The organism is Microbispora sp. H13382 (assembly GCF_014161445.1).
Classification (GTDB): Bacteria; Actinomycetota; Actinomycetes; order Streptosporangiales; family Streptosporangiaceae; genus Microbispora.
On the sequence record NZ_JABBXA010000016.1, the window covers coordinates 55,044 to 112,714 of the forward strand.

Annotated in this window: 47 protein-coding genes and 1 pseudogene (2 of these 48 cut by a window edge); 31 read left to right on the forward strand and 17 right to left on the reverse strand. The window is 73.0% G+C overall.

What is annotated here, in order from left to right:
• The 5 genes from HHX41_RS27440 to tsaD form a co-directional block, all read left to right on the forward strand.
• Positions 1–500: the 3' portion of a hypothetical protein gene (locus HHX41_RS27440; RefSeq protein ID WP_169985214.1), read on the forward strand. 142 nt of this gene lie to the left of the window's left edge; 500 of the gene's 642 nt are visible here — the last part of the coding sequence; its start codon lies beyond the left edge, outside the window; the stop codon is at positions 498–500.
• A 2-nt stretch (positions 501–502) separates the two neighbouring features.
• The gene (locus tag HHX41_RS27445) at positions 503–1,057 is read left to right on the forward strand and encodes a class F sortase (RefSeq protein WP_182908281.1); all 555 of its coding nucleotides are present in this window, start codon (positions 503–505) and stop codon (positions 1,055–1,057) included.
• Between the two features lie 76 nt (positions 1,058–1,133).
• Positions 1,134–1,856, forward strand: coding sequence for a tRNA (adenosine(37)-N6)-threonylcarbamoyltransferase complex dimerization subunit type 1 TsaB (tsaB, locus tag HHX41_RS27450; RefSeq protein ID WP_169985218.1), 723 nt, complete (start codon positions 1,134–1,136; stop codon positions 1,854–1,856).
• A 19-nt stretch (positions 1,857–1,875) separates the two neighbouring features.
• Entirely contained in the window at positions 1,876–2,352 is a 477-nt protein-coding gene (gene rimI / locus HHX41_RS27455; protein ID WP_396705553.1) for a ribosomal protein S18-alanine N-acetyltransferase, read from the forward strand.
• Between the two features lie 134 nt (positions 2,353–2,486).
• The gene (gene tsaD / locus HHX41_RS27460; RefSeq protein ID WP_169985220.1) at positions 2,487–3,524 is read left to right on the forward strand and encodes a tRNA (adenosine(37)-N6)-threonylcarbamoyltransferase complex transferase subunit TsaD; all 1,038 of its coding nucleotides are present in this window, start codon (positions 2,487–2,489) and stop codon (positions 3,522–3,524) included.
• A 36-nt stretch (positions 3,525–3,560) separates the two neighbouring features.
• Here the strand turns inward: tsaD and HHX41_RS27465 are convergent, their stop codons facing one another.
• The 3 genes from HHX41_RS27465 to HHX41_RS27475 all read right to left on the reverse strand — a co-directional run bounded on the left by HHX41_RS27465 (position 3,561) and on the right by HHX41_RS27475 (position 6,654).
• A complete protein-coding gene (locus HHX41_RS27465) occupies positions 3,561–4,583 on the reverse strand; it encodes a hypothetical protein (RefSeq protein ID WP_182908282.1) in 1,023 nt (340 codons plus the stop codon).
• A gap of 157 nt (positions 4,584–4,740) precedes the next feature.
• The gene (locus tag HHX41_RS27470; protein WP_310742201.1) at positions 4,741–5,934 is read right to left on the reverse strand and encodes a class I SAM-dependent methyltransferase; all 1,194 of its coding nucleotides are present in this window, start codon (positions 5,932–5,934) and stop codon (positions 4,741–4,743) included.
• 141 nt (positions 5,935–6,075) lie between these two features.
• Complete coding sequence (locus HHX41_RS27475) at positions 6,076–6,654, reverse strand: MarR family winged helix-turn-helix transcriptional regulator (RefSeq protein WP_182908283.1); 579 nt, start codon at positions 6,652–6,654, stop codon at positions 6,076–6,078.
• Positions 6,655–6,793: 139 nt separating this feature from the next.
• Here HHX41_RS27475 and HHX41_RS27480 point away from each other — a divergent pair, with 139 nt between their 5' ends.
• The 5 genes from HHX41_RS27480 to HHX41_RS27500 all read left to right on the forward strand — a co-directional run bounded on the left by HHX41_RS27480 (position 6,794) and on the right by HHX41_RS27500 (position 10,990).
• A complete protein-coding gene (locus HHX41_RS27480) occupies positions 6,794–7,636 on the forward strand; it encodes an NAD-dependent epimerase/dehydratase family protein (protein WP_182908284.1) in 843 nt (280 codons plus the stop codon).
• Positions 7,637–7,803: 167 nt separating this feature from the next.
• Entirely contained in the window at positions 7,804–8,118 is a 315-nt protein-coding gene (gene groES / locus HHX41_RS27485; RefSeq protein ID WP_111699864.1) for a co-chaperone GroES, read from the forward strand.
• A 66-nt stretch (positions 8,119–8,184) separates the two neighbouring features.
• Positions 8,185–9,810 (forward strand): chaperonin GroEL, encoded by a 1,626-nt coding sequence (groL, locus tag HHX41_RS27490; protein ID WP_169985228.1) that lies wholly within the window; start codon positions 8,185–8,187, stop codon positions 9,808–9,810.
• Between the two features lie 341 nt (positions 9,811–10,151).
• Positions 10,152–10,778, forward strand: a complete 627-nt coding sequence (locus HHX41_RS27495) for a sigma-70 family RNA polymerase sigma factor (protein WP_169985453.1) — start codon at positions 10,152–10,154, stop codon at positions 10,776–10,778.
• Positions 10,775–10,990, forward strand: a complete 216-nt coding sequence (locus HHX41_RS27500) for a hypothetical protein (protein ID WP_169985230.1) — start codon at positions 10,775–10,777, stop codon at positions 10,988–10,990. Before HHX41_RS27495 ends, HHX41_RS27500 begins: the two co-directional genes overlap by 4 nt.
• Here HHX41_RS27500 and HHX41_RS27505 read toward each other — a convergent pair.
• Both HHX41_RS27505 and HHX41_RS27510 read right to left on the reverse strand, forming a co-directional pair.
• Complete coding sequence (locus HHX41_RS27505) at positions 10,951–11,328, reverse strand: DUF5319 domain-containing protein (RefSeq protein WP_169951881.1); 378 nt, start codon at positions 11,326–11,328, stop codon at positions 10,951–10,953. The two genes, HHX41_RS27500 and HHX41_RS27505, sit on opposite strands and share 40 nt — an antisense overlap.
• Before the next feature lie 144 nt (positions 11,329–11,472).
• Positions 11,473–12,477: a helix-turn-helix transcriptional regulator gene (locus tag HHX41_RS27510; protein ID WP_182908285.1), complete on the reverse strand. Its 1,005-nt coding sequence runs from the start codon at positions 12,475–12,477 to the stop codon at positions 11,473–11,475.
• Between the two features lie 580 nt (positions 12,478–13,057).
• On the opposite strand from HHX41_RS27510, the gene guaB reads away from it, so the two are divergent.
• Entirely contained in the window at positions 13,058–14,539 is a 1,482-nt protein-coding gene (gene guaB / locus HHX41_RS27515) for an IMP dehydrogenase (RefSeq protein ID WP_169985234.1), read from the forward strand.
• Between the two features lie 33 nt (positions 14,540–14,572).
• Entirely contained in the window at positions 14,573–15,691 is a 1,119-nt protein-coding gene (locus HHX41_RS27520; RefSeq protein WP_182908286.1) for a GuaB3 family IMP dehydrogenase-related protein, read from the forward strand.
• A gap of 70 nt (positions 15,692–15,761) precedes the next feature.
• Here HHX41_RS27520 and HHX41_RS27525 read toward each other — a convergent pair whose 3' ends face one another.
• Both HHX41_RS27525 and HHX41_RS27530 read right to left on the reverse strand, forming a co-directional pair.
• Positions 15,762–16,424 carry a response regulator transcription factor gene (locus HHX41_RS27525; RefSeq protein WP_182908287.1) on the reverse strand — a complete coding sequence of 221 codons (663 nt, stop codon included), beginning with the start codon at positions 16,422–16,424 and terminating at the stop codon, positions 15,762–15,764.
• A complete protein-coding gene (locus HHX41_RS27530; protein ID WP_182908288.1) occupies positions 16,421–17,536 on the reverse strand; it encodes a sensor histidine kinase in 1,116 nt (371 codons plus the stop codon). Before HHX41_RS27530 ends, HHX41_RS27525 begins: the two co-directional genes overlap by 4 nt.
• Before the next feature lie 218 nt (positions 17,537–17,754).
• Between HHX41_RS27530 and HHX41_RS27535 the strand changes: the two genes are divergently transcribed.
• Positions 17,755–18,177: a DUF6223 family protein gene (locus HHX41_RS27535; RefSeq protein ID WP_182908289.1), complete on the forward strand. Its 423-nt coding sequence runs from the start codon at positions 17,755–17,757 to the stop codon at positions 18,175–18,177.
• Between the two features lie 27 nt (positions 18,178–18,204).
• On the opposite strand, the gene HHX41_RS27540 is transcribed toward HHX41_RS27535, so the two are convergent.
• A complete protein-coding gene (locus HHX41_RS27540) occupies positions 18,205–19,251 on the reverse strand; it encodes a LysR family transcriptional regulator (protein WP_182908290.1) in 1,047 nt (348 codons plus the stop codon).
• A 71-nt stretch (positions 19,252–19,322) separates the two neighbouring features.
• On the opposite strand from HHX41_RS27540, the gene HHX41_RS27545 reads away from it, so the two are divergent.
• A complete protein-coding gene (locus HHX41_RS27545) occupies positions 19,323–20,381 on the forward strand; it encodes an SDR family oxidoreductase (RefSeq protein WP_182908291.1) in 1,059 nt (352 codons plus the stop codon).
• A 79-nt stretch (positions 20,382–20,460) separates the two neighbouring features.
• Here the strand turns inward: HHX41_RS27545 and nagA are convergent, their stop codons facing one another.
• On the reverse strand, positions 20,461–21,609 hold the full coding sequence (gene nagA / locus HHX41_RS27550) for an N-acetylglucosamine-6-phosphate deacetylase (RefSeq protein ID WP_182908292.1): 1,149 nt from the start codon (positions 21,607–21,609) through the stop codon (positions 20,461–20,463).
• A gap of 169 nt (positions 21,610–21,778) precedes the next feature.
• On the opposite strand from nagA, the gene HHX41_RS27555 reads away from it, so the two are divergent.
• The gene (locus HHX41_RS27555; protein ID WP_182908293.1) at positions 21,779–22,525 is read left to right on the forward strand and encodes a class I SAM-dependent methyltransferase; all 747 of its coding nucleotides are present in this window, start codon (positions 21,779–21,781) and stop codon (positions 22,523–22,525) included.
• A gap of 110 nt (positions 22,526–22,635) precedes the next feature.
• Entirely contained in the window at positions 22,636–24,396 is a 1,761-nt protein-coding gene (locus HHX41_RS27560) for a glycerol-3-phosphate dehydrogenase/oxidase (RefSeq protein WP_182908294.1), read from the forward strand.
• Between the two features lie 3 nt (positions 24,397–24,399).
• Here HHX41_RS27560 and HHX41_RS27565 read toward each other — a convergent pair whose 3' ends face one another.
• Both HHX41_RS27565 and HHX41_RS27570 read right to left on the reverse strand, forming a co-directional pair.
• Positions 24,400–25,893: an ATP-binding protein gene (locus HHX41_RS27565; RefSeq protein ID WP_220504468.1), complete on the reverse strand. Its 1,494-nt coding sequence runs from the start codon at positions 25,891–25,893 to the stop codon at positions 24,400–24,402.
• A gap of 62 nt (positions 25,894–25,955) precedes the next feature.
• The gene (locus HHX41_RS27570; protein WP_182908295.1) at positions 25,956–27,896 is read right to left on the reverse strand and encodes a beta-propeller domain-containing protein; all 1,941 of its coding nucleotides are present in this window, start codon (positions 27,894–27,896) and stop codon (positions 25,956–25,958) included.
• A 116-nt stretch (positions 27,897–28,012) separates the two neighbouring features.
• On the opposite strand from HHX41_RS27570, the gene HHX41_RS27575 reads away from it, so the two are divergent.
• From HHX41_RS27575 to HHX41_RS27605, 7 genes are all read left to right on the forward strand, one after another.
• Complete coding sequence (locus HHX41_RS27575) at positions 28,013–28,606, forward strand: TetR/AcrR family transcriptional regulator (protein ID WP_182908296.1); 594 nt, start codon at positions 28,013–28,015, stop codon at positions 28,604–28,606.
• A complete protein-coding gene (locus HHX41_RS27580; RefSeq protein ID WP_182908297.1) occupies positions 28,603–29,490 on the forward strand; it encodes an alpha/beta fold hydrolase in 888 nt (295 codons plus the stop codon). The genes HHX41_RS27575 and HHX41_RS27580 overlap by 4 nt, the downstream gene beginning before the upstream one ends.
• 63 nt (positions 29,491–29,553) lie before the next feature.
• Positions 29,554–31,110 carry a succinic semialdehyde dehydrogenase gene (locus HHX41_RS27585; protein WP_182908298.1) on the forward strand — a complete coding sequence of 519 codons (1,557 nt, stop codon included), beginning with the start codon at positions 29,554–29,556 and terminating at the stop codon, positions 31,108–31,110.
• Positions 31,111–31,123: 13 nt separating this feature from the next.
• Positions 31,124–32,842: a GMC oxidoreductase gene (locus HHX41_RS27590; protein ID WP_182908299.1), complete on the forward strand. Its 1,719-nt coding sequence runs from the start codon at positions 31,124–31,126 to the stop codon at positions 32,840–32,842.
• Between the two features lie 56 nt (positions 32,843–32,898).
• Positions 32,899–33,795, forward strand: a complete 897-nt coding sequence (locus HHX41_RS27595; RefSeq protein ID WP_182908300.1) for a class I SAM-dependent methyltransferase — start codon at positions 32,899–32,901, stop codon at positions 33,793–33,795.
• 42 nt (positions 33,796–33,837) lie between these two features.
• The gene (gene guaA / locus HHX41_RS27600) at positions 33,838–35,385 is read left to right on the forward strand and encodes a glutamine-hydrolyzing GMP synthase (protein ID WP_182908301.1); all 1,548 of its coding nucleotides are present in this window, start codon (positions 33,838–33,840) and stop codon (positions 35,383–35,385) included.
• A 61-nt stretch (positions 35,386–35,446) separates the two neighbouring features.
• Positions 35,447–36,667, forward strand: a complete 1,221-nt coding sequence (locus HHX41_RS27605) for an acyltransferase (protein WP_310742202.1) — start codon at positions 35,447–35,449, stop codon at positions 36,665–36,667.
• Here the strand turns inward: HHX41_RS27605 and HHX41_RS27610 are convergent.
• On the reverse strand, positions 36,606–37,343 hold the full coding sequence (locus HHX41_RS27610) for a polysaccharide deacetylase family protein (protein ID WP_182908302.1): 738 nt from the start codon (positions 37,341–37,343) through the stop codon (positions 36,606–36,608). The genes HHX41_RS27605 and HHX41_RS27610 overlap by 62 nt on opposite strands.
• Before the next feature lie 219 nt (positions 37,344–37,562).
• On the opposite strand from HHX41_RS27610, the gene HHX41_RS27615 reads away from it, so the two are divergent.
• From HHX41_RS27615 to HHX41_RS27625, 3 genes are all read left to right on the forward strand, one after another.
• On the forward strand, positions 37,563–39,524 hold the full coding sequence (locus HHX41_RS27615; protein WP_182908303.1) for a glycosyltransferase family 2 protein: 1,962 nt from the start codon (positions 37,563–37,565) through the stop codon (positions 39,522–39,524).
• The gene (locus tag HHX41_RS27620; protein WP_182908304.1) at positions 39,521–41,308 is read left to right on the forward strand and encodes a glycosyltransferase family 2 protein; all 1,788 of its coding nucleotides are present in this window, start codon (positions 39,521–39,523) and stop codon (positions 41,306–41,308) included. Before HHX41_RS27615 ends, HHX41_RS27620 begins: the two co-directional genes overlap by 4 nt.
• 82 nt (positions 41,309–41,390) lie before the next feature.
• Positions 41,391–44,753 (forward strand): glycosyltransferase, encoded by a 3,363-nt coding sequence (locus tag HHX41_RS27625; protein WP_182908305.1) that lies wholly within the window; start codon positions 41,391–41,393, stop codon positions 44,751–44,753.
• Between the two features lie 50 nt (positions 44,754–44,803).
• Here the strand turns inward: HHX41_RS27625 and HHX41_RS42400 are convergent.
• Positions 44,804–45,013 (reverse strand): annotated as a pseudogene (locus HHX41_RS42400) (DUF3592 domain-containing protein); the annotation flags it as partial.
• Positions 45,014–45,023: 10 nt separating this feature from the next.
• The gene (locus HHX41_RS41990; protein WP_182908306.1) at positions 45,024–45,866 is read right to left on the reverse strand and encodes a hypothetical protein; all 843 of its coding nucleotides are present in this window, start codon (positions 45,864–45,866) and stop codon (positions 45,024–45,026) included.
• A 126-nt stretch (positions 45,867–45,992) separates the two neighbouring features.
• Between HHX41_RS41990 and HHX41_RS27640 the strand changes: the two genes are divergently transcribed.
• Positions 45,993–48,923, forward strand: coding sequence for a CDP-glycerol:glycerophosphate glycerophosphotransferase (locus tag HHX41_RS27640; RefSeq protein WP_182908307.1), 2,931 nt, complete (start codon positions 45,993–45,995; stop codon positions 48,921–48,923).
• Between the two features lie 110 nt (positions 48,924–49,033).
• On the forward strand, positions 49,034–50,584 hold the full coding sequence (locus HHX41_RS27645) for a glycosyltransferase family 39 protein (RefSeq protein ID WP_182908308.1): 1,551 nt from the start codon (positions 49,034–49,036) through the stop codon (positions 50,582–50,584).
• Here HHX41_RS27645 and HHX41_RS27650 read toward each other — a convergent pair.
• Entirely contained in the window at positions 50,551–52,131 is a 1,581-nt protein-coding gene (locus tag HHX41_RS27650) for a stealth family protein (RefSeq protein ID WP_182908309.1), read from the reverse strand. The two genes, HHX41_RS27645 and HHX41_RS27650, sit on opposite strands and share 34 nt — an antisense overlap.
• 155 nt (positions 52,132–52,286) lie before the next feature.
• Between HHX41_RS27650 and HHX41_RS27655 the strand changes: the two genes are divergently transcribed.
• Positions 52,287–53,177 carry a CDP-alcohol phosphatidyltransferase family protein gene (locus HHX41_RS27655; protein ID WP_182908310.1) on the forward strand — a complete coding sequence of 297 codons (891 nt, stop codon included), beginning with the start codon at positions 52,287–52,289 and terminating at the stop codon, positions 53,175–53,177.
• A gap of 125 nt (positions 53,178–53,302) precedes the next feature.
• Complete coding sequence (locus HHX41_RS27660) at positions 53,303–54,343, forward strand: sulfotransferase (protein WP_182908311.1); 1,041 nt, start codon at positions 53,303–53,305, stop codon at positions 54,341–54,343.
• 12 nt (positions 54,344–54,355) lie between these two features.
• On the opposite strand, the gene HHX41_RS27665 is transcribed toward HHX41_RS27660, so the two are convergent.
• Positions 54,356–54,985, reverse strand: a complete 630-nt coding sequence (locus tag HHX41_RS27665; protein WP_310742203.1) for a substrate-binding domain-containing protein — start codon at positions 54,983–54,985, stop codon at positions 54,356–54,358.
• On the opposite strand from HHX41_RS27665, the gene HHX41_RS27670 reads away from it, so the two are divergent.
• Positions 54,932–55,780, forward strand: a complete 849-nt coding sequence (locus tag HHX41_RS27670; protein WP_182908312.1) for a TIM barrel protein — start codon at positions 54,932–54,934, stop codon at positions 55,778–55,780. The two genes, HHX41_RS27665 and HHX41_RS27670, sit on opposite strands and share 54 nt — an antisense overlap.
• Before the next feature lie 36 nt (positions 55,781–55,816).
• Here HHX41_RS27670 and HHX41_RS27675 read toward each other — a convergent pair whose 3' ends face one another.
• Positions 55,817–57,671 carry the 3' portion of an FtsX-like permease family protein gene (locus tag HHX41_RS27675; RefSeq protein ID WP_182908313.1) on the reverse strand. It continues 776 nt past the right edge of the window, so only the last 1,855 of its 2,631 coding nucleotides appear in the window; its start codon lies beyond the right edge, outside the window; it ends in the stop codon at positions 55,817–55,819.

The following is a 57,671-nucleotide window of genomic DNA, read 5'->3' on the forward strand; positions in this document are numbered from 1 at the left end:
GACAGGACGTGCGGGTGGAGGTCGATCCCAAGCGCGTCGTCGGCGGGTCGACCAAGAGCATCCACATCACCGCCAGGTGCCCGCTGCCCCAGGGTGGCACCGACTACCGGGCGACCGCCCGCTCCGACGCCTTCACCGGGCTCGTGACGCTGGTGGCCCCGGCGCCGCCGTCGGCCACCCCCGGTGCCGCGGCCGTGCCGATGGTGCGCGGCAGCGCGACCATCAGGGCCGGAGCCAAGGCGGGCGGCTACCGCGTGCAGGTGCGTTGCGAGGCCACCAACGACGTCGGCAGCGCGTCGTTCAGGGTCGTCGCGCCGGAGCCGGACCGCACCGAGGACCACACGAGGATTCCCACCCGGGCGCCGCACGCGGGCGGCGGCGGCACGGCGGCCGGGGGCCCCACGGACGACTCAGGCCTGCCGACCGGCGTCACCGTCGTCGTGCTCCTGGCCGTGCTCGGCGTCGGCATCGGCGTGGCCCGCAGGCGCTCCGGAGCCTGACCTTGGCGCTGTCCACCCGGGGGGTGATCATCGCCGGGGTGGTCACCGGGCTCGTGTTCGCCGCGGTCGCCGGCGGCAAGGGGGGGACGGACCGGCCCGCCGCCAGGTCCTCCGTCGTCCCCAAGCGCATCGACATCCCGGCGCTGCGTCTCAAGGCACCCCTGATGAAGCTCGGCCTGTCCGGCGAGGGCGACGTCGAACTGCCGCCGTTCGACAAGCCGTCCACCGCGGGCTGGTACACGGGCAGCGCCGTGCCGGGCGACCCCGGCGCCTCCGTGATCATCGGCCACGTGGACACCAAGACCGCCCCCGCCGTGTTCTACCGGCTGCGCGACCTGCGCGAGGGCGCGGTCGTGAAGGTGGTGCGCAGCGACGGCAAGACCGCCTCCTACCGGGTCGACTCCGTGGAGCGCGTGCCGAAGGACGACTTCCCGGCCGAGCGCGTCTACACCGAGGACGGCCTGCGCCTGATCACCTGCGGCGGCGACTTCGACTGGTCCCGGCACGAGTACCGCGACAACGTCATCGTCTACGCCTCCCTGATCCGCGACGCCTGACATCGGGGCCGGAAGGAGCAGCGGAATGGCCCGGGTGTGGTCGTCCGCCTCCGCACAGCGACTACGCTTGACCTTCGTGCTTGTCTTGGCCTTCGACACCGCCACTCCCGCCGTCACCGCCGCGCTGCACGACGGCGAGCGTGTGGTGGCAGAGACGACGACGATCGACGCGCGGCGGCACGGGGAGCTTCTGGCGCCCGCCGTCGAGCATGTCCTGCGCGAGTCCGGTGTGACGCTCAAGGACGTCACCGCCATCGTCGCGGGGACCGGCCCCGGGCCGTACACCGGTTTGCGGGTCGGCCTGATGACCGCGACCGCGCTGGCCCTGACCGCCGGTGTGCCGGCGTTCGGGGTGTGCACGCTCGACGCCCTCGCCTACGCCGCGCGGGAGAGCGGGCCGTTCCTCGTCGCGACCGACGCGCGCCGCAAGGAAGTCTTCTGGGCGCGGTACGGCGACCCGCGCACGCGGCTCGACGGGCCGCGCGTGGACCGGCCGCACGACCTGCCCGCGGAGCTGCCCGTGATCGGCGCCGGCGGCGCCATGTACGCCGACGTCATCGGCCCCGGCCGGGTGCGCGGTCCCGAGCATCCCTCGGCCGGAGCGCTCGCCGCCCTGGCGGCCGAGCACCTCGCGACGCTGAGCGAGGAGGAGGCGGCGGAGATCGCCCGGGTGCCCGAGGGACGCGTGGACTCGGTCGAGAAGGCGCGGGAGCTGGCCGTGCTCGGCCCGCCGCGGCCCATCTACCTGCGGCGTCCCGACGCGCAGGTGCCCGGGGCGCCGAAGCGGGTGACGGCGTGACCCGCCGCGGGGACACCCCGTGAGACAGGCCGAGGCCGTCCTGCGCCAGATGACCCATGAGGACGTGCCCGCCGTGATGGAGATCGAGCGGACCACGTTCCCCGCGGACGCCTGGAGCGAGGCCATGATGCGCGGCGAGCTGGCCGACCAGCCGCGCACCCGCCACTACGTCGTCGCCGAGGTGGGCGACCGCGTCGTGGGGTACGCGGGGCTGGCGGCGGCGGGCGACCAGGCCGACGTCCAGACGATCGCCGTCCTCGCCGGCCACCGGCGCGCCGGCATCGGGACCGCGCTGATGGACGCGCTGCTCGCCGAGGCCGTACGGCGCGGCATGGCCTCGGTGTTCCTGGAGGTGCGCGCCGACAACCCGCCCGCGCAGGCGATGTACGAGCGGTTCGGCTTCCGGCGCCTGGGCCTGCGACGGCGCTACTACGACGACGGGACCGACGCCATCACGATGGTGAAGGACCTCGGGCCACAACCCGAGAGCAACTGAGCGAGCCGGAGGAGTGCGCCGGTGTCCGGACTGAGGAGCCGTGCGGGAGCGAAGCGACCAAAGCGGTGACGAGGGAAGACAGCGGTTGACGCTCCGATGGGCGAAGCGGGAAACACGAGAGATGAGGGGCGAGCATGAGCGGGCATGACGAGCCGATCGTGCTGGGGATCGAGACGTCCTGCGACGAGACGGGCGTGGGCATCGTCCGGGGGCACACGCTGCTGGCCAACACCATCGCCTCCAGCATGGACGAGCACGCCCGCTTCGGCGGCGTGGTGCCGGAGGTGGCCTCGCGGGCCCATCTCGAGGCGATGACGCCCACGGTCGAGAGCGCGCTGGCCGCCGCGGGGCTGCGGTTCTCCGACATCGACGCGGTCGCGGTCACCGCGGGCCCGGGCCTCGCGGGGGCGCTGCTCGTCGGCGTGGCCGCCGCCAAGGCGTACGCGCTGGGGCTCGGCGTCCCGCTCTACGGGGTCAACCACCTCGCCGCGCACGTCGCCGTGGACCAGCTGGAGCACGGCCCGCTGCCCAAGCCCTCGATCGCGCTGCTGGTCTCGGGCGGGCACTCCTCGCTGCTCCTGGTGCCCGACGTGGCGCAGGACGTGATCTCGCTCGGGTCCACCGTGGACGACGCGGCCGGGGAGGCGTTCGACAAGGTGGCCCGGGTGCTCGGCCTGCCGTTCCCGGGCGGGCCGTACATCGACAGGGCCGCCCGCGAGGGATCGGGCACGGCGGTGGCGTTCCCCCGCGGCAAGTACGACGACGGAACCCTGGACTTCTCCTTCTCCGGCCTGAAGACGGCCGTGGCGCGGTGGGTGGAGGCCCGCGAGGCGGCGGGCGAGCCGGTGCCCGTGGCCGACGTCGCCGCGTCGTTCCAGGAGGCGGTCGTGGACGTGCTCACCCGCAAGGCCCTGCAGGCGTGCGCCCGCTACGACGTGAAGGACCTGCTGATCGGGGGCGGCGTGGCCGCCAACTCCCGGCTGCGGGCGCTGGCCCAGGAGCGTTGCGACGCCGCCGGGGTGCGCCTGCGGGTGCCGCGGCCCGGTCTGTGCACCGACAACGGCGCGATGGTGGCGGCGCTCGGCGCCGACCTGGTGTCGGCGGGCGTCACACCCTCCACCCTGCAGATACCGGCCGACTCGTCGCTCCCGATCACCGTCGTCAACGTCTGATCGCGCAAGCCCGCGGCGCCCCGGGGGAGCCGGTGCTCAGTCGGTGTGGCCGCGGGCGGGACGCAGGAGGACCTCGGCGAGCGCCAGCATGGTCTCCTCCAGCGCGGCGAGACGCCGGGCCACGTCGCCCCTGGCCGGTTCCATGGCGCGGGTGACCGCGTCCGAGACGGTCTCGGCGATCTGCTCACGATCCGGCCTGCCGCGCACCGCCTCGGCGAGGGGCGCCACGGCCCCCGCCGTCAGCGTGAGATCGGCGTTCATGCCCGCGATGGTGGTGCTCATCTCGTCCACGCCGGCGGCGACGTCCCCGACGCCGGCGCTCAGCCCGGCGACCGTCGCGTTCATGCCGTCCACGGCGGCGCCCAGCCCCGCCACGGTGGAGTTCGTGCCGTCCACGGCGGCGCCGAGCGCGGTCACCGTGGCGTCCATGCCCTCGACGGTGTGACCGAGACCGGCCACCGTGCCGCGGAGCTCTCCGATGCCGAGATCGGCGGGCAGGCTCCCGACACGCTCGCCGACCGTCTCGACGCCGCTCCGCACCGCCTCGACCCGGCCGCCGACCGAGTCGAGCCGTTCGACGACCACGGCCTCCAGGCGCTCGGTGCGCTCGGTGAGCGCGGCGATGGCCTTGTCGAGCCGGGTGAAACGCCCGGCGGCGGCCTCCATGCTCCCCTGGAACTTGCCGAGCCGGTGTGCGAAGTCGGTCATGCGGTCGGCGAGGCCCTGGGTCCGCCCGCCGGCCTCGTCCACGTGGTCGCGCAGCAGTTCCACGTGCTGGGCCAGTCCCTCGGCCCAGGCGGGCGGTCTGGCGTTCATGTCGTCGAGCCGCTGGGTGATCGCCTCGAGGGCCGCGCCGAGGCCGCCCAGCTCGCGCTCGCGCACCTCGCGGAGGAGCCACTCCATGCCCTCCAGCCGCTGGCGGATCTCGTCGAGCACGGCGCCCTGCGTCCGCTGCTCGTAGACGTGGTCCTGCGCCGCACGGGCGAGCAGTTCGCGCATCCGGTCGGAGATGGCGGTCTGGCTGCCCGCCTGGAGGAGGTTGTGGCTGGAATGCTCCACCGAGAATGCTCCTTCACTCGCCGAAACGTCGGTTCGGCCCGGTCTCGCGCAGGATGAACGAACAGGCGGCACGCCCGACGGCCAACTTTAGGCCCTGACCCGCGGTCATCAGGGGTGGAATGAGAAAGGCGCCAGTTGCCGGTGAATTACTCCGGTTTCACGCGTCGTCGCTGGTCACGGGCTGGCAAAGCAGGGCGAACGGCCGCTCTCCGATGCGAGTCAGGACAATCACCAGGGAATTGTCGCCGGAAAGCCGCAAATCCTTGCGCAGCCGTTCCACGTCGACGGCGGACCCGCGTTTCTTGATCGTGACCACGCCGACGCGCCGTTCGCGCAACGCCGCTCGCAGCCGTTTGAGCGAGAACGGCATGACGTCCGTCACCTCGTAGCAGGACGTCCACTCCGTGCGTACGAGACGATCGCTCGTGATGTAGGCGATCTGCGGATCGACGAGGCGGCCGGACACGAGGGCGGCGACCTCGGCGACCAGGTGGGCCCGCACCGCGGCGCCGTCGGGCTCGTAGAGGTAGCGGCTCACCGGCCCGGTCTCCGCCTCGGCGCCGGAGGCCGTGAGCGTGGCTCCGGACGGCAGCAGGGTGGCGCGCCGGCCGCCCGTCCCCATCCCGGTCCAGATCGCCGCCTCTTTCACCTCGCCGCGATACGACACCCACTCGGCCTCGGCGCCCTCCGGGATGAACTCGTACGGGATGCCGGGGGCCACCTTCAGACAGGCCGCCGGGGCACGGGCCACCAGGTCGAGCACGACCGGCCAGGTGGGGGAGTACGCCATCGGGTCGAAGGTCCGTCCCCGCGCCCCACGCCTGGCGGGATCGGCGAACAGCAGGCCGTAGCCGCCGGGGTCGGCCAGCGCGGCGTCGCCCGTACGGACATCGGCCAGGGAGGACAGGCCGAGCGCCGCCGCGTTGGCGCGGGCGACCTCCACGGTCAGCGGGTCGAGGTCCACGGCGTCCACGGCGCAGCCCGCCCGCGCCAGTGCGAGGAGATCGCCGCCGATCCCGCAGCAGACGTCGAGCACGGCGGGGCCGCCCGCCGGACCGCCGGTGGCCCGGATCCGGGCGGCGCGGTGTGCGGCGACCTCGGGGCGTGTGGCCTGCTCCAGCCCGTGCGGGGTGAAGTACATGACGGCGGCGTCGGGGCCGAACTTGGCCTCGGCCCGCCGCCGCAGCGACGCCTGGGTGAGCGCCGCCGCCGCCAGGTCGGCCGGATGACCGCGGCGCAGCGCGCTCGCGGCGGCCACCGGATCGGCGCCGCCGGCGAGTATCGTCACGGCCTCGTCCAGGGCCCCGCGCCCGGCGGGCGTGAGCAGCATGCGGAAGGCGTCCAGGTCCACGCCCGCGACGCTACCGCCTGCCCGGCGCGTACGTCGGCCGCGGACGTCGCCCTGTGGACGACCGCCGGAGCGGACGACGGCGGGGGCGGCGCCGGGACGGCCGGAGCCGGCGGAACGGCAAGGCGCGCGGGTCGTGCCCGGTCAGCAGGGGCGGACGTCGCCGAGCGAGGCGAGCAGCTTGCAGAGCAGCCCGGACAGCTGGGACCGGTCCTCGTCGGTGAGGCCGGCCAGCAGCCGCTCCTCGTTGGCCACGTGACCCGCCAGCAGGGCGTCGACCACCGTCCGGCCCTCCTCGGTGAGGGTGATCAGGACCATGCGGCGGTTGGACGGTGAGACCTCCCGGCGCACCAGTTCCTTGGCGACCAGGCGGTCCACCCGGTTGGTGAGCGCCGCCGAACTGACCATCGCGGCGGTGGCGAGGTCGCTCATGCAGAGCCGGTGATCGGGATTGGACCGGAAGAGAGTCGCGAGCACGTCGAACTCCCACGGTTCCAGGTCATGTTCGGAGAAGTACTCCTTGATGCCCTTCTCCAGCAGCCGGGACGCGCGGGAGATCCGCCCGGCCACCCCCATCGCCGTACAGTCCACGTCCGGGCGCACCCGGGCCCACTGGCTGAGGATCTGGTCGACGGCGTCGTTGCCGGTGGCGCCGGTGCACGTGTCTTCGCCGGTGGTGTCTTCGCCGGTGCAGGTGGTGTCGTCCACGAGGGTGTCGTTCATAGCGCGCGCGGCCTGGGTCCTCCGCCGCTCCTCCTCCACCGGCCATCGTAACCGAAGCTTCGACGTTGAAATATGGACGGGGCATGCGCTACCGTCTACGTCGAACAGTAAAGCATCGAAATGTTCGAGGTGGAAGAGAATGAAGGTCCTGCTGCTCGGCGCGACGGGGTACATCGGATCGGTGCTGGCGGAGCGCCTCGCCGAACACGGCCATGAGGTCGTCGCGCTCGTCCGTCCGAAGGCGCGCGACGCCGCCGTACCCGGCGAGGTGCGCCACGGCGACATCCACGAGCCCGAGACGCTCCGCGCGGCGGTGACGCCGGACATCGACGTCGTCGTGCACGCCGCCAACCCCGTCGGAGACGAGGCGGTGGACGTCGCGGCGATCGAGGCGCTGGCCGGCGGCGGCGCGCGGCTCGTCTACACCAGCGGCGTCTGGGTGCTCGGCACCACCACGGAGGCGGCGGGCGAGGACGCGCCGCCGAACCCCATCGCCCTGTCCGGCTACCGGCCGCGGGTGGAGGGGCTGGTGCGGGACGCGGGCGGCGTCGTCGTCAGGCCCGGCATCGTGTACGGCCGGGGCGGCGGCATCCCCGGGCTGCTCGCCTCCCCCGAGGGGGAGGACGGGCGGTACGTCCACGCGGGCGGCCCGGCCCCGACCTGGCCGACCGTCCACGTCGACGACCTGGCGGACCTGCTCGTGCTCGCGATCGAGAAGGCCGGGCCGGGGAGCCTCTTCCACGGTGTCGCCGAGGAGGCGGTGAGCGTCGCCGACGTCGCGGCGGCGGCCGGCCGTACGGGGAAGGCGGTGCCGTGGCCGATCGGCGAGGCGAGCGAGGTGCTCGGCCGTCCGTTCGCCGAGGGCCTGGCCCTGAGCCAGGTGGTGAGCGGCGATCTCGCCAGGAAGGTCCTCGGATGGCAGCCGAGCCGCCCGGGCATCGTCGACGACGTGCGCTCCGGCTCGTACGCCTCCCGCGTCTGACCTGCGATGCCGGTTCGTGTTGACTGTCACGCGCCACTTGCATACTGTTTCGTGTTGGCACTCTGCCATTGAGAGTGCCAACAGCGACGAGACAGGTCTGACACCCGCGACGGCAGGCCGCTGGTCGCCTCTTCAGCTCATTCATCGCAATCTGAAGGGGAGGTCCGATCGTGACGACCGCCACCAAGGTTCCCGTTAAGCCGCTCGGCGACCGCATCGTGGTCCAGCCGCTTGAGGCCGAGCAGACCACCGCCTCCGGCCTGGTCATCCCGGACACCGCCAAGGAGAAGCCGCAGGAGGGCCGCGTCCTCGCTGTGGGTCCGGGCAACTGGGACGAGGACGGCGAGAAGCGCATTCCGCTCGACGTCAAGGAGGGCGACGTCGTCCTCTACAGCAAGTACGGCGGCACCGAGGTCAAGTACGGCGGCGAGGAGTACCTGGTGCTCTCGGCCCGCGACGTGCTCGCCATCATCGAGAAGTAGGCCGCGTCGGCCAGTGGAGCCCCGGGACACGCGCCCGGGGCTCCGCGCGCTCACAAGGAGACCTGAATGCCGAAGATCCTGGAGTTCGAAGAGGACGCGCGGCGCGCTCTCGAGCGTGGTGTCAACGCTCTCGCCGACGCCGTCAAGGTGACGCTCGGCCCCCGTGGCCGCAATGTCGTCATCGACAAGAAGTTCGGTGCCCCGACGATCACGAACGACGGTGTGACCATCGCTCGCGAGGTCGAGCTGGACAAGCCGTACGAGAACCTGGGCGCCCAGCTCGCCAAGGAAGTGGCGACCAAGACCAACGACATCGCGGGTGACGGCACCACCACCGCGACCGTCCTGGCCCAGGCCATGGTCCGCGAGGGCCTGCGCAACGTCGCGGCCGGCGCGCAGCCGCTGGGCCTCAAGCGCGGCATCGACAAGGCCGCCCAGGCCGTCAGCGAGCGGCTGCTCGGCAGCGCCCGCCACGTCGAGGACAAGAAGGAGATCGCCAACGTCGCCACGATCTCCGCGCAGGACGCGAAGATCGGCGGCCTGATCGCCGAGGCGTTCGACAAGGTGGGCAAGGACGGTGTCATCACCGTCGAGGAGTCCAACGCGATGGGCCTGGAGCTGGAGTTCACCGAGGGCCTCCAGTTCGACAAGGGCTACCTGTCGCACTACATGGTGACCGACTCCGAGCGCATGGAGGCGGTCCTCGAGGACCCCTACATCCTCATCACCCAGGGCAAGATCTCCTCCATCGCGGACTTCCTGCCGCTGCTGGAGAAGGTCGCCCAGAGCAAGCGCCAGCTCCTGGTCATCGCCGAGGACGTCGAGGGCGAGGCCCTGGCCGTCCTGGTGACCAACAAGATCCGGGGCACCTTCACCTCGGTGGCCGTCAAGGCCCCCGGCTTCGGCGACCGCCGCAAGGCCATGCTGCAGGACATCGCCATCCTCACCGGTGGCCAGGTCGTCAGCGAGGAGATCGGCCTCAAGCTGGAGCACGTCGGCCTCGAGGTGCTCGGCACGGCCCGCCGCGTCGTGGTCAACAAGGACACCACCACGATCGTGGACGGCGCCGGCGACGCGCAGGCGATCGAGGACCGCGTCCGCGAGATCAAGGTCGCGATCGAGCAGTCCGACTCCGACTGGGACCGCGAGAAGCTCCAGGAGCGTCTCGCGAAGCTGGCGGGTGGCGTGTGCGTGCTGCGCGTCGGCGCCGCGACCGAGGTGGAGCTGAAGGAGAAGAAGCACCGCCTCGAGGACGCGATCTCCGCGACCCGCGCCGCGATCGAGGAGGGCATCGTCTCCGGCGGTGGCTCCGCGCTCGTGCACGTGTCCAAGGAGCTCGACGACCTGGGCCTGACCGGCGACGAGGCCACCGGCGTCTCGATCGTCCGCAAGGCGCTGATCGAGCCCGCCCGCTGGATCGCCGAGAACGCGGGCCTGGAGGGCTACGTCGTCACCACCAAGATCGCCGCGCTGAACGCCGGTGAGGGCCTCAACGCCGCCACCGGTGAGTACGGCGACCTGGTGGCCCAGGGCGTCATCGACCCCGTCAAGGTGACCCGCTCGGCCGTGCAGAACGCCGCGTCCATCGCCGGCATGCTGCTCACCACCGAGGCCCTCGTCGTGGACAAGCCCGAGGAGGAGGCTCCGGCCGCCAACGGCGGTCACGGTCACGGTCACGGTCACGGCCACTGATCGAGGCCGGGCGGCCCTCCCGGCCGCAGGCCCAGTAGCATCCCGCGCCCCGCGCCCGCCCGTAAGGGCGGACCGCGGGGCGCACCGCTTTTCCTGCCTCCTGCCCGTTCCGCCCGCTCGGGACGGCCGCTGGGGCCGAAGCCGGGCCGCGAGCAATGGCAACGACCGGCATACTTCTTTTTCCCTGTCAAGCCGTCAGGCATATATATGTTGTTTTGGGCATTACGGTTGGAATGTTCCAACGGGCGAGTGGTCAAATGATTACGGACCGTTATCGACGCGTCAATGTGACCAATCCGTAGCCGTTAACCATGACGACATCAACGATCGCGACGGGCATCATGCCTAACGTGACCGAGGGATGCGTCGCCGACGCCGCAACTGGGGTAAGGCTTGCGACGAGATCGGATGAGTCCGACCTCAGGGAACTGACCAGCCTTGCCGTACAGGGAGATCGCACCGCGATCGAATCACTGCTGGGACATCTGCGCCCGATGGTGGTCCGGTACTGCAGGGCTCGACTGGGCAGGGTGTCCGGTCAATACCACATCGCCGACGACGTGGCCCAGGAGGTGTGCATCGCGGTGCTGTCGGCGCTGCCGCGCTACCGCGACATGGGCCGTCCGTTCGCGTCGTTCGTCTTCGGCATCGCCTCCCACAAGGTGGCCGACGCCCTGCGGAGTTCGGTCCGCTCGGCCGTGCCGACGCAGGACCTGCCGGACGGGCCCGACGAGGGCCCCGGGCCGGAGGAGACGGTGGTGCGCTACATCGAGGCGCAGCACGCCAGGGACCTGCTGTCCCGGCTCCCGGACACCCAGCGCGAGCTCCTCATTCTGCGGGTGGTCTCGGGCCTGTCCGCCGAGGAGACGGGTAATGTACTCGGCATGTCACCGGGTGCCGTCCGGGTCGCGCAGCATCGCGCGCTGGCGAGGCTCCGGCAACTGGCCGAGTTGGAGTCGATTGCGTGACCACGAAACGTCGTCGTACGGCCCGCCATCTGCGGTCGTACGGCGATGCCGACGTGGAGGGCGACGTAATGCGGACGGACGCCGTCCTCGACGCGCTCGCCCGCCGCGAGCCGGTCGGCGGCACGGACGCCGCCGTCCGGTTGCTGGGCGCGCTCGTGGTCGACGTGGACAGTCAGCGGCTCTCCTCCGTGTCGATCACGCCGTCCACGTAGCCCCGGGCGTACTCCCAGCTGACGTAGTCGGCCGGATCGGGCTGGTAGGCCGGCTCGTGGACCTGCGGCCGGCCGTTGTCGATCATCTGGCGCAGGTTGCCGCGCAGCAGGTCCCAGTCGAAGTAGTGCTGCTCGCCGCACTCCGGGCAGTCGAGGACCAGCCCGAGCACGCCCTGGGGTTCGAGCAGGGAACGGAAGACCTCCACGTCGGCGAGATCGGTCAGCGCCTCGTCGCGCTCGGCGAGCGTCAGCGGCTCCACGTCGTCGGGCGTGCCAAGCTCCGCCGCGGGGTCGTTGGGGTCATCCGCGAACGGGTCGCGGGGGACGTCTTCCAGCACGCATCCCACCTTATGACCACCGCCCCCTCCACGAGGATAAGTGCGCTTCATCTGCTCGTCGGGCCGTGGCCCGGGACTCCGGTGTCACAGCCTCGGCGGCACGGAACCTCGGTGACACAGGCCTCGGTGACATGGACCCGGGCGTCACAGCCAGCCCCGGCGGGCGGCCTCCACCCCCGCCTGGAACCGGGACTGCGCCCCGAGCTCCGACATCGCCTCGGCGAACCTGGCCCGCACCGTGCGCACGGACACCCCGAGGTGGCGGGCGACGGCGTCGTCGGACAGGCCGTGGGCGGCCAGCCGTAGCACCTGCAGCACGCTGCTGTGCGGGGAGATCGGCGCGGCCCGGGCCCACAGCTCCTCGAACAGCGCCCGCAGCGCCCCCACCGCCACCGGAGCGTGGACCAGGTAGCAGTTGTAGGAGTGCTCGGGCAGCGGGACGCCCCACTCGGCGGGCAGCCCCGCGGCGCCGTCGCCCAGCGCGAAGAACCAGCTCGGCACCGCGTCGAGGGCACGCAGCCTCGCGCCCGCGGCGGAGAGCCGCCCGCACACCTCCCGTACGGCGGGCGAGGTCAAGGCGTCGAGCGTCACGACCATCCGCAGGCGCAGGATGCCGTCGGCGGCGGCCTGGAGCCACTGGCCGCCATATCCGTCCGCGAACCGGGCCATGGTCCGGTGGTCCGGCACGGCCATGACCAGCTCGGCGGGGGGCGCCTGCAGCGCGAGGCCGATCACGCTCTCGCACAGCTCGTCCGCACCGCTCATCGGCTCGACCGAGAACCGGCCGCTGCGCCAGTCGCGGCCGGCGTCGTAGTGATGGGCCAGGCGTCCGGCCGCGGCGAGCACCTCGTCGATCTGGCGGGTCTCCCTGGCCATGCGGTCCAGCCTCTCGGCCACCAGCCGTCCGATCGCCGCGGCCGGATGCCGCGCGAGGAACTCCTCCCGCCGCCGGTTCACCGCGCCGAGCCGTACGAGCTCGTCCAGGGCGTCGAGCACGTCCTCGGCGGGCCGGCCGACCGCCTCGGCCAGCTCCGTCAGCGTGGCGCGGTGCAGCCGCAGCATGGCGGTGTAGAGGGCCGCCTGGTCGGGGGAGAGCCCCAGGCTTTCGAGGGGGCCGGTCTGTGGATCGGCGTTGCGCGTCGTACTCATGCTCGCTCCGTCGGTGGTCACGCTGGTCGCACAGCGCTGATCACATTGCAGATCACATTGGCCGCAGTGGTCGCACCGGTCGCATTGGCCGCGCTGGTCCATGGGGCGAAAACGTTTCCCGGCGTCCGGCGCCCCGACTTCCGCCTCATCTCGCCTCGCTCCGCGTGAGAATAGCGCGGCTTTTCCTTGTTGTCCGTCCTGTTCACACATTCGGCCCGGTTGGATGTGGCGGCTTTTGTATGGATGTGAGTGATCGCATTTTGTTTCGGTCGCAGTTTCGAAAGCGCGAAATGCATCTTTGTGCAGTTGCACGTTACGCCATTGCGCATGGACGCTGTGTGACGCATCCTTGACTCAGCGTTAGCCGGGAACGCCGCGTCTGCCGGGCGCGGAGGGGGGCTCGACGGCGTGGCGGGCGCGACGCGCGGAAGTGGGGGGACCGGAAGCCGGTCCCCCCACTTTTTGTGCCGTCCCTCTTGACAGGTCTGCCGGATGCGGTTTGGGGCGGCCACTAGACTGACCTCGGGTCTGGCGAGGGACCCACGCGCGAGGGACCCACAGCGCAGGAGGGGTGCAGCAGATGGCCAAGTTCACCGAACCGGGACTCACGTTCGACGACGTGCTCCTCGTTCCCGCCTATTCGGACCTGCAACCGGGGGAGGCCGACACGGCGACGCGGCTGTCCCGGAGCATCACCCTGCGGATCCCGCTGGTGTCGGCCGCGATGGACACGGTCACCGAGGCGCGCATGGCGGTCGCCATGGCGCGGCAGGGCGGCATCGGCATCCTGCACCGCAACCTCTCGATCGAGGAGCAGGCGCAGCAGGTCGACCTGGTCAAGCGGTCCGAGGCGGGGATGGTCACCAACCCCGTGACCTGCTCACCCGAGGACACCCTCGCCGACGTCGAGCGGCTGTGCGCCACCTACCGGATCTCCGGGGTCCCGGTCACCGACGCGGACGGCGTGCTCGTGGGCATCGTCACCAACCGGGACATGCGGTTCGAGAGCGACCAGAGCCGGGCCGTGCGCGATGTCATGACCCCGATGCCGCTGGTCACCGCGCCGGTGGGCGTCGACCGCGACGAGGCGTTCCGGCTGCTGCGGCAGAACAAGGTCGAGAAGCTCCCGCTCGTGGACGAGGCCGGTCGCCTGCAGGGCCTCATCACGGTCAAGGACTTCACCAAGAGCGAGCAGTACCCGATCGCGACCAAGGACGCCGACGGCCGCCTCATGGTCGGCGCGGCCGTGGGCGTCGCCGGCGACGCCGAGGAGCGCGCCATGACACTGATCGAGGCGGGTGCGGACGTCATCATCGTCGACACCGCGCACGGGCACTCGCGGGGCGTGTGCGACATGATCGCCAAGATCAAGGCCAACGGCCGGGTCGACGTCATCGGCGGCAACGTCGCCACCCGCGCGGGCGCGCAGGCACTGGTCGACGCCGGCGCCGACGCGGTCAAGGTGGGCGTCGGGCCCGGCTCCATCTGCACCACCCGGGTCGTCGCGGGTGTGGGCGCCCCGCAGCTCACCGCCATCTACGAGGCTGCGCTGGCGTGCGGCCCCGCGGGCGTCCCCGTCATCGGCGACGGCGGCCTGCAGTACTCGGGCGACATTGCCAAGGCGCTGGCCGCCGGGGCCGACACGGTCATGCTGGGCTCGCTGCTGGCCGGCTGCGAGGAGTCGCCCGGCGAGCTGATCTTCATCAACGGCAAGCAGTTCAAGTCGTACCGGGGGATGGGCTCGCTGGGCGCGGTGCGCAACCGCGAGCGCGGCGGCGCGTCGTTCAGCAAGGACAGGTACGCGCAGGCCGAGGTGTCCGGGGAGGACAAGTACATCCCCGAGGGCATCGAGGGCCAGGTGCCCTACCGCGGCCCGGTCGCGGCGGTGGCCCACCAGTTGGTCGGCGGTCTTCGGCAGGGCATGTGGTACACCGGCTCCCGGACGATCCAGGAGCTGCACGAGAAGGCGCAGCTCATGCCGATCACGGCGGCCGGGCTCAAGGAGAGCCACCCGCATGACATCCAGATGACGGTCGAGGCCCCGAACTACCACGGGCGATAGTTCGTACCGGAAGAAACGGAAAGAACAGGCGATATGACACAGGTGGAGATCGGGCGCGGCAAGAGCGGACGGCGTGCCTACGCGCTGGACGAGATCGGCATCGTGCCCTCCCGGCGCACCCGCGACCCGGAGGAGGTGTCGATCTCCTGGCAGATCGACGCCTACCGGTTCGACTCTCCGCTCGTGGCGAGCCCGATGGACAGCGTCGTGTCGCCGCAGACGGCCATCGAGATCGGGCGCCTGGGCGGACTCGGCGTGCTCGACCTCGAAGGGCTCTGGACCCGCTACGAGGACCCGGCGCCGCTGCTGGAAGAGGTGGCCACCCTCGACCGGGAGGCCGCGACCCGGCGGCTGCAGGAGATCTACACCGCGCCCATCAGGGACGAGCTGATCGGCCGGCGCATCGAGGAGATCCGCGCCGCCGGCGTCACCACCGCCGTACGGCTGTCGCCGCAGCGCACCGTGCAGCACCACAAGGCCGTGATCGACGCGGGCGTGGACATCTTCGTGATCCGCGGCACCACGGTCTCCGCGGAGCACGTGTCGGGCCGGGCCGAGCCGCTCAACCTCAAGCAGTTCATCTACGAGCTCGACGTCCCGGTCATCGTGGGCGGCTGCGCGACGTACACGGCTGCACTGCACCTCATGCGGACCGGCGCGGCCGGCGTGCTGGTCGGCTTCGGCGGCGGCGCCTCGCACACCACCCGCAACGTGCTGGGCGTGGTCGTGCCGATGGCCACCGCGATCTCCGACGTGGCCGCGGCCCGCCGCGACTACATGGACGAGTCGGGCGGCCGGTACGTCCACGTCATCGCCGACGGCGGCATGGGCGGCTCCGGCGACATCGCCAAGGCGATCGCCTGCGGCGCCGACGCCGTCATGGTGGGCTCGCCGCTCGCGCGGGCCAGCGAGGCCCCCGGCCGCGGGTTTCACTGGGGATCGGAGGCCCACCACCCTGAGCTGCCGCGCGGCAAGCGGGTCGAGTTCGGCACGATCGGTACGCTGAAGGAGATCCTGCACGGCCCGTCGTCGCTGGCCGACGGCTCGATGAACCTGCTCGGCGCGCTGCGCCGCACGATGGCCACGGCCGGATACTCCGACCTCAAGGAGTTCCAGCGCGTCGAGGTGGTCGTCGCCCCGCCGCAGCGCTGAGCCGTCACCCGGAGCGGGGCCCGGCCCCGCTCCGGACATTCGGCCCCCGTACAGGACACCGGGCGCCGCGTCAGCGGCCGCGCGGGGTCACCAGGCCGGACTCGTAGGCGAAGACCACGAGCTGCGCGCGGTCACGGGCGTGAAGCTTGGCCATGGCCCGGTTGATGTGGGTTTTCGCGGTCATCGGGCTGATCATCATGCGGTCGGCGATCTGGTCGTTGGACAGGCCGTGGGCGACCAGGGCCACGGCCTCGCGTTCGCGGTTGGTCAGATCCTCCAGCTCCACGTCGGCGTCCGTCTGTAGCGGCTGGGTGACGTACCGGTCGATCAGCTTGCGGGTGATCGACGGTGCGAGCAGGGCGTCGCCACGCGCGGCGACGCGGACGGCGTGCAGGAAGTCTTCCGGCACGATGTCCTTGACGAGGAAGCCGGCGGCGCCGGCGCGCAACGCGTTGAAGACGTACTCGTCCAGGCCGTAGTTGGTCAGGATGACGACGTGCACCCCGGCCAGGGCCGGGTCCGCGGCGATACGCCGGGTCGCCTCGATGCCGTCGACGACCGGCATCTGGATGTCGATGAGAGCGACGTCGGGCAGATGTTCCCTGACCAGGGCCAGGCCCTCCATCCCGTCGCCGGCCTCGGCGACCACCTCGATGTCGTCTTCGAGGTCGAGAAGCGCGCGGAATCCGCTGCGAAGGAGCGGCTGGTCGTCGACCAGCAGGACCCGGATCACGGCGTCCGATCCACCGGGAGTTCGGCGTGCACGGTGAAGCCGCCCTCGCCGCGCGGCTCCGCGCGCAGGTGACCGCCGAGGGCGGTGACCCGTTCGCGCATGCCGAGCAGTCCGACGCCGGGCACGGGCGCGGTGCCGGGCGTGGCCTTTCCGTCGTCGTCGACCCGCACGACCAGGGCGCCCGGACGGTAGTCGATCCGGACCGCCGCGGTGGTGGCGGACGCGTGCCGGGCGATGTTGGTCAGTGACTCCTGGACGATCCGGTACGCGGTCCGGTCCACCGCGGCCGGCACGTCGTCGCGGTGTCCCTCGATCGTCAGGGTCGCGTCGAGGCCGGTCGTCCGGGCCCGTCGCACCAGTTCCGGGACGTGGTCGAGCCCGTGCGCCGGGTTCTCGCCGTCGTCACGCAGCGCCTCGAGGGTCGCCCGCAGTTCGCGAGCCGCCTCACGGCCGGCCTCCCGGATCGCCAGCAGGGACTCCGGCACCTGTTCACCCCGCTTGCGTGCCACGTGCACGGCGACCTCCGCCTGCACCTTGATGACCGAGATCTGGTGGGTCAGCGAGTCGTGCAGCTCCCGCGCGATGTGCAGCCGCTCCTCGTCGGCCCGGCGCCGCGCGGTCTCCTCACGGGTGCGCTCGGCCTCCTCCGCCCGGCGCTCGGCCTGCCGCAGCGCCTCACCCGCGGCGCCGGCGGCGATCAGCCAGGCCAGTTCGAGGGCGCCGCGGGCCTGCGCGAGCGCCGCGCCCGTGTCGTGCAGGCCCGACGCCAGGGCCGCGAGGGCGAGAGCGGCCAGCATCGTCACACTCGCCGCCACCGTGACGGCGCGGTGTCCCGCCCGCATCGCGGCGTACACCGCGAACAGGTACGCGACGGCGGGCACGTCGAAACCGGCCGCCTGGTAACCCACCGCGCACAGCCCGGTGACGGCCAGGACGGGAACCGGCGCCCTGCGGCCCGCGGCCAGTGCCAGGCCGCCGGCCGCCAGCAGCGTGTAGCCGACCGGATCGAGGTCGGTCGCCTGGTGCTGCTTGGACAGCCCGGTGACCAGCAGCGTCGCCGCCACGCAGACGGCGATCGCCCAGTCTCTGACACCGGACCGGACTGTCCTCATGCGCGCACCCTAGCCGGATGCCGGCGCGGGAGGCTCCTCCGCGCGGGTGATCGGTCGCCTACCGCGTCCGCGGTACTTCCACCGCTCCTGCGGCCTCCGCGGCAGCCGGGTGCGGCGTCGGCGGCAGCGCCGATCGCCCGCTCGCGGCGGACGACCGGCGGCGGGTCCGGCGGACATGCTCGGGTGACGTCCCGTCGTACGAGGAGAAAGAGCACCTCATGCCCGTCCGTCACCTGTTCGCCGCCGCCTCGACCGCCCTGCTCGGATATGCCGGTCGGGCCACGCCGTCGGCGGCGCATCTCCTGGTCCAGCCGGCCGGCGTCGGCGCCTACACCATGACCGCCGGACGTCTGTGGGCTCTTGCGGCCATGCTGCTGGGGCTGGTCGGCGTGGTCGTCGGCGGGTTGGCTCTGGCCCGCGCCGCCGGCCGTATCGGTATCGGCGACGCGAGAAGCGGGGCCGTCGTGGCCCTGGTGGCCGGGCTGGCCGGCACGGTCATCGGCGGGCTGGTCGTGGCCGCCGCCGACGGTGGTCCCGGCACGGGCTACGGAATAGTCGGGGGCTACCTCGCCCTGGTGGTGGGGCCGGCCGGCGCGGTCGTCGGCGGGCTGGCCCTGACCCGCGTCCGACGCACCGGCTGACCGGCCGATAGCCGTCCGCGGGGGTCCTCAGCGAAGGGCGCGTACGTGGGTGGGCACCAGGCACGCCGCACGCCCGAGCGTCGCGATGAAGGCGGCGGCGAGGGGATCGGGACGGCCCCGCGTGTAGGCCGTCATGACGCGCTCCACGGGCGGCCGGGGCCACAGCACGCGTCCGTCGAAGTGGGGCGGGATGACGTTGGCGGGCACCAGGGTGGGACCCAGCCCGGCGGCGGCGAGGACGGGCGCGGCGGCGGTCTGCTCGGTGCGTACGGCGGCCCGCGGCGGGAAACCGGCCGCCGCGCACGCCTGGTCGAGGATCTCGCCGAGCCCGTTGCCCGGCGCGAAGTGCACCCAGTCGCGGTCGGCCAGCGCCGTCAGGTCCACAGTGTCCGCGCCGTGCACAACCTCCACGCCGTCCACGCCGTCCGCGCCGTCCGCGCCGTCCGCGCCGTCCGCGCCGTGCGCGCCGTCCGCGCCGTGCGCGCTGTCCGTGCCGTCGGTGCCGTCGCCGCCATGCACGCCGTCGGTGCCGTGGCCCGGGCGGCCCGCCGGGTCGTCGGCGGGCAGCACGACGAGGAACGGTTCGGTGCCGAGCGGCGTGACCGGGCCGTCCCAGTCGCGCGGGGCCGGCCCGATCGCGAGGTCCGCCTGGCCGGCCAGCATCGCCTCGCGCAACTGCTCGGCGTGCGGATGCTCGAACAGCCTGACCCGTACGCCGGGATGCGAGCGCCGCCAGGCACGGAGCGCGGGCGGCAGCACGCCGAGGCTCACCGAATAGAGGGTCGCGACCTGGAGCTCCCCGGTCTCCAGGCCGCCGGCCTGTCGTGCCGCGCACCGCGCCCGCTCCGCGTCGGCCAGCGCGGCCCGGGCGTGCGGCAGCATCGCCCGGCCCATCGCGGTGAGCCGTACCGCTCGGGGGAGACGTTCGAGGAGCGGGCCGCCGATGTCGCGTTCGAGCGCCCGCACCTGGTGGGACAGCGCGGGCTGGGACACGTGGAGGAGTTCGGCCGCCCTGGTGAACGACCCCTCGTCCACGATCGTGACCAGGTATTCGAGCTGCCGCAGGCTTGCCATGAATAGATGTTATTGGATGCGTGAAAGGCATGTCTTGGACTAATCACCGCTGCTTGCCCGAAGCTTGAGCCATGAACACGGACAACAAGGTCGCCCTTGTCGTCGGGGCGAACGGCGTCATCGGCCGCAACCTGATCGACCACCTCGTGGAGCTCGGAGACTGGGACGTGATCGGTCTGTCCCGCCGGGGCGGGGGCGACGCGGGCCGGGTCAGGCACATCGCCGTGGACCTGCTGAACGCCGACGACTGCCGGGAGCGGCTGCGCGGCCTCGACCGCGTCACGCACGTCTTCCACGCCGCCTACCAGGACCGGCCCACCTGGGCGGAGCTGGTGCCGCCCAACCTCGCCATGCTGGTCAACGTCGTCGAGGCCGTGGAGGCCGCCTCACCCGGCCTGCGCCACGTCAGCCTGATGCAGGGCTACAAGGTGTACGGCGCGCACCTCGGGCCGTTCAAGACACCCGCGCGGGAGGACGACCCCCACCACATGCCGCCGGAGTTCAACGTGGACCAGCAGAACTTCCTCGAAGAGCGCCAGAAGGGCAAGGCGTGGACCTGGTCCGCGCTGCGCCCCTCGGTGGTGTGCGGGTTCGCCCTCGGCAACCCGATGAACCTCGCCATGGTGATCGGGGTGTACGCGGCGATCTCCAAGGAACTGAGCCTGCCGCTGCGGTTCCCCGGCAGGCCCGGGGCGTACCGCACCCTGCTGGAGATGACCGACGCGACGCTGCTGGCCAAGGCCACGGTGTGGGCGGCGACCAGTGAGGCGTGCGCCAACCAGGCGTTCAACATCAACAACGGCGATCTGTTCCGGTGGGAGGAGATGTGGCCGGAGATCGCCCGCTTCTTCGACCTGGAGGTGGCGCCGCCGCTGCACATGTCGCTGGCGGAGGTCATGGCGGACAAGGAGCCGCTGTGGGACGCGATGGTCGAGCGGCACGGCCTGGCGAAGCACTCCTACCAGGAGGTGTCCTCGTGGGCCTTCGGCGACGCGGTCTTCTCCTGGGACTACGACTTCATCGCCGACGGCTCGAAGGCGCGGCGGTTCGGTTTCCACGAGTTCGTCGACACCCGGAAGATGTTCCTGGACATCTTCGCCGGCTTCCGCCACCGCCGGATCATCCCCTGACCGCGCCGCGCCCCCACCGGTCCTCCGCCCGGCAGCGCCCGGGGCGGCACGGCACGGAGAGCGGTCCCGCGGCCGCCGGTCAGGGGTGGCGGACCCAGGCGCCGCGACGCATCACGCCGGCGACGTCCAGGTCGTCGCCGAGCACGACCAGATCGGCATACTTGCCGACCGTGATCGAGCCGACCTCGCCGTCCAGGCCGAGGACACGGGCCGGGGTCAGGGAGGCCATGCGGGCGGCGTCCACCAGCGAGCGCCCGACCTCCCGCACCGTGCGGCGGAAGGCCACGTCCATCGTGAGCGTGCTGCCGGCGATCGAGCCCGGTCGCCCCGGGGTGTCGGAGGCGAGCCGGGCCACTCCGTCGACGACGTCGACGGTCATCGGGCCGAGCGGGTAGCGCCCGTCGCCCATGCCGGCGGCCGCCATGGCGTCGGTGATCAGCGCCGTACGGTCCGCGCCCGCCGCGTCCATGGCCAGGCGCAGCATGGCCGGGTGGACGTGGACCCCGTCGTTGATGAGTTCGACCGTCACCCGCTCGTCCTGCAGCAGGGCGGCGATCGGCCCGGGCGCGCGGTGGCCCAGCGAGGGCATCGCGTTGTAAAGGTGGGTCGCCACGCTCGCCCCCGCCTCGATGCCGTCGAGTGTCTGCTCGTAGGTGGCGTCGCTGTGACCGAGGGCGGCGACGATCCCCTCGGCGGCGGCGTCCCTGATCACGTCGAGCGCGTTCGGTAGTTCCGGGGCGATCGTCAGCATCCGCACGTGCCCGCACCCGGCCTTGACCAGCGCACGGAACTCCGCCCGGTCCGGTTCGCGCAGCAGCGTGGGCTCGTGCGCGCCGCACCGCGACCGGGCGATGTACGGCCCCTCGAAGTGGATGCCGGCGACCAGGCCCTGCTCGCACAGGTCGGCGAGTGTCGCCGCGGCCCGCGTGAGCGTGTCGGGCGCGGCGGTGACCAGGCTGGCCATGAGGGTGGTCGTGCCGCGCCCGAGGTGGAAGGCGGCGACCTCGGCGGCGCTCGCGGGGTCGCCGTCGGGGAAGCTTCCGCCGGCGCCGCCGTGACTGTGGATGTCGACGAAGCCGGGGACGACGGTGCGTCCGCCCAGGCCGAACCCGTCGCGCGGCGCCTGCCCGCGCCCGATGTGGGTGATCCTGCCGTCCTCGATGGTCAGCCAGCCGTCGTGGACGCCGTCGGGAGTGACGACGCGGGCATCGGAGAGAGTCACGCTCATGCCGCCATCCTCGCGTGTGCGGCCCGCGCCCGCCGCTCCGGGTCCGGACGCCCCCGCCGTACGGGGACGTCCCGATTTCAGCGGAAAGCGCTCATTAGTGCAATAAGTCCTCATAGTGGTGCGAATAGCAATCCTGTACATGGCAGTGAGCCAGAGGTAAGAACTTACGGTGGTGAATTCGCGTGCGAACTATGGTGTGGACGCCCCCGGCGTGCTGGCCGGACTGACACTGGGCGGCATCGCCGAACTGGCACTCGCCGCCGTGCTGTTCGGGGTCGGCCTGCCCGTCCCGGCCGTCGTGCTCCTCGTGGGCGGGATCGCGCTCGCCGCGGGTGCGGCGTTGTTCGCGCACACCACGCTTCGCGGCAAGTTCCGGGTCTGGGACGCCGAACTCGACCGGCTCGGGCTGAAGGGGGACGAGCAGGTCCTCGACCTGGGCTGCGGCCGGGGCATGGTGCTGCTGAAGGCCGCCGGGCGGCTTTCCGGCGCCGGCAGGGCCGTCGGCGTCGACCTGTGGGTGACGAAGGACCAGTCGGGCAACAGCCAGGACGCCACTCTGGCCAACGCGCGCGCGGAAGGGGTCGCCGGCCGGGTGGACCTGGTCACCGGCGACATGCGTGACCTCCCGTTCGACGACGCCGCGTTCGACCTGGTCGTCTCCAGTCTCGCCGTGCACAACATCGTCCAGGAGGAGGGCCGTGCGGAGGCGGTGCGCGAGGCCTTCCGCGTGCTCAAACCGGGCGGTCTGCTGCGGATCGCCGACTTCCGCAACGCACACCGGTACGCGGAGGTGCTGACGGAGTGCGGCGCCGCCGACGTCGAGGTCTACGATCTCGGCTGGCGGTTCTGGTACGGCGGGCCGCACGCCCGTACGTCGATGGTCGCCTGCAGGCGCCCCGGTGTGGGGGAGAGGTGACCGACATTTCCGGAGATCCTTGGGAAAGGCGGCGGAAAGAGTGGATTCCCGGGTAGCTACTCATGGGTAGATTTACCCAGCAGAGGTGAAAGCGGTACAGAAGGAGCCCTATGACGGCGAGGATGGGCACGGCGCGACTCGGCCCGGCGGAACGCACCGCCGCCCTGGCGCGGATGGAGGCGCAGGAACTCGACGTGGTCGTGATCGGCGGCGGCGTGGTCGGCGCCGGCGTCGCGCTCGACGCCGTGACCCGAGGGCTCTCGGTGGGCCTCGTCGAGGCGCGCGACTTCGCCTCCGGCACGTCGTCCCGGTCCTCCAAGCTGATCCACGGGGGGCTGCGCTACCTGGAGCAGTTCAACTTCGACCTGGTCAGAGAGGCCCTGCGGGAGCGGGCCCTGCTGCTCAAGCGGATCGCGCCGCACCTGGTCAGGCCGGTGCCGTTCCTGTATCCGCTCACCCACGCGGGCTGGGAGCGGCCGTACATCGGCGCGGGGCTCGCGCTCTACGACACGCTCGGGCTGTCCTTCGGACTCACCCGGGGCGTGCCGGGGCACCGCCACCTGACCCGCCGCCAGGCCCTCCGGGTGGTCCCGTCGCTGCGGCGGTCGGCGTTCACCGGCGCCGTGCAGTACTGGGACGCCCAGGTGGACGACGCCCGCTACGTGATGACCACGCTGCGCACCGCCGCGACGTACGGCGCGCACGTCGCCTCGCGGGTGCAGGCGGTCGGCTTCCTCCGGGAGGGGGAGCGGGTCACCGGAGTGCGCGTGTGCGACCTGGAGACGGGCGCGGAGCTGGACGTGCGGGCCCGCCAGGTCGTCAACGCGACCGGCGTGTGGACCGACGACATCCAGCAGCTCGTCGGCGGCCGGGGGCAGATCCACGTGCGGGCGTCCAAGGGCATCCATCTCGTGGTGCCGCGCGACCGCATCCACTCGCGCAGCGGCCTGATCATGCGTACCGAGAAGTCCGTGCTGTTCGTCATCCCCTGGGGACGGCACTGGATCATCGGAACCACCGACACCCGCTGGAATCTGGACAAGGCCCACCCCGCCGCCTCCCGGGCGGACATCGACTACCTGCTCGACCGGGTCAACTCGGTGCTGTCGGTGCCGCTGACCAGGGACGACGTCGAGGGCGTGTACGCCGGGCTGCGGCCGCTGCTGGCCGGGGAGTCCGAGGAGACCTCCAAGCTCTCGCGCGAGCACGTCGTCGCCCACCCCGTGCCGGGGCTGGTCATGGTGGCCGGCGGCAAGTTCACGACGTACCGGGTCATGGCGGCCGACGCCGTGGACGCGGTCGCGCTCGGCCTCGACCAGCGCGTGCCGCCGTCGTGCACCGACCAGGTGCCGCTCGCCGGCGCAGAGGGCTACCAGGCCCTGTGGAACTCCCGCCATCGAATGGCGCGCGCCTCCGGGCTGCACGTGGCCAGGATCGAGCACCTGCTGGAGCGGTACGGCTCGCTCATCGACGAGGTGCTGGCGATCATCGAGCGCGACCCCTCGCTCGGCCGGCCCCTCGACGGCGCCGACGACTACCTGCGCGCGGAGATCGTGTACGCCGCGACGCACGAGGGCGCCCGGCACCTCAACGACGCGCTGACCCGGCGCACCCGCATCTCGATCGAGACCTTCCACCGGGGTACCGCGGTCGCCCGGGAGGCCGCCGAGCTCATGGCCGGCCCGCTCGGCTGGGACGGCGAGCAGGTCAAGCGGGAGGTCGAGTACTACACCAAGCGGGTCGAGGCGGAGCGGGCCTCCCAGGAGCAGGACACCGACCAGGAGGCCGACGCCATCCGCCTCGGCGCGCCGGAGATCGTCCCCGTCGCGCCCCCGCGTGACCTCGCGAAGTCGCGGGGCACCGGGAACTGACCCTCAGGCGAAGGGGATCCACGCGCGGCCGTACAGTGCCGGCAGGTCCACGAGGAGGACGGCAGGGTCTCGCGCCGCCTCGGCCCGGAGGTCGTCGTCGAAGCCGGCTCCGCTGTAGCAGGCCAGTACGGTTCCGGAGGTGTCGTAGCCCTTCGCCGACAGCAGGTCGCGGGCCCGGCGAAGGCGCTCCAGATGGCGCATGCCCATGAGCTTGTCCCACTTGGCCTCGCCCAGGGACCTGACAGCCCGGGGCTCGCCGGGATAGGCGGGGCCGAGGACGGCCACGTCCACGTCGATCTGCGTCCTGGCCACGGGGTCGGCCACCGTGCCGGCCGCGACCTCGCCGATGCCGCCCTCGCCGAAGTGCTCCCGGCCGTGGCGCAACGCGTACTCCCGGCAGAGGGTCTCGAAGTGCGGCCCCATCACCTTCGACAGGAAGCGCTGACGGGAGCGCCGCCAGACTTCCTCGGCGAGGCCGAGGCCGAGGTCCGACCACTCCGGACGCATGATGGCCTGGTAGAAGGTGATGAGCGGCTCCGCGATCCGGTACCGCGTCCGTCCCGGCCGGAAGGCGTCCTTCTCCCTGACCAGCAGCCCGCAGTCCTCCAGGACGTTGAGCGGATGGGCGATGTCGGAGGACTTGTACCCGATGTGACCGGCGATGCCGCCCCAGGTGTTGTTCCCCGCCGCGACCGCGGAGAGAACCGAGTGGTAGAGGGCGGGGTCGCGGATGTCGGGCTCTTCCGCGAGCAGGTAGCGCCCTTCCCGGAAGAGCGACGTTCTCCGGTCGAGGACCGTATGGACCACCCATCGGTCGAAGTCCTCGACCGACTCCGGCCGGTCACCCAGCACGAACTCGTCCCGATAGGCCGGGGTGCCGCCGACGACCGCGTGGAGCATCGCCGCCAGGCGAGGGTCGTCCTGCACGCCCCAGAACTCTGCGGCGTCCCGGTAGGACAGCGACTGGATCACGAGCTCCAGGCGGGCCCGGCCCCGTAGCGGCGCCTGCCCGGAGAGGATCTTGCCCATGACCGACAGTGCGGAGCCGCAGATCAGCACCCGCGCGTTGCTCGCGCCTCCGTGCGTGCGGCCGCGCAGGTCGATCTCCTGCTTGAGAATGGACGGCAGAGCCGGGTTCGCCTTCATCAGATACGGGAACTCGTCGATGATCAGCGGTGTCGGACCGTCTTCGGCCAGCGAGAAGAAGAAGGTGAGCGCGTCCCGCCAGTCCGCGAACGGGTAGCCCACCGGGGAGCCGGTGTGTCTGGCCAGGGCCATGCCGAACAGGCGGAGCAGCTCGATCTCCGTGCCTTCCGTCGCCTCGAAGTAGAAACCACCGAGAGCCTCGGCCAGGTTCTTGAGCAGAAATGTCTTTCCCTGCCTGCGGCGGCCGCTGACGACGCCGAAGGCCACCTCCGCCTGGGTGCCGGTCGCGAAGGACGTCAGCGCCTCCCACTCCCAGGTCCGGTCGAAGATGTGTCCCGGTTTGGCCACCATGAGCGATCACCCCGCCACTGAAATACGGTTCGCTTAACCGTATTTCAGTAGCAGGTGCGTCGTCAGGCGAAGGGGATCCACGCCCGGTCGGCGAGCGTGGCCGCGTCGCTGACCTTGAGGCCGCCGTCGGACAGGGTCCACAGGTCGTCGCCGATGACGAGGGAACGGCGGATGCCCTGGTCGGCGGGGGCGAAGTCGCTCCTGGCGGGCTGCCGCGGGTGGCTGACGACGCCCAGCTTGGTGATCTCACGGTCGCCCACCCGCAGGGCGAGGGCCGAGCTGCCCGCGATCCCGCCGTCGGCCCAGTTCGCGAGCGGGAGTACGGCCAGCCCGGTGGCGGGCCAGTAGAGGAAGGCATGCGGGTCCCACTCGGCCTCGGAGCCGGACTGCTCCTGGTGGAACCGCGACAGCACGGCGGGCGCGGCCGGGTCGGCGACGTCGAACAGCGAGATCTGCGTGCCGAGCATGCGGCCCTCCCCGCTCGCCTCCTGGCCGATGCCGATCAGCCGCCCCTCGCCCGCCGGGTGGAGATAGGCGGAGAAGCCGGTGATCTTCAACTCGCCGGTGACCTTCGGCGCGGCCGGGTCCCGCAGGTCCAGCGCGTACAGGGGGTCGGTCTGGCGGAACGTCACCACGTAGCCGAGGCCGTCCATGAACCGGACCGAGTAGATCCGCTCGCCCCTGCCGAGGCCCGTCACCGAGCCGGTTTGTGCGAGTGTGCCGGCGTCGAGCACGTACACGCCGCTCTCGCTGCCGCCCGGGCTCGCGCCGAACACCTCCGCGCCGCTGGTCGTCGCCACCCGCAGATGGCCGTCGTACTCCGACAGGGAGTACTGGTTCAGCAGCCGGCCCGGCACCGATCCGGAGGTGACGTAGCGCGGGGCGCCGGGGGCGGAGACGTCGAAGCGGTGCACCTCCGTGCGCTCGGGTGGCGCCTGGGGCGTGGCGGCCGAGGCGTCGGGCATCGGCACCACGTCGACCGGGCGGGCCGCCCACCAGCGGGGATTGCTGGTGACGTAGAGGCTGCCCGCGGCGCCGTACACGGTGTCCCCGTCGGCCGCGACCGCGATCGGGGTGAGTGAGCCGAACGGCGTGGCGGCGGCCAGATCGATCGTGTGGACGGTCAGCATCGAGGTGCCGGTGAACTGCTCGGGGTGGCTGACCCGGTCGCAGCCGACCCGCTCGGTGCGGCTCGCGCCGCCGGACTCGACGTCGTACGACGGCAGCCACGCGTCGGCGGGGGCGGACAGCACGGCCTGACGGTTGCCTTCGAGCAGATCCTTGTCCGGCTCGTTCTGCTTCGGCGCCGGGAAGGCGATCGCCGGCTGGGACCGGACGACGAGCCGCACCGTGGAGCCGGTCTGCCGGGCGTCGACGTGCTGCCCCCGCACGGTCATCGCGCCGAGGACGCGCGGCTCGCCGGACAGGTCCACGAGCACGTATCTCGGGCCGCCGGGACCGACCCCGGTCTTGGCCGTCGCCCCGAACGGGATGATCCCGCCGCCCTGGAACAGCACGAGCGCGCGGTCGCCGTGGACCAGCAGGTCGGCCTGGGCCCACGACTGGTCCTCGGCGACGAGACGCAGCGTTCCGGTGACCTTCCGGCTCCTCGCGTCCACGACGCGCAGCACGCCTCTCGTGACCGTGATCACCCGATTGCCGTCGGTCTTGACCAGGTCGGGCTCGTCCACACCCGCCTCGTGCGTGTTCGTGGTCGAGTGCGACGGCTGCTCGGACGTCGCCTCCTTGGCGGCGGCGACGTCGGATCGGGCCGCGAAGAGCATGTTCTCCCCGAAGCCCCAGGGGGTCACGTTCCGCGCGGCCGCCTGCCGTAGCCCTTCGGTCAGCTCGTCACAGTCGGTGTAGGCGACGAGCCGCACCTTGCCGGTCAGGTCGGCCGGAGAGGGCGGGAAGTCCTGTGCCGTACGGCCACCCGCGCAGCCCGTGGCTCCCGTGGCCAGCAGCGCGGCGAGAACGCCCGCCGTACGAATCGATGTCCTCATGCCCCCAAGACGGATCGGATTCCGCTCCGGTTCGACGTTCCTTCAGCCTTGGAGTCCAAGATACAATCTAGGGGCATTAGGAAAAAGCTAATGTCCTTAGGAAGAGGGGTGGGCGCATGGGGCGGGCCGGGTTGACGGCGGATCGGGTGACGCTCGCCGGTGCCGAGCTGGCGGACGAGGCCGGGCTCGACCACGTGACCATGTCGGCGGTGGCGCGGCGGCTCGGGGTGAAGGACGCCAGTCTCTACGCGCACGTACGCAACCTGGAGGACCTGCGCGGGCGGATCGCGCTGCTGGCGGCGGACGAGAAGACCCTCCGCATCGCGGAGGCGATCGCCGGGCGGGCCGGGAAGGACGCGCTGGTCGCGTACGCGAACGCCTGGCGGCAGTACGCCCACGACCACCCGGGCCGATACATGGCGACGCAGATCCCGATACAGATCGATCCCGAGCTCGTGGCCCGGGCGCCCGGGCCACGACGCGCCGTCGAGCTGACCTACGGCATGCTGCGCGCCTACGCGCTGGCGGAACCCGACCTGACCGACGCGGTCCGGCTGATGCGCAGCACGCTGCACGGCTTCACGAGTCTCGAGGCCGCGGGCGGGTTCGCGCACGCGCGGCCGGCGGAGGACTCGTGGGTCCGCTGCCTCGACGCCCTGCACACCCTCCTTGAGCACTGGCCCCCGCGCGACGAAGGAGACCCCGCATGACCAGCCCGACCACCGGCCGCCTGCGCGTGGACGGCGCCACCCTGCACTACGAGGTGCGCGGCACGGGCCCGCTCCTGCTGCTGATCCCCGGCGGCACGGGCGGCGCGGCCGCCTACGACGGGGTCGCCGACGACCTGGCCACCGATTACACGGTCGCGTCCTACGATCCGCGCGGCCTCACCCGCAGCCCTCTGGACGACCCGGAGGCCGAGCAGTCGGTCGCGCGGCACGCCGACGACGCGGTGCGGCTGCTGGACCTGCTGTCTCCGGGCGCGCCCGCCCGCGTGGCCGGCTGCAGCTCCGGCGCGATCGTCGCCCTGCACCTGCTCACCGCCCATCCCGAGCGCGTCGAACGCGTCGTGGCGCACGAGCCGCCGGTGGTCGAGGTGCTGCCGGACGCCGCCGAGCACCGGGCGCTGCTCGCCCGCGTCGGGGACACGTTCCGCCGGGAGGGGCTGATGCCCGCGGCCGCGGTGTTCGCGGCCGGTCTCAGGCGCCCCGGCGCCGGCCCAGTCGACGCCCCAGTCGACGCCCCAGTCGACGCCCCGGCCGACGCCCCCGCCGGCTCCCGGGCGGCCACCGAGTTGCCACCACAGGCGGCGGCCCGAGCCGAGCGGACGATGGCGGACATGTCCTACTTCCTCGGGCGTATCGTGCCGAGCTTCATGGCGTACACGCCGGACGTGGCCCGCCTGGAGGCCCTGTCGGACCGGCTCGTGCTCGCGGCCGGAGCGGACTCACGCGGTGAGCTGCCCTACCGTCCCGCCGCCTTCCTGGCCGAACGCTTCGGCACGGAGCTCGTCCACTTCCCCGGCGGGCACACGGGGCTCACCACGCATCCCGCGGAGTTCGGGAAGACGCTCCGCGCGGTGCTGAGCGCGTAACCGCGGCGCGAGGGTGATTACTTACCGGTAGCCACGAGCGGAGCTCCGGAATATTCTTCCGCCATGGGTGCCATGAATCGGACGCTCGACGCGGCCATGGTCGACCGGATCCTCACGCACGTCTCCTCGGAGGGCAAGACGCGGGAGATCCTCGCGCCGTTCACCGGCGAGGTCCTGGCCGAGGTCCCGATCTCCACCCCCGAGGACGTCCGGGCGGCTTACGCGAGGGCCAGGCAGGCGCAGGAGGCCTGGGCGGCGCTGCCGGTCCGGGAGCGGATCAGGCCCTTCCTGCGGCTCCACGACGCGATGCTCGACCGCCGCCAGGAGTTGCTCGACATCGTGCAGTGGGAGACCGGCAAGGCGCGGCGCCACGCGTACGAGGAAGTGGCGGACGTGGCGGGCTGCACGCTCTACTACGCGCGGCGGGCACCCGGGCTGCTGGAGCCGCAGCGCAGGCAGGGCATCTTCCCGATCGCCACCCGGGCCACCGAGCTGCGCCATCCCAAGGGCACGGTCGCGGTGATCAGCCCGTGGAACTACCCGCTGGCCCTGGGCGTCACCGACGTGGTCCCCGCCCTGATCGCGGGCAACGCGGTCGTGCACAAGCCGGACATCCAGACCCCGCTGTCCACGCTGTGGACGATCGACCTGCTGGCCGAGCTGGGCATGCCGCGCGACATCTGGCAGGTCGTGCTCGGCGATCCGGAGGACATCGGCGACCCGCTGATCGACGGCGCGGACTACGTCGCGTTCACCGGCTCGACGCGCGGCGGGCGCAGGATCGCCGAGGAGGCGGCCAAGCGGCTCATCGGCTGCTCGCTGGAGCTCGGCGGCAAGAACCCGATGATCGTGCTCGACGACGCCGACCTCGACGTCGCCGCGCAGGGCGCGATCCGGGCCTGCTTCACCAACGCCGGGCAGCTGTGCATCTCGATCGAGCGGCTCTACGTGCACGAGGCCGTCGCCGGTGCCTTCCGCGACAAGTTCGTGCGGGCGGTGGAGAACATGAAGATCGGCCCAGGTCTCGACTGGGACCTGCAGATGGGCTCGCTCACCTCGCAGCGGCAGCTCGACGGGGTCACCGCGCACGTCGAGGACGCGGTCGCCAAGGGCGCCACCGTGCTGACGGGCGGCAGGCCGCGTCCCGACCTCGGCCCGTTCTTCTACGAGCCGACCGTCCTCGACGGCGTCGGTGAGGAGATGGCCGTCTGCCGGGACGAGACGTTCGGACCGGTCGTGTCGCTCTACCGCTTCAGGGACGAGGATGAGGCGGTCCACGCGGCCAACGACACGGCGTACGGGCTGAACGCCTCGATCTGGACCGGGGACGTCGCGCGGGGCCGCCGTCTCGCCGCCCGGATCAAGGCGGGCACCGTCAACATCAACGAGGGGTACGGCTCGGCGTACGCGTCCTACGACGCGCCGATGGGCGGGATGAAGTCGTCCGGGCTCGGCCGCCGCCACGGGACCGAGGGCCTGCTGAGGTACACGGAGGTCCAGACGGTGGCGAGCCAGGCCACGTGGCTGGGCTTCGAGCCGATCCTCGGCATGACCTACGACAGGTACGCCGACACGCTCGCGGGGCTGCTCAAGACGATGAAGCGGCTGCACCTCAAGTGAGAAAGGCGGGGCGTTGGACTACGACGTCGCGGTGATCGGGTCGGGATTCGGCGGGAGCGTGGCCGCGCTGCGGCTCACCGAGAAGGGATACTCGGTCGGCGTCCTGGAGGCCGGCCGGCGGTTCGACGAGAAGACCTTCCCCAAGACCTCCTGGCGGGCCAGGGACTTCGTGTTCGCACCCGCGCTCGGCCTGAAGGGCATCCAGCGCTTCCACGTCCTGCGCGGGCCCAACGGGGTGATGGTGATGGCCGGCGCCGGGGTCGGGGGCGGCTCGCTCGTCTACGCCAACACCCTGTACGAGCCGCTCGACCCGTTCTTCGACGACCCGCAGTGGCGCCACATCACGGACTGGAAGGCCGAGCTCGCGCCGTACTACGACCAGGCCAGGCGGATGCTGGGCGTGGTGGAGAACCCGACGGTGACCGCCGCCGACGAGGTGATGAAGAAGGTCGCCGAGCGGATGGGCGTCGGCCACACCTTCCATCTCGCGCCGGTCGGGGTGTTCTTCGGCGAGCCCGGCGTGGAGGTCGGCGATCCGTACTTCGGCGGGGTGGGGCCGCGCCGCCGGGGCTGCACCGAGTGCGGCGAGTGCATGACCGGCTGCCGCCACGGCGCCAAGAACATGCTGATCAAGAACTACCTCTATCTGGCGGAGAAGGCCGGGGCGAGGGTCCATCCCGAGACCACCGTGACCGGCGTACGGCCGATCGAGGGCGGCTACGAGATCACGGTGAGGCGCACGGGACCGTTCGGCCGCACCCGGACGCTGACCGCCGGGCAGGTGGTCTTCGCCGCCGGCACGTACGGCACGCAGCACCTGCTCCACCGGCTCAGGGCGACGACGCTGCCGCGCCTGTCGGGCCGGCTGGGCGTGCTGACCCGGACGAACTCCGAGGCCCTCCTCGGCTTCGAGCGGCTCACGGCGAAGGGGGAGAAGCTCAACCGGGGCGTGGCGATCACCTCCTCGATCCATCCCGACCCCGAGACGCACATCGAGCCGGTCCGGTACGGCGACGGCTCCAACGCCATCGCCGCGCTGCGCACGCTGCTGATCGACGGGGGCGGCCGGGTCCCGCGCTGGCTGAAGTTCCTCGGCGCGGCGTTGCGGCGGCCCCACCTGGTGCCTCGGCTGTTCAACCACCGCCGCTGGTCGGAGCGCACGATCATCGCCCTCGTCATGCAGGCCAAGGACAACTCGATCACGCTCTCGCTGAAGGGCGGCAGGCTGAAGGCGGGCCCGGGCCACGGCGAGCCGAACCCGACCTGGATCCCCGCCGGGCACGAGGCCGTCCGCCTGGCGGCCGAGGAGATCGACGGCCTTGCGGGCGGCTCCTGGCTCGACCTGTTCGACATCCCCGCCACCGCGCACTTCCTCGGCGGCTGCGCGATCGGCGACTCGCCCGAGACCGGCGTCATCGACCCCTACCACCGGGTCTACGGATACGAGGGGCTGCACATCGTGGACGGTTCGGCCGTGTCGGCCAACCTCGGCGTGAACCCCTCGCTCACGATCACGGCCCAGGCCGAGCGGGCGATGGCGCTGTGGCCCAACAAGGGCGAGCCCGACCCCCGGCCCGCCCTCGGCTCCCCGTACGCGCGGCAAACGCCGATCGCGCCCGTGCGGCCGGTCGTCCCGGCGTCCGCGCCGGGCGCGCTGCGCCTGCCCATCGTGGAGATCATCCACCGCGCGGCCCCCGGCTCCCCGCCCCCGGCAGAGCCCGCGCCCTCCTGATCCGGCATCCGATCGGCCCTATCGTCAAGATCTTCACGGCGGTTTACGCTCGACGCGTGCAGGCCGAGGGACCCAGCGGGACCGCGCTCCACACGGCGGCGGCACGCGCCGCGCACCTGGTCGTCGACGGCGAGCCGGTCGTCTTCCGCGATCCTCCGGCGTACGCCGTGCTCGGGGAGTGCGCGGCGGATCTGGTGGGCCTTCATCGCGCGATGGGCGACCATCCCGTGCTCGCCGGGCTGCGCGCGGCCGTCGTCACCCGGAGCCGCTACACCGAGGGGCGCCTGGCCGACGCCGTTCGGCGGGGCGTCCGCCAGTACGTGATCCTCGGCGCGGGGCTGGACTCCTACGCCTGCCGGTCGGCCTCGGGGCCGGTGGAGGTCTTCGAGGTGGACCACCCGGCCACCCAGCGCTGGAAACGGGAGGCGTTGAAGCGGGCGGGCCTCCCGGCGCCGCCCCGCCTCACGTACGTCCCCATGGACCTGGAGGACGGCCGCGCGGTCGACCGGCTGGCCGCGCACGGCTTCGATCTCGCCCGGCCCGCGTTCGTGAGCTGGCTCGGCGTCACCGCGTATCTCACCCGTCAGGCCGTCGCCCGTACGCTGGCCGGGCTCGGCCGCCTCGCCCTCGGCAGCGAGATCGTCGTGGACCATCTGCTGCCCGAGGACCTGCGCGGCCCGCGCGCCCGGGCGTACGCCGAGACCCTGATGCCGCTGCTGGCCGAGCGCGGCGAGCCCTGGCAGACGTTCCTGAGCCCGGCGGAGGCGGCGGACCTGCTGGAGGAGCACGGCCTCGAGGTGATCGAGCAGGTGCCGGAGCGCGACGCCGTCGATCCGGCGTTCTGGGCGCGTTCCGACGCGCTGGCCTCCAGTGAGATCTCGGTGCTGACCCGCGCCCGCCCGCCCGGCCGCCCGCGCGGCACGGCCGGGCGGGACGCGTCACCGCGCCGATAGACTGGCGTTACCGCCTCGCTGCCTTCATGGGGGTCCTTTCCAGTGTCTGAGTTCGACACGGTCCTCGTCGTGGACTTCGGCGCGCAGTACGCGCAGCTGATCGCACGACGGGTGCGTGAGTGCCACGTCTACTCCGAGATCGTCCCGTCGACCATGCCGGTCCACGAGATGCTGGAGAAGAAGCCGAAGGCGATCATCCTGTCCGGCGGCCCGTCGTCGGTGTACGCCGTGGGCGCCCCGCCGGTCCCGGACGGCCTGTTCGAGACCGGGGTGCCGACCTTCGGCATCTGCTACGGCTTCCAGGCCATGGCCCGGGCGCTCGGCGGCGAGGTCGCCAGGACCGACTCCGCCGAGTTCGGCGGGACCGCGCTCCAGGTGCTCAGGGAGGGCCTGCTGTTCGCCGGGCTGCCCGTGGCGCAGACCGTCTGGATGTCGCACGGCGACTCCGTGGTCGGCGCCCCGGCCGGGTTCGCCGTCACCGCCTCCACCGACGCCACCCCGGTCGCGGCGATGGAGGACCCCTCCCGCGGCCTGTACGGCGTGCAGTTCCACCCCGAGGTGCTCCACTCCGAGCACGGGCAGCAGGTGCTCAAGCACTTCCTGGAGGCGGCCGGCTGCCGTCCCTCCTGGACCATGCTCAACATCGTCGAGGACGCCGTCGAGGCGGTGCGGGCCCAGATCGGTGGCGGCCGGGCGATCTGCGGGCTGTCGGGCGGCGTCGACTCCGCGGTGGCCGCCGCGATCGTGCAGCGGGCCATCGGTGACCGGCTGACCTGCGTATTCGTCGACCACGGCCTGCTACGCAAGGGCGAGGCCGAGCAGGTCGAGCGCGATTTCGTCGAGGCGACCGGCGTCAAGCTGCGCGTCGTGGACGCCTCGGAGCGCTTCCTCAAGGCGCTGTCCGGCGTCACCGACCCGGAGGAGAAGCGCAAGATCATCGGCCGGGAGTTCATCCGGGTCTTCGAGGACGAGGCACGCGCGATCATCGCCGACGGGCCGGTGGACTTCCTCGTGCAGGGCACGCTCTACCCGGACGTGGTCGAGTCGGGCGGCGGCACCGGCACCGCGAACATCAAGTCCCACCACAACGTGGGCGGGCTGCCCGAGGACCTCAAGTTCCAGCTGGTCGAGCCGCTGCGCACGCTCTTCAAAGACGAGGTGCGGCGGGCCGGCGAGGAGCTCGGCCTGCCCCCGGCGATGGTCTGGCGCCAGCCGTTCCCCGGCCCCGGTCTCGGCATCCGGATCATCGGCGAGGTCACCCGCGATCGCCTCGACCTGCTCCGCGAGGCCGACGCGATCGCCCGCGAGGAGCTCACCCGCGCCGGTCTCGACCGCGACATCTGGCAGTGCCCGGTCGTGCTGCTGGCCGACGTCCGCTCGGTCGGCGTGCAGGGTGACGGCCGCACCTACGGCCACCCCGTCGTCCTGCGGCCGGTGAGCTCCGAGGACGCCATGACCGCCGACTGGTCGCGGGTGCCGTACGACGTGCTGTCGCGCATCTCCACCCGGATCACCAACGAGGTCCGCGAGGTCAACCGGGTGGTCCTCGACGTGACGAGCAAGCCGCCGGGCACCATCGAGTGGGAGTAATCCGGGATCGATGAGTTAGATCAACCGGATTGATCCCGGCCGTGCTGGATAGGGTATCGCGGTGATTGCCACTCAGCCCGTCACCGCTCGCTCCGGCGCCAAGGCCACCAGACTCGCCTGGCTCGACGCCCTGCGGGGGATCGGCGCGATGGCGGTGGTCGCCGAGCACGCGCTGCCCTGGCTGATGCCGTCGTTGCGCCCCTACTGGTTCAGCCTCGGCATGTACGGCGTGCTGGTCTTCTTCCTGGTCAGCGGGTACATCATCCCCGCGTCCCTGGAGAACAGGGGTGACGTCGGGGCGTTCTGGGTCAGCCGGGTCTTCCGGTTGTACCCGCTGTATCTGCTGGTGATCGCCCTCGTGCTCGCGATGGCGTTCTGGGTTCCGGTGCGGCAGGAGGTGCCCCGGCACCCCTCGGCCGTGGCCGCGCACGTGAGCATGCTGCTCGACGTCGTCCACACCGGCGCCCTCGCCGACCCGATGTGGACGCTGTCGTACGAGATGGTGTTCTACCTGCTGGTGACCGCGCTGTTCGTGGGCGGCGTACACCGGCGCAGCGGGACGCTGGCGATCGCCTTCGGCGTCGTGGCGGTGGGTGCCGGGCTGGTGCTGTCGGCGCCGCTGCTGCCGGGGCCGTGGCCCGCCGTCGCCACCGGTGTGCTGTTCGTCGCGGGCCTGGTCTGCCTGATCACCGGCCGGTTCCGGACCGTCGCGGCGTACGCGCTGGGCCTGATGGCGCTCGTGCTGCTCGTGTTCGGCAGCTTCGTGCCGTGGTTCGGCGCGGCGATCCTCGCGGTGATGTTCACGGGGACGGCGCTGTACCGGTGGGAGCGGGGGACGGCCGGGCTCGGCCCGGTCGTGGTCGCGGCGGCCTTGGGGGCCGCCGCGCCGGTGTGGTCGATGCAGGCGGGATGGTGGTGGGTGCAGCCCGACGTGTGGATCACCACGATGGTCCTCGCCGGCGGGACGTTCGCGCTCGGCATGGCGCTGCGCGGGCGGCGCGTCCCCGGCGTGCTGACCTGGCTCGGCCTGATCAGCTACTCGGTCTACCTGCTGCACCACCCGCTGCTCAAGTATCTGAACGTGCTCGCCGGCGACCTGCGGTCGCTCGCGCCGACCGGCCGGACGGCTCTCGCGCTCGGCTACCTCGTGGCGCTGCTCACGCTGAGCTGGCTCACCTACCGCTTCGTGGAGGCGCCGGCCCAGGCGCTGGGCCGCAGGATCATTCGACGGCGGCCGTCGTCACCGTCCCCGACCGGTCGGGATATACCTGTCCCGGGGTGAGCTCCCGGCCCTCCAGCAGGGTGGACACCGTCACGAAGCTGTAGCCCTCCGCGGTCAGCGTCTGGAGCACCTCGGGCATCGACTGCACGGTCTCCTTGACGGTCTCGTGCATCAGCACGACCTCGCCCTCGCCGGCCACGTCGAGGGCCCGGTCGGTGAGAAGGTCCACGTGCCGGTAGTCCTTGATGTAGTCCTTCGTGGCGGTCGTGCCGGGCACCTGGAGGAGCCCGAACTTGGCGGTGATCTCCTGCACTCCGCCGTTGCGCAGCCCGCCGGGGGCGCGGAAGAGCTTCGGAGCCTTGCCCGTCGTCTTCTGGATCAGCCGCTGGGCGTCGCCGATCTTCTTGTTGATCTGGGCGTACGTGAGCTCGGTCAGGTACCTGGCGTCCCACGAGTGGTTGCCGATCTCGTGGCCCGACTTGGCGATCAGCTGAGTGAGCTTCGGATGCTTCTTCACCTCCGTCCCGATGACGAAGAACGTCGCCTTCGCCTTGTATTGGGCGAGAGTCTTCAGCAACGTCTGGGTGTACGGCCCCGGACCGTCGTCGAAGGTCAGGGCGATGCACTTGTGGGTCGCGCAGTACGGCTCATCGGTCCCGCGAGCCTGCGCGGGAGTGGCGGTGGCCGCTGCGAGGGCGCACGCGACGGCCACAGGGATCAGGCGACGTACAGCCATGGGGATACTCCTCGGGAATCTATAACGCGGCATCGTAACGTGCTTCGCGGCGCTTCCTCCTCGTCAGTCCGGTTCCGTACCGCGGGAAAACCCGCGTCCACCTGCGGCGGGAAGCGATTAAACCTTCGGCCAAGGAAGGGCCTAAGGCGGCCCCGTCACAAGCGGGGTTCGCGATGCTGGGCCGGTCGGAAGAGGAACCGGGCAGTGTGAGGAGGGCGGGTGACGCGAGCCGCCTCCCGTTCGGCGTGGGGGACGTGGATCGGGTTCGAGTCCTGTCCCGCGCTGCTCGGTCGCCTCGTCGAGGGCTTCACCGGTCCCTGGACACCGCTGGAGGACGTCCCCGTTCCCACGCGGGTGGCGGACGACGCGGACGCGAGCCCTGGGGCCGAACCCGCCCCGCCAAGCGCGGACGACGTCGGCCGGGCGCCGGGCGGGACCGGTGCGATCGGATGCGTCGTGCTCGCCGTGCGGTCCCCTGCCGATCTACGCAGGGCGGTGCCGCTGCGCGGCCTGCTGCCCACGGCCACGCGGGTGCGGATCGCCGTCGCCGACGTGCCGCCCTGGGCGGCTCAGCCCCTGCCGGCCGCCACGCCGGGCGCCTGCTGGCGTCACCTGGCCGAGATACGGGTCGCCCGCCGCGGGCGCGGCTGGCACCTGGACGCCGCCTTCACCGAGCCCGTGCCGGCCGGCGACGTCGTGGCCCACGTGGCGCGCGGCCTGTTCGGCGCGTGCGAGGCGACCACTCCCGTCGCGGGGCTGGAGGGCGGCGGCACGGCCGACTGGCGGCCCGGCGACCCCAACGTGACGCTGGTGCCGCCCGGCGGGCCGGTGCCGGACCGCCGCGACGCCCCCGGCTGCGATCTGCCGCTGCGCCGGGCGCAGGCGGACGGCCCTCTGGTTGACGGTCCGATGCTTGACGGCCCGGTGCTTGACGGTCCGGTGCTTGACGGTCCGATGCTTGACGGCCCGGTGGTGGACGGCCTGCTGCCGCCGCTGGACGAGGCCGTGGTCAACCCCATCGGGTTCCGCCGGCAGCCCTCGCGGGGGATGGCGGCGCTCGCCGCGCACCGGGACGGGTTCGCCGTCACCCTCGGCGCGGACAGGCTCGTACGCCTTCCGGCCTCGGGACGGGTCACGGACGTCGACGTCGCCCGCCTGCGGGACGTGCGCGGGATCGAGGTGCCCGTGATCGGCCCACAGGCAGGGGAGGGGCGGGCGACCGCGGTCGCCCGCGTCGTGGCCGCCCTCGCCGCCGCGGGGATCCCGGTGCTCACCGCACCCGATCCCGCCCGCGACCGGGCGCTGGGCCCCCGCCTGGCCGCCGCGCTCGCGACCGTGACCGGCGAGGCCATCGCGTCCGATCTGCGCCGTGAGGAGCTGAGCATCCGCCTGCGCAGGGCCGCGCTGCGCGAGCACGGGGCCGCCGCCCGCTGGCGGGGTCTCGCCCTGGCCGCCGGCCTGCCGGTGCCGCCGGAGCCGCGGGTCTCGATCCTGCTGTGCACGCGCCGCCCGGAGATGGTGCCGTTCGCGGTCGAGCAAATGGAGCGCCAGCGCGGCGTGACCGCCGAGCTGATCGTGGGGCTGCACGGCTTCACGGCGAGGGAGACGGCGATCCCCCGCACGCGGCTGCCGCACACCGTGATCGAGGCCCCGGCCACGACGCCGTTCGGCGAGGTCCTGAACCGGATGGCGGCCGCCGCGTCCGGGTCGTACCTGACGAAGGTGGACGACGACGACTGGTACGGCCCCGACCACCTCGCCGACCTCCTGCTCGCCCGGCACTACAGCGGCGCCGACCTCGTCGGGACGGCGGCGGAGTTCGTCTACCTGGAGTCGCTCGACGTGACGATCAGGAGGTGCATCGGCACCGAGCGGTTCGCGCCGCTCGTGGCCGGGGGCACGATGCTGGTCACCCGCGCGGCGTTCGAGGCGGCCGGTGGATTCCGGCCGCTGGCGAGGACCGTGGACGGCCAGCTCCTGCAGGCGGTAGAGGCCGTCGGCGGCCGCGTCTACCGCACCCACGGTCTCGGCTACGTGCTGCGCCGCCGCAGCGCGTACGGCCACACCTGGCGCCAGCCCGTGCAGTCGTTCCTCGCGGCCTACCAGGAGCAGTGGCGCGGGCTGGTCTTCAACGAACTGATGGAGGACGGTGCCCCATGGCGGGCGGAGGTGAGGACGTGACGGGGGCTGTGCGCATCCCGCTCAACGACTACGGGGTGCTCGGGGAGCCGCCCGCGCCCGGGGAGTGGACTCCGACGCGGACGGTGAGCGTGGTGATCCCCGCCTACCGCGCGGAGCGCACGCTGCCGCTCACGCTGGCCGGCCTGGCCCGGCAGACCTACCCGGCCCACCTCATGGAGGTCGTGGTGGTGGACGACGGCGACCGGCCGATGGCGCCGCTGCCCGACTCGCCGGCCGGGCCGCTGCCGGAGCGGCTGCGGGTGGTCCGCCCGCGCGGCGGGGCGTGGGGCAGGGCGAGCGCCTGCGCGGCGGGGGCCGAGGCGGCGCAGGGGGAGGTGATCCTCTACCTGGACGCCGACCTCGTGCTGTTCCCCGAGCACGTGGAGGCCCAGATGCGCTGGCACCACCTGGCCGACTACCTGGTCGTGCTCGGGCATCTGCGGTTCGCGCCCGGCCTGGACGAGGTCCCGGCGAGCGAGGTGCTCGCGGCCGTCGAGGCGGGCGCGGTGCACAAGCTCTACGCCGAGGAGGACGCCACGCCGCAGTGGACCGAGCGGCGCTGGGACCAGACCGACGACCTGCGGGCGGCCGGGTTCAACGCCTTCTCCGTCATGGTCGGGGCCACCGCGTCGCTGCCGGCCCGCCTGCTGTGCGCCGCCGGAGGGCTGGACGCCTCGCTGGTCCTTGGCGAGGACACCGAGCTCGGCTACCGGCTGGCCCAGGCGGGGGCCGTGTTCGTGCCCGACCGCCACAGCCGGTGCTGGCACCTCGGCCGGTCCACCGTCATGCGCCGGGAGACCGACGTGAAGCGGCACAACTGGCCCCACCTCGCCGAGCGCGTCCCGAGCTTCCGCTGGCTGCGCAGGCACCCCCACCGCTCCTATCTGGTGCCGTACGTCGACGTCGTGGTCGAGGTGGGGGACGCGTCGTTCGAGGAGATCAGGGCCACCGTCGACGCCGTGCTCGCCGGGCGCCTGCCCGACGTGCGGGTGACCGTCGTCGGGCCCTGGGGGCGGCTCGGCGGCGGGCGCCGGGACCCGCTCGGCGATCCATCCCTCGACCTGCGGCTGGTGCTCGCCTGCTACCAGGGCGAGCCGCGCGTGCGGTTCCGCGAGGCCGTGCCGGACGACTGCTTCCCCGTGCCGTTCCGTTTCCACTGCCCGCCGGGCTGGGTGCCCTCGCGCGGCACCATCGGGTCGGTCGTGAAGCACGCCGACCGGCAGCGGCTGGGCATCGTCTCGCTGGCGCTGGACGAGCGGAAGGACGGCCGCGTCGTCAGCGCCCGGCTGGAGCGCACCGCCGCGATGAGCCGTGCGCGGCGATGCGCCGGGCCGGGGGACGACCTCGACGACCTGGTCCACGAGATGTACGGCACGGTGTGGGACGCGGGCTCCACGTGGGGATTCCTGCCCGCCGCGCTCGCCGCGGCAACCGTGCCGCCGATGCCCGGCCGCGCGTGGACGGGCGCTCCGCGTGAGGCGGGCGCTTCGCGTGGGGTGACGGCTCCGCGTGCGGCGGGCACTCCGCGCATGCCTGCATCGCTCCGCTCGGTGCCGAAATCGCTCCGCTCCGTGCCGAAGTCCCTTCGCTCGGTGGCGAAATCGCTCCGCTCCGTGCCGAAGTCCCTTCGCTCGCTGCCGAAATCACTGCGCTCACCGCTCGCCCGCTCGGTGCCTGAACCGCTGAGCTCGGTGCCCAAACCGCTGAGCTCGGTGCGCAGGCCGCTGCGCCGCACCGCCCGGCTGCTCCGCAGGCGCCTGCGCGCGCTCGTGCGCCCGGCCTGAGCCCAGCGACCGCCGACCTCCGGCCGCCGACCTCCGACCTCCGACCTCCGATCGCCGTTCCGCCGACTCGCAAGGACCAGCCATGCCCCGCCTGAGCGTGATCGTCCCCATCTACGACGTGGAACCGTACCTCGCCGGATGCCTGGCCTCGGTCGCCGCGCAGACCTGGGAGGACGTCGAGGTCGTCATGGTCGACGACGGCTCCCCGGACGGCAGCGCCGGGATCGCCGCCGGCTTCGCGGCGCGGGACGGCCGGTTCCGCCTGGTCCGCCAGGTCAACGCGGGGCTCGGCGCGGCACGCAACACGGGGGTGCGGCACGCGACCGGGGACTACGTGATGTTCCTCGACAGCGACGACCTGCTGCCGGCGCACGCCCTCGAATACCTCATGGCGTCCCTGGAGCGTACGGGGTCGGACCTCGCCACGGGCAACGTGCTGCGCCTCGACGGGCGCGGCGCCCGTCAGTCGGCCATGCACCGGGCCGTGTTCGCCGACGCCGCCGCGGCGACCCACATCACCCGGACGCGCACGCTCCTGCGCGACCGCCTGGTGACCAACAAGCTGTGGCGCCGCTCGTTCTGGGACGCCCACGGGTTCGCCTTCCCCGAAGGCGTGCTGTACGAGGACATCGCGGTGGCCCTGCGCGCCCACTTCCTGGCGCGGGCCGTGGACGTGCTGCCCGCGCCGGTCTACCTGTGGCGGCGGCGCGAGGGCGGCGGCCGTTCGATCACGCAGGACAAGACGCGGACGGCGCATCTGGAGGACCGGTTCGCCGCCGTCACCGAGGTCCGCCGCTTCCTGAGCGAGCACCACTTCACCGCGCACATCCACGCCTGGGACCACGCCGTCCTCGACGGCGACCTCACGAACTTCCTCGACGTCCTCGACCAGGGCCCCCCGGCGTTCCGGGAGCGCTTCCTCGACCTCGCCGGCCTCTACCTGGAGGACGTGGCGCCCCCCGTGCTCGACGGGCTGCCCGCCCTGCGGCGTCTGCAGTGGCATCTGGTGCGGCTGCGCCGCCAGGCCGACCTGCTGGAGGTCCTCGCCTGGGACCGGGAGGTGGAACCCGACCGGCGGCTCGTCCGCAGGATGGGCGGTCACCACCTGAACGTGCCCCTCGCACGTTCCGCCGAGATCCCCGCCGCCGTGACCAGGGCCAGGGACGAACTCGTCCCGCGCCACCGGATCGACGCCGTCCGGTGGGAGGACGGCGTGCTCGTGGTGGAGGGCCGCGCCGCACCGCCGTTCCTGCGGCCCACCCGGCGCGTCCACCAGCAGGTCTTCGCCACCCTCGTCCACGAGCGGACCGGACGGCGCGTCCGGGTGCCGGCCTCGGTCATCAGGACCCGGATCTCCGCGAAGTCGAAGGAGCGCGACTGGGGCGGCTTCCGGCTGGCGATCGACCCCGAGGCGCTGGCCAGGCCGGGCCGCCTCGGGCGGTGGCACGTGGAGCTGCGCGTGCTCCACCGGGGCGTCCTGCGGCGCGGGCGGCTGACCGATCCGCGCGCCGCCGCCTCGATCGCCGAGCAGGCGGGATACCGCGCCGTGGGCCCCGACCACTACGTCGCGCCGCTGCTCGGAGAGACCGGCGACCTCGTGCTCCGGGCCGAGCGGGAGACCGCCCGGGTCGTCACCCACGAGGTGCGAGACGGCCGCCTGCGTCTGGTGGGCCACGTCGTCAACGACCTCGGGCCGAGTCCGCTGCTCCAGGTCACCCGGCGTCCCGGCGGCGTCCCCCGCACCTGTCCCGTGCACGTCGACCGGCGGACGTTCGAGGCCGTCGTCGACCTGCGCGACCTGCTGCCCGCGAGCCGGACCTCCGAGTTCCGGGAGGTCGTGCCGGCGGAGGTCGCCGCGCCCGAGGTCTGGTGGGAGGTCGCGGTGCGGGCCGCCGACGGCACGGTCACGCCGGTGACCCTCGCCGAGGACGTGCCCACCGGCCGCTACGGCCTGGCCGGCCGGGAGATGGTCGTGTTCCGGGACCGCACCGGCGGCCTGGTCCTGCGGGACCAGCCCGTCGCGGCGTACGCCGACCTCGCCGAGTGGCTGCCGGGCGGCGAGCTGCTCGTCGAGGGCGGCCTCGCCGTGCCGTACGAGATGTCGGCCCTGGTGGTGACCGCGCTCAACCCCGTTCCCGGGCGCGGGGAGTGGCTGCTGCCGATCGAGGGCGCGGGAACCCGCTTCCGGGCACGGCTGACGCCCGAGCGGGTGGGCTCACCCGCCGGGCCGCTGCCGCTGCCACGCGGCCGGTACGCCCTGTCGATCCGGGCACGCGCCGCCGGGGGGAGCTGGGCGGACCTGCCGCTGGAGTTCGACACGGACGTGCCGGCGGCCCACCAGACGGCCCGCCGTACGTTCGGGATCGTCACGACGGGCCCCGGCCGGGCCCTGCTGACCGTGAGCGGCGACCTGACCGCCGACGAGCGCGGCAGGAAGGCGCAGCGGGCGCTGCGCACGACGGCCTATCCCCAGATGAGGGACAGGCCGTTGCGGGACGCCGTCCTGTTCGACGGCGGCGCGGGCACCCGATTCGGCGGCAGCCCGAGGGCCGTCTGCGAGGAACTGCGCCACAGGGGGATCGACCTGCCGTTGCTGTGGAACGTGCGGGACGGCCAGGTCGCCCTGCCGGGCGACGTCGAACCGGTGCGCATGCTGGGACGGGAGCACTACGAGGCCCTCGCCCGGTGCCGGTACGTCGTCACCGACGCGCCGCTGCCGCCGTGGTTCGAGCGCAGGCCCGGCCAGATGGTCGTGCAGACCTGGCAGGGCCCCCTGTACACGGGCAAGGACGCCCCCGGCGGCTTCGGGGCGGGTCAGTGGACCCATCTCGTCTCCCCGGGCCCGCTTTGGACGCCGCTGCTGCGGCGGACGCTCGGCTTCGACGGCGAGGTGCGGGAGACCGGCCTGCCGTGCGACGACCTGCTGACCGGTCCCGGCGCCCGCGAGCGCGCCGCCGAGGTGCGGCGCCGCCTCGGCCTGCCGGAGCCCGCCCGCGTCCTGCTGTACGTCGCGGGGGAGCACGACACACTCGACGCCGGGCGCCTGGCGGCCGGGCTCCCGGAGGACCATGTCCTGCTGGTCCGCCGTCCCTCGCGGCCCGGGCCGGACGACGCCCGCCTCCGGGACGTCACGGGCCATCCGGACCCGCATGAGCTGTACCTCGCCGCGGACGTCCTGGTCGCCGGGGACGTGACGGCGGTGTTCGACTTCGCCGTGACGGGGCGGCCGGTGCTCATGCACGCCGGCCGGCCGCAGGACCTGTGGCTGCTTCCCGAGGCGCCGGGGCCGGCGCTGCTGCGGGAGGGGGAGGTGCTCGACGCGGTCGCGCACCTCGACGAGGTCGCCGACAAGCACCGGGACGCGTACGCCGCGTTCCTGGCGCAATACCGCCCGCTGGCCGACGGGCAGGCCGCCCGCCGGGTGGTGGACGCGCTGTTCGGCTGACCGCCGCGATACGTGTGCCGCTGTCGGGTGACGGCGGCGACCAGCGCGACGAGGCCGATGGCGAGGAAGACGCAGCCGACGATCGCCGGTCCCACCGCTCCGGCCCGGCCACGCCCCGACGAGGTGTCCATCCGCGCCTTGCGCGGATCGTCCGGGTCGTACAGCACGGCGACCTGGCGGCCCGTGAGCCGGAAGATCTCGAAGGACCCGCCCTTGGTCTGGCCGAGGAATCTACCGGCCGCTCCCGAGCCTGGGAAGATCTGCCGGCGATCAGGGGTCGAAGACGTCGAGGGCGCCCATGGCGATCCTGGCCCGCACGTCGTCGACCGTCATCGACTGTCCCGAGACGCCGCGCACCAGCACCGGCCAGTGCGCCGCCGCGGCCTCCACCAGCTCGGCCGCCAGCGCCTGCGATCCCGGTGCCTCGAACACCTCCAGCAGCACGCAGGTGCAGGGGGCGTCGCCGAGTACGTCGCGGGTGACCGAGGCGGGGCCGGGCAGGGTCGCCCGGGCGTCGGCCAGCTGCACCCAGACCCGGGCGAGCCCGCGTTCGACAAGCGCGTCCGCGTCCTCACCGCGGCCCGCGAGACCGCCCAGCGACCGGACGAGCCGTTCGACGTGCCGGGGCGTCACGTCATGGGGGAGCGCCATCGTCACGAGGGCGACCCGGCCGCGGCGCGCCGCGGCGGGGGACGGGTCGTGCCATTCCACGGCGTCGAAGAAGCCCGTCCGCCGATTCGCCAGCCGCCGGTGGAACCGCTGGACGGTGAGGATCTCACCGCCGAAGTCCCTGACGAGCAGCGGCCAGCGATCGGCGGCCGCCAGCACGATCTCGGCCGCGAGCCACTGGCTCCCGGGCTCGCTGGTCATCTCCAGGACCAGGGCGGACCGGGGCGGCAGGCCCAGCGCGGACGCGTACGCGGCCCGGAGATCCTCGTAGCGGAGCAGGCCCGGGTCGAGCCACGCCCGGACGGTTCCCCCGTCGCGGTCGAGGGCCGCGTCGTAGTAATCGGGCGAGCCCTCGCCGGCCTCGCAGCCCAGCGACTCGACCAGTTCTCGTACGTCGCCGGGCGTGATGTCCGCACCGAGAACGACGACGACGTTCCTCGACACCTGATCTCCTCCCCACCGCTCGGTGGACCTCCCCGCCCGGCTCGCGGGTCAAGAGGCCGCAAAGCGACGGTAAGGCAATGGGGATGGGCCGGGTGGCGTGCCGCCGCGCGTCGGCATCCTGGCGGCGTGACGGTGCCTCCCAGCCTCTCGGTGGTCGTCCCCCTGCACGGCGGGGAGGAGCACGCCGAGGAGTGCCTCGAATCCCTGCGGGACCAGACCCTGGACGACCTGGAGGTGATCCTGGTCGGGCGCCCGCGGGGCCTGCGCCCGCCCGACCACAGGTTCACGCTCCACACGCTCGGCGACGGTGGCGACGACCCCGGCGTCACGCGCAACGCGGGCGCGGCCTTCGCCACCGGGCGCTACCTCGCCTTCGCCGACCCCGGCTCGGTCGTCCCCGCGGACGCCTACCGCGCGCTGGTCGGCGCCCTCGACCACACCGGCTCCGACCTCGCCTGCGGCCGGATCCGTACCTGGACGCCGAACGCGCAGGACACGGCCCCGAAGGCCAAGGAGTTCCTGCGCACGCACATCACCCGGCATCCGAAGCTGCTGGACGACCCGCGGGCGGGCGGCACGGTGTTCCGCCGGGAGTTCTGGAACCGGCACGCATTCGCCTTCCCCGTGGGACTGGGCGAGGACTTCCCGGTGACGATCCCCGCGCACGTGCTGTCCACCTCGGCCGACGTGCTCGGCAGCGTGGTCTGCCTGACGCGCGGGTCCCGGCCGCCCGCCGATCCCCTGTGCCGCCTGCGGGCGTCGCTGGAGGTGTCGGACCTGCTCGGCCGGCACGCGCCCGCGTTGCGCGCGGCGTACGACCTGCGGCTGGCCGAGGGGCCCGACTTCGAAGCGGTGCTGGACGCCGTACGCGACCGCGTTCCGGACGGGCTCGCCGAGGCCCTGGGCCGTCTGGACCCCGGCGCGGTCGAGCGGCTGCCGGTCCTGCGGCGGCTCCAGATCCACTTCGCCGCGCAGGGCATGACCGGCGAACTGGCGGAGCTGCGGATGTTCGCCGCGTCGGAGATCAGGCACCGGGGCGTGCTCCGGCGGGGGCTGCGGCGCCGCCGCTGGTATCTCGACTACCCCTTCCGGCGCGACCCCCGGCTTCCACGCTCGCTGTTCGACGCCACCCGCGACCTGCGGCTCGTCGCCCGTGTGGACGACGTACGCCACACCGACGACAGGCTCGTCCTGGCCGGCCACGCGTACATCGCCCATCTGGACAGCGGGCGCAGCGGGATCGAGCTGTGGCTCCAGCGGGGGGAGGAGCGGCTCACCCTGCCGGTACGGCGGACCCGCAGGCCCGACGTCACCGCCGACTCCCGGCAGTCGGCCGCCTGCCACGACGACTCCGGGTTCGAGACCGTGGTCGCCCTCGACGCCCTGCCTCCCGGCAGGTGGGCGCTGCACGCGCGGGTCCGGGCGCGGGGCGTGACCCGGGCCGGACGGGCGGCCGGGGGCGCGAGCGAGCGCGTTTTCGACGCCGGGGGCGTGCGCGTCAGCCTCACCCGCGACCGCGGGCTCACGCTCGGCCCGAGCGCCGCGGGCGGCCCCGGTCCCGATCCCGGCGGCCCTGCCCCCGATTCGGGCAGGGTGAGCGCGATCCGGTGGACGGAGTCCGGCGAGCTGATCCTGGAGGGGACGGGACGGTGCCCGTCCTGCCGGATCGTCCTCGAGTGCGGTACGGAGCGGCACGCGTGGCCCGTCCGCCGGGACGAGGCGGTGTGGACGGTCGCCGTCGGCGCGACGGCCGAGGGGCTTCCGCTCCGCAGCGGGACCTGGCGCGTGCTCGCCGTGTCACCGGAGGGCAGGGAAGATCTGGTGCGCCTGAGCCCGGCGCTGATCGCCGACCCGCCGCGGCCGCGTGTCACCGGGTTCCACGAGGTCTCCGTCCGCACCTCCCGCGACGGCGACCTGAGCCTCGCGGTGCGTCCCGCGCTCGGCCCGCACGAGCGCGGGCCGTACGCGACGCGCAGGCGGCGGGCGGCGGCGCCGCGACGCACGGCCCTGCGGAACGCGGCGGTGTTCGACAGCTACGGCGGCGGACAGTACTCGTGCAACCCCCGGGCCGTCTCGGAGGAGCTGGCGCGCCGCCACCCGGACGTGGAGATCGTCTGGGTCACCCGGGACGGGCAGTTCGCGGTCCCGCCGGGCGTGCGCCTGGTCCTGTTCGGCTCGCGCGAGCACGAGGAGGCGCTGCGCACCAGCCGCTTCGTCGTGGCCAACCGGCGCACCCAGCCGGGGTGGTACCGCAAGCCGCGGGGACAGACGTTCGTGCAGACCTGGCACGGCACGCCGCTCAAACGGCTGGGGCTCGACCTGGAGGGCATGCCGTACGCGCGACAGGTGCCGCGCGAGGAACTGGCGCGGCAGGTGGCGACCTGGGACCTGCTGCTGTCGCCGAGCCCGTTCGCCACCGCGGCGCTGCGGGGGGCGTTCGGCTACGAGGGGGAGATCCTGGAGTCGGGTTACCCGCGCAACGACGTGCTCTTCGACCCCGCGCGCGCTCGCGCGGCGCGGCGGCGGCTGGGCCTGACCGGCGACCGGCGGGTCGTCCTGTACGCGCCGACGTGGCGGGACGACGAGGCCACCGGGCGGCTCGCGCTGGACCCGGTCCGGGCGGCCGGGGCGCTGGGCGACGACGACGTGCTGCTCGTGCGGGCGCACTACCTGGTGGCGCGGGACATGACGATCCCGGCCGGAGACCGCATCCACGATGTCTCGAAATTTCCAGACATGGCGGATCTCCTGGCCGCCGCGGACGTGCTCGTCACCGACTACTCGTCGGCCATGTTCGACTTCGCGTGCACGGGGAGGCCCATGGTGTTCCTCGCCCACGACCTGGAGCGCTACCGGGACGAGGTGCGCGGCTTCTACTTCGACTTCGAGGCCGAGGCCCCCGGGCCGGTCCTCAGGACCGGCGACGACGTGCTCGACGTGCTGCGCGGCGGCGACCTCGGACGGTTCGCGGAGCGCTACGAGCGCTTCGCCCGCAGGTACTGCCCCTGGGACGACGGGCACGCCTCGGCGCGCGTGGTCGCGCGCATGCGGTCATGACCCGCGCCTCCCGGCGCACCGCGCCGCGAGCGCCGCAGTCACCCCGGCAGCCCGGGTCACGTCCGGCCGAGGCGCCCGAACGGCCCGGGTGGCGGGACCGGCCGGGTGTCGTGACCGTCGTGCCCGCCGTCGTCGCGCTCGCCGCCGGGCTGTGGGGCCTCGGCGGGCCGCCGCCGTGGCGGGACGAGGCGGCCACCGTCAGCGCGGCCGGCCGGACCCTTCCCCAGCTGGCGCACCTGCTGCAGTCGGTCGACGCCGTGCACGGCCTGTACTACGCGTTGACGCACGTCGTCGCGCATCTGTCCGGCACCGGCGAGGTGGCGTTGCGGATGCCGTCGGTCGTCGCGGGGGCGCTGGCCGCGGCCGGGACCGGCGCGCTCGGGCGCGCGCTCGGCTCCCCCCGCGCAGGCCTGTACGGCGGCGTGCTGCTCGCCCTCATGCCGATCTTCTCCAGGTACGTCCAGGAGGCCCGGCCGTACCCGATGGCGGCCGCGGCGGCCGTCGGGGTGACCCTGCTGTTCCTGCGCCTGCAGCGGTCGCCGACGTCGGGGGTCCTGGCGGCGTACGCGGCGGCGCTGACTGTGCTGGCCTATCTCAACCTGTTCGCGTTCCTGGTCGCGGGGGCGCACGGCGTCGCCCTGATCCTGTCCAGGGGCCCGCTGCTCCGGTGGGCGTGCGCGGTGACGCCGGCACTGGCGGCCGTGGCGCCGCTGGCCTGGCTCGGCTCCCGGCAGAGCGCCCAGGTGGGCTGGATCTCCCGGCCGGAGGCGGCCGACGTGGGCAGGCTGGCCGTCCAGCTGTCCGGCGACCTCGGCGGGGCGACAGGACCGGGGGTGGCCCCGCTGACCTGGGCGCTCGCGCTCTTCGGCCTCGCCAGTGCCGCGGTCGCCGGCGTACGCCGGGCTCGCGCCGCGCGCGGCGTGGAGGAGCCCGCGGCATGTCAGGCGGAAAAGTCCCGTGCGGCGGACCCGGTCGGCCGGACGCCTGCCGGTGCGGCGGGCCCGGCCCCCTTGCCCGGCGGACACGGGGCGCTTGTGCGGCTGACGCTGCCGTGGCTGCTGGTGCCCGCGCTGGTGCTGCTCACGGTCTCCTGGACGGTCCATCCCGTGTACGTGTTCCGGTACGTCTTCTGCTGCGTCCCGGCGGCGGCGCTGCTCGCCGGGGCGGGCCTGGCCGCGCTGCCCCCCGGGCTCGCCGCCGCCGTGCTGGCCGCCTGGCTCGGCCTGTCGGTGCCCGGGCAGCTCGCCACACGGGGGCCGGACGGCAGGCAGGACGATCCGCGGCCGGTCATGGCGCTGCTCGCGGCCGAGGCGAGGCCCGGGGACGGGGTGCTGTTCGTCCCCGCCAAGGTCAGGAAATACGCCGTGGTCTATCCATCGGTCTTCGGCAGGCTCAGTGACGTGGCGCTGGCCCGGTCACCCGAGCGGGACGGCAGCTTCCCGGGCCGCGAGGTGGGCCCCCGGGTGCTCGCCGCCCGGTTCGACGGGCTGCGCACGCTCTGGGTGGTCGGCCATACGGGCAAGAACGCGATGCCCGCCCGCCGGCGTGCCCTGGTCGCCCGTTCGTTCGCCCCGGCCGGCCGCTGGACCTTCCGCGGCCTGTTCGTGGACAGGTACGTGCGGCCCGCTCACCGCTCGAACGGCGCCGGGGTGGGGAAGTAGGCCTCCAGGAAGCGCGCCAGCAGGGCGTCCTGCTCGACGGTGGTGGGCGCGGTGTCGTTGAGGCAGAACACGTCGTGCCTGCGCCGGGCGAGCATGCGGCGGAGCTTGGCGGGCGTCTTCGGCAGCGACAGGTCGACGTAGGTGTAGTCGACCGTGCCGGGGACCGCCCGCCCGCTCAGGTAGCCGTAGTAGTGCGCCAGCGAGGACACCACGGAGATGTCCCGCGACGTGCGGAACCTGCTGCGGGCGGTCGCCGCGAACTCCGCCGCGAACCGCTGCTCCAGCTCGTACATCAGCGACCGGCGCAGCGCGTACGGCACGTGCTTGAGCTTCTGTGTGATCGTGCGGCCGGTCAGGTCCTCCAGGATGCGCCGGTTGTTCATGCCGGCGGCGTGCACCGGCGACTCCTCGGTCTCCGGCACCCCGAAGGGCACGTGGACGGTGCTGGGGAAGAACCGGGTGATCCCGTTGCCCTCGAAGAAGGTCCGGGGAGGCAGCGGCCGTCCCAGGAAGAAGTCGTCGTTGAAGTACAGGAAGTGCTCGCTGAGCCCGTCGATGTGGTGTAGCTGCGTCTCGATGGCGTGGGAGTTGAACACCGGCAGCACCGACGGGTCGGTGAAGATCTCCTTGTGGTCGACCACCGCGACCATGGGGTGAGTGGTGTCGAGCCACGGCGGCGTCTGGCCGTCGGTGACGATCCACACCCGGTTGATCCAGGGCGCGTACATCAGCAGCGAGCGCAGCGAATAGCGCAGCTCGTCCCTGCTGGTGAAACGCGCATCCGTGGTCGCCATCTCGCTCAGCGGGCCGCCGGAACGCAGCGCCTCGCCGCGCTCGGCCTGGTCGCGGCGCGCCCGCCAGGCCGGGTCGGCGCCGTCCACCCAGGTGTAGACGGCGTCGATCGGGAAGTCGATGTCGTCCAGCAGCCGCCGGACGAACTCGGGCCGGGTGCGGTAGGAGCGGGCCCGGCGGGCGGTGCACGCCAGCGGGGTGAACAGCTCCTCGCCGCCGTCCACAGAGGGGCCGTCGGCGGGCACGCGGTCGCAGGCGGGGTTCGGCCTCGGCGCGACCAGCTCGTCGCCCTCCCGGGCCCAGAACTCCAGGTCGCAGCCGTTCTCCGGGCCGAGTGTCAGCGTGCGCGAGGGGCTGGCGAAGTACATGGCCACCCGTACGACCCTGGCGTCGCCGAGCAGCGCCGCCGCCCGCCGCAGCGGGCGCATCCGGCCCGCGTCCGCCTGGCGCGCCCGCGACCCCTGCCTGCCGTAGGGCTGCCGCGCCGCGAACAGCGGGTGGTCGCCGGCCGCGAGCGCGGCGAGCGCGCGCGTGCGCCAGTCCTCGGGCACGCCGACGACGGGCGGCCGGTTCGGCAGCGGCCGGACGCAGAAATACGGCACGCCCGCCCGGCTCAGCAGGGCGCACACCACGTCCAGCGTCTCGCGCTGGGCCTGCAGCGGACCCGCGTCCGGCCGGATGAGCGCGGCCCGTGGCGCGGGCTCCCATGACGGCAGCCGCCCCTGCAGCCGCCGGTACAACGTGACAACGGGCATGGTCTCCCCCTCGAACACGGACTGTAACCGATCGGCGACCGGATTGGCGGATGGTTTACGTAGATAAGGAAGACGGTCAAGAACCGGCAATGAGATGCCCTGCCTGTTACCGAAGAGCAGGCCAACGGCTACCCGTTGTAGTCATTCTTGCCTGCATGGGGGGCTTCACGCTGGACGACATACTCGCGACGCGCAAACCGAGAGACTCGTGGTGGACCGTCTTCATGGTCGATCCGCTCGCCTGCCGGCTCGCGCTGCTCGTGGCTAACCACACTCCGATCACGCCGAACGGGCTGACCAGACTGTCCATGCTGATCGGCTTCGCCTCGGCGGCCGCCTTCGCGGAGGGCATGCTCGTCGCCGGGGCGGCACTGTTCTATCTCAGTTTCACGGTCGACTGCATGGACGGGAAGATCGCCAGGCTCAAGGGCACGGGGACGCCCTTCGGCCTGTGGCTCGACTACGTCGGCGACCGGCTGCGGGTGGTTTGCTGCGCCTTCGGGCTGGGGTTCGGGGAGTACGCCCGGACGGGCGACGCCGATGTGGCGCTCGCCGCCGTCGGCGTCGTCGTGCTCGACCTGTTCCGCTACATCAACGGCCCGCAGCTGAAGCGGGTCAAGGACGCCACCCGCGCGCTGGTGGAGGCGCGGCTGGAGGGGCAGTGCGTCCTCGCCGAGAGCGTCCTGCGGGCCAGGCCGAGGGCCGAGCTGGGGCGGGCCGCCGCGGAGTTCGGCGAGGTCGCCGACGACACCGGCACCACCGTGGTCGACCTGCAGAAGGCGTTCCACGCGCGCTTTCCCTGGTACGACAGGTTGCGCGTCTTCCTGGTGCGGCGGCGGGTGCGCACCCACGTCGTGAGCGGCATCGAGTTCCACGCCGCGGTCTTCGTCGTGGCCCCGCTGCTCGGACCCGCGGCCCTGGTGCCGGTCGCGGCCGTGGCCGGCGCGCTGTTGCTGGCGTTCGAGATGAGCCTGGTCTACCGCGTCTGGCTGGCGTCGCGCCAGGTGCCCCGCACCGCCGCCGAGAGACAGAAGATCCTCGTCTGACCGGCCATTCTCGGCCCGATCCACCAGCTCGTACGGCGTGACGCCGTAGGACCCGCGTCACGAGCCGCGCCCGGGGGAGGGCGGCGGCCTGGCGTCCGGAAATTTCACCACGGGGGAGAGAACTCATGCATTCGGACAGACCTGTCTTCGTCGTCGGCTGCCCGCGCTCCGGCACCACCATGCTGCAGCTCATGCTGCACTCGCATCCGCGCATCGCGGTCCCGCCCGAGACGCGGTTCCTCGTCCCGGCCTACTTCTCCCGCCGGGCGTACGGCGACATGCGGCTCGCCGACAACAGGCGCAAGCTGGCGACCTGGATCGCCGAGGGCCGCACCACGAAGTTCCACGAGCTCGGGCTGAGCCGCCCCGACTTCGTCCAGGCGGCCATGCTCGGCCCGGGCAGCTTCGGCTCGGTCGTCGGCATGGTCTTCAAGAGCTACGCCGAGCGCTTCGGCAAGCCGCGCTGGGGCGACAAGCGGCCCAGCTACTACCGGCACGTCGAGATGCTGATGCGGATGTTCCCCGACGCGCAGTTCGTCCACCTCGTCAGGGACGGCCGCGACTGCGTGGCCTCGCTCAAGCAGATGCCCTGGTACAAGGCGGACGCCGTGCACGCCATGGCCAACTGGGCCGAGGCGATCGACTTCGGCCGGCGGCACGCCCGCAAGCTGCCCGCCGACAGCTTCTACGAGCTGCGGTACGAGGACCTCACCGCCGACCCGGAGACCGAGCTGAAGAAGCTGTGCGTGTTCATCGGCGAGGACTACGACCCGGAGATGTGCGAGCCCCGTCACATGGCCGAGCTGGCCGTGCCCAAGCACAAGGTGTGGCACAGCAACACGCACGAGGAGGTGACCACCGCCCACTCGGGCAAGTGGGCCTCCCGGCTGGAGCCCTGGGAGATCTCGTTGTGCGAGGAGGTGCTCGGCGAGCGGCTCACGGCGTACGGCTACGAGCTGAGCGGCGCGCGCAAGGCCGACCGCGAGCACGTCGCGGCGTTCAAGGCGGCGGCGGCCAAGCGCCGCACGGCGCGGCTGCGCAAGTACAACCGCGACCGGCTCACCCGGCTGCGTGAGCCCGGCCCGATCGCGGCCCTGCTCACCGAGGGGCAGCGGCGCCTCGCCGGCCTCCCCCAGCAGCGCTCCGCCGAGCTGATCCCCCGCTGACCCTCCCGGCGCCTACGCGGGTGGAGGGGCGACCGAGGAGCGCTCGATGAGACGGGAGCGCAGTGTGTGGGTCTGCCTGCCGGGCTCGGCCCCCCGCACGATGTCGAGGAGCACCTCGGCGGCCTTCGCGCCGAGATCGTGCACCGGCTGCTCGATCATCGTCAGCGGCGGGTCCATGACCGCCGCCCAGGCGCTGTCGTCGAAGCCGATGAGGGCGACGTCGCGCGGATAGGACAGCCCGGCGGCCCGCAGGGCGCGCAGGGCTCCCGTCACCGCCTCGGTCTCGGTGCAGAACAACGCGGTGATGCGGTCCGGCAGGGCGAGCATGCGTGCGACCTCCTCGGTCACCCGCTCCTCGACCTTCCGCCCGACCATCACCAGCTGGGGATCGAAGGGGATCCGGGCGTCGTCGAGCGCGTCGAGGTAGCCGCGCAGGCGCTCGCCGTCGGTCCACAGGTTGCGGGACGCCGCCGCCAGCAGCTCGCGCCGGGTCGCCGGCGGCTCCGGTACGGGCGGCCCCCACACGAATCCGATCCGCCGGTGCCCGGCCGCGATGAGCCGCTCGACCGCCTCGCGGGCGGCGTCGCGGTGGTCGATGACGACCGCGTCGAGGTCGAGCGAGGGGACTTCTCCTACCAGCACCTGCCGTTCGACCGGTTCCTGGACGACGCGGCCGGCCTCGGCCGCGAGGAAGTGGAGCTGTGGGGCGTCGCCCCCCACTTCCACGTGCCGCAGGTGAGCGACGCCGAGGCCCGCGCCGTACGCCGCCGGGTCGCCTCACGCGGCCTGCGGGTGCGCTGCCTCACCCCGGAGCAGGTGATGTACCCGGTCAACATCGCCTCGCCCGACACCCGGCTGCGCGCCTCCAGCATCGCGATGTTCCGTCGTGCGGCCGAGCTGTGCGCGGAGCTCGGGGCCGAGCTCCTGCTGCTGACGCCGGGCCGGGGCTACGAAAACGAGCCGCCGGAGGCGGGGTGGCGCCGCTCCGCCGACGCGCTCGGCGAGATCGCCGCGCACGCCGCGGCCCTCGGGGTGACGTGCGTGCTCGAACCCCTGCAGCGGGTGGAGTCGAACGTGCTCAACGACTCGCGGGCGCTCGCGCGGATGCTGGACGAGGTCGCCGCGCCGAACCTCGCCGCCGTGCTCGACACGGTCGGCATGGCGGTCGCGGGCGAGAGCGTGGACGACTACTTCGACGTGCTCGGCGACCGCGTCCGCCACGTGCACCTGATCGACGGTCGCCCGGCCGGGCACCTGGCGTGGGGCGAGGGGGAACTGCCGCTCGCCGAGTATCTCGCCGCCTTCTCCCGGCGCGGATACGACGGGTTCATGACCTTCGAGCTGTTCGGCGACGGCACCTACGCCTTCGCCCCCCGGCCCGTCGTGGAGCGCTGCCTGTCCGCCGTACGGGCCGCCTCCGGCCGGGCCGGCGGGTGAGCCCGGGGCACACGGCGGGCCGGTCCCGGGGCGAGGTCACGTCACCCTGCGCCGGGGGAGCGGCAGGCGCGACCCGGTGAACAGCGCGCCGCCGAGAGCGGCCAGCAGGGGGAGCGCCACGATGAGCAGGCCGACGAGCGGCCACGGGACCACGAGCATGGGCGTCTCCCCGGGCCGCACCAGAACGGGCACTCCGTCGGGCCGCACCAGCATCCAGGCCTCCCTCCGCGAGGGGACCAGGGCCGCGGCGATGCCGGGCGGCAGGCCGGCCAGCACGCCGGCGGTGGTGCCGAGCAGCGCGATCACCAGGGCCTGGCCCGCGACGACGGCCCGCCTCACCCGCGGGTCCGCTCCCACCGCGGCCATGGTCTCCAGGTCGGGCCGGGCCTCGACGGCGGCCAGCGCGGTCGCGACGAACGTCATCCCGAGGACGAGCACGGCGGCCGCCACGGCGAGCACGAGCAGAACCACCAGGTCGTCGGCGGGCCCGCGCCGCGACTCGAGCCGCACCGCCGCGTGGGACGTGACGGCCTCCACCGCCGCGGCGATCCGGTCCGCCGTAGCCCGCGGCGTCCGATAGTCCGCCGGGTTCACCGCGAGCACGGAGGTGACGGTGCCGTATCCCTCCTTCTCGATCACCTCCGGCGCGACCACCGCACGCGCCCAGCCCTGACCGGTGGGCGGCACTCCGACGGCCGGCAGGGAGAGGGAGACGATCCCGCTCAGGGCCGTCGCGTCCCGGCTTACCAGCTGTACCTCGATTCGGTCCCCGTGGACGGCCGCGGGATTGAGCACGACGGCCTTCCCGGCGCGCAGCGCCGCCACCGCCCGCGGATCCTCGCGTCCCAGCACGTAGCGCAGCAGGCTCTCGTCCCCGGCCAGCAGTCCTCCGCTCTCCCCGTCCAGCGTGCGGAACGGCAGATCCCCTCGGGTGAGCGGCGTCGGAAGGTTGACGCCGAGCGGCAGGCCGGCCTTCGTCGCGAGGGCCCGCCCTTCCACGAGTGGCACGTCCGCCGGCAGTTCCCGCCGTACGGCGGCGCGGACGCGGTCCCACAGCTCCGGTGTCAGATCGGATCCGGTGACCCGCAACGCGCCTGTCGGGCCCTGCGGCAGGTCACGATCGTTCATCGGCCTCTGCGCGAGCGCGGTCTGCGACGTGATGCCCGCCGCGGTGAGCACCACGACCGTGGTCATCACCGCGGCGACGGCGGGCACCGTACGGCCCCTGTTGCGTACGGCGTCCCTTGCTGCGAAGCGGAGCGGCAGGGGGAACCGGACGGCGACCCGGCCGACCACCGCGACGAAGGCAGGCACCAGGGCCACCAGCCCCAGCTGGGTGAGCAGTGCCGAGGCGGCGACCCAGTGGACGCCATACCGGGCGCTCACCGCCGTGGCCGCGACGCCCGCGGCGACGAGCACCGCCCCCAGCAGCGGCCGGCCCGCGCGGTCCCGGCGCCGCTCGCGCCTGCCGGACAGCACCGCCACCGCGTCCGTACGGCCCGCGCCGATGGCCGGGGCGAGGGCGGCCAGCAGCCCGGCGACGACGCCGAGCACCGCGATCAGCGCCACCGGAGTCCACAGGACGGTGACCGGGCCCGCCAGCCTCTGCGTCCACAGTTCGAGACCGGGCATCGCGAGCGGCACCGCCGCGATGCCGATCGCGGCCCCGGCCACGGAGCCGGCGACGCCGAAGAACAGACCGTCGGCCAGCGCGATCATGCGGAGCTGCGCGGGGGAGCCGCCCTGCGCGGCGACGAGCGCGAACTCGCGGGCCCGGCGCCGCCGGCCGACGGCGAAGGCGGGCCCGGCCGCGAGGACGACCTGTAACAGCGCGATCCCGGTCCACGGGAGCACGGGCAGGGTGGAGGAGTCGAATCTCAGGTCGTAGCGC

Bases quoted from the DNA above. Each gene is read 5' to 3' on its own strand.
- guaB (WP_169985234.1), top strand. From the start codon at position 13,058: ATGGCCAAGTTCACCGAACCGGGACTCACGTTCGACGACGTGCTCCTC.
- HHX41_RS27610 (WP_182908302.1), bottom strand. From the start codon at position 37,343: ATGGCTGTACGTCGCCTGATCCCTGTGGCCGTCGCGTGCGCCCTCGCA.
- HHX41_RS27510 (WP_182908285.1), bottom strand. From the start codon at position 12,477: ATGAGTACGACGCGCAACGCCGATCCACAGACCGGCCCCCTCGAAAGC.
- HHX41_RS27570 (WP_182908295.1), bottom strand. From the start codon at position 27,896: ATGAGGACATCGATTCGTACGGCGGGCGTTCTCGCCGCGCTGCTGGCC.
- HHX41_RS27535 (WP_182908289.1), top strand. From the start codon at position 17,755: ATGCCCGTCCGTCACCTGTTCGCCGCCGCCTCGACCGCCCTGCTCGGA.
- HHX41_RS27625 (WP_182908305.1), top strand. From the start codon at position 41,391: ATGCCCCGCCTGAGCGTGATCGTCCCCATCTACGACGTGGAACCGTAC.
- HHX41_RS27480 (WP_182908284.1), top strand. From the start codon at position 6,794: ATGAAGGTCCTGCTGCTCGGCGCGACGGGGTACATCGGATCGGTGCTG.
- HHX41_RS27585 (WP_182908298.1), top strand. From the start codon at position 29,554: ATGGGTGCCATGAATCGGACGCTCGACGCGGCCATGGTCGACCGGATC.
- HHX41_RS27660 (WP_182908311.1), top strand. From the start codon at position 53,303: ATGCATTCGGACAGACCTGTCTTCGTCGTCGGCTGCCCGCGCTCCGGC.
- tsaD (WP_169985220.1), top strand. From the start codon at position 2,487: ATGAGCGGGCATGACGAGCCGATCGTGCTGGGGATCGAGACGTCCTGC.
- HHX41_RS27530 (WP_182908288.1), bottom strand. From the start codon at position 17,536: ATGAGGACAGTCCGGTCCGGTGTCAGAGACTGGGCGATCGCCGTCTGC.
- HHX41_RS27475 (WP_182908283.1), bottom strand. From the start codon at position 6,654: ATGAACGACACCCTCGTGGACGACACCACCTGCACCGGCGAAGACACC.
- HHX41_RS27520 (WP_182908286.1), top strand. From the start codon at position 14,573: ATGACACAGGTGGAGATCGGGCGCGGCAAGAGCGGACGGCGTGCCTAC.
- HHX41_RS27540 (WP_182908290.1), bottom strand. From the start codon at position 19,251: ATGGCAAGCCTGCGGCAGCTCGAATACCTGGTCACGATCGTGGACGAG.
- HHX41_RS27560 (WP_182908294.1), top strand. From the start codon at position 22,636: ATGACGGCGAGGATGGGCACGGCGCGACTCGGCCCGGCGGAACGCACC.
- HHX41_RS27650 (WP_182908309.1), bottom strand. From the start codon at position 52,131: ATGCCCGTTGTCACGTTGTACCGGCGGCTGCAGGGGCGGCTGCCGTCA.
- HHX41_RS27545 (WP_182908291.1), top strand. From the start codon at position 19,323: ATGAACACGGACAACAAGGTCGCCCTTGTCGTCGGGGCGAACGGCGTC.
- HHX41_RS27565 (WP_220504468.1), bottom strand. From the start codon at position 25,893: ATGGTGGCCAAACCGGGACACATCTTCGACCGGACCTGGGAGTGGGAG.
- nagA (WP_182908292.1), bottom strand. From the start codon at position 21,609: ATGAGCGTGACTCTCTCCGATGCCCGCGTCGTCACTCCCGACGGCGTC.
- HHX41_RS27655 (WP_182908310.1), top strand. From the start codon at position 52,287: ATGGGGGGCTTCACGCTGGACGACATACTCGCGACGCGCAAACCGAGA.
- HHX41_RS27575 (WP_182908296.1), top strand. From the start codon at position 28,013: ATGGGGCGGGCCGGGTTGACGGCGGATCGGGTGACGCTCGCCGGTGCC.
- HHX41_RS27580 (WP_182908297.1), top strand. From the start codon at position 28,603: ATGACCAGCCCGACCACCGGCCGCCTGCGCGTGGACGGCGCCACCCTG.
- groL (WP_169985228.1), top strand. From the start codon at position 8,185: ATGCCGAAGATCCTGGAGTTCGAAGAGGACGCGCGGCGCGCTCTCGAG.
- HHX41_RS27495 (WP_169985453.1), top strand. From the start codon at position 10,152: ATGCCTAACGTGACCGAGGGATGCGTCGCCGACGCCGCAACTGGGGTA.